Origin of the sequence: Calidithermus chliarophilus DSM 9957, from assembly GCF_000430045.1 — a bacterium.
Taxonomy (GTDB): domain Bacteria; phylum Deinococcota; class Deinococci; order Deinococcales; family Thermaceae; genus Calidithermus; species Calidithermus chliarophilus.
On the sequence record NZ_KE387023.1, the window covers coordinates 77,027 to 131,405 of the forward strand.

General features: G+C 70.5%; 56 protein-coding genes and 1 pseudogene (1 of these 57 only partly in view). 31 read left to right on the forward strand and 26 right to left on the reverse strand.

Annotated features, from left to right (window positions below; genetic code table 11):
• From MEICH_RS22855 to MEICH_RS0100490, 9 genes and pseudogenes are all read left to right on the forward strand, one after another.
• Positions 1–816: pseudogene (locus tag MEICH_RS22855) on the forward strand (hypothetical protein); the annotation flags it as partial.
• Positions 817–1,283: 467 nt separating this feature from the next.
• Positions 1,284–2,042, forward strand: a complete 759-nt coding sequence (sufC, locus tag MEICH_RS0100455) for a Fe-S cluster assembly ATPase SufC (protein ID WP_027890987.1) — start codon at positions 1,284–1,286, stop codon at positions 2,040–2,042.
• Between the two features lie 147 nt (positions 2,043–2,189).
• Complete coding sequence (sufB, locus tag MEICH_RS0100460) at positions 2,190–3,599, forward strand: Fe-S cluster assembly protein SufB (protein ID WP_027890988.1); 1,410 nt, start codon at positions 2,190–2,192, stop codon at positions 3,597–3,599.
• 79 nt (positions 3,600–3,678) lie between these two features.
• A complete protein-coding gene (gene sufD / locus MEICH_RS0100465) occupies positions 3,679–5,025 on the forward strand; it encodes a Fe-S cluster assembly protein SufD (protein WP_051303812.1) in 1,347 nt (448 codons plus the stop codon).
• A gap of 87 nt (positions 5,026–5,112) precedes the next feature.
• Positions 5,113–5,415, forward strand: a complete 303-nt coding sequence (locus MEICH_RS0100470; protein WP_027890990.1) for a Rieske (2Fe-2S) protein — start codon at positions 5,113–5,115, stop codon at positions 5,413–5,415.
• A gap of 163 nt (positions 5,416–5,578) precedes the next feature.
• On the forward strand, positions 5,579–6,802 hold the full coding sequence (locus MEICH_RS0100475; protein WP_027890991.1) for a SufS family cysteine desulfurase: 1,224 nt from the start codon (positions 5,579–5,581) through the stop codon (positions 6,800–6,802).
• A 9-nt stretch (positions 6,803–6,811) separates the two neighbouring features.
• Complete coding sequence (gene sufU / locus MEICH_RS0100480; protein ID WP_027890992.1) at positions 6,812–7,231, forward strand: Fe-S cluster assembly sulfur transfer protein SufU; 420 nt, start codon at positions 6,812–6,814, stop codon at positions 7,229–7,231.
• A 14-nt stretch (positions 7,232–7,245) separates the two neighbouring features.
• A complete protein-coding gene (locus MEICH_RS0100485; protein WP_027890993.1) occupies positions 7,246–7,494 on the forward strand; it encodes a PqqD family protein in 249 nt (82 codons plus the stop codon).
• A complete protein-coding gene (locus MEICH_RS0100490; protein ID WP_027890994.1) occupies positions 7,487–8,401 on the forward strand; it encodes a hypothetical protein in 915 nt (304 codons plus the stop codon). The genes MEICH_RS0100485 and MEICH_RS0100490 overlap by 8 nt, the downstream gene beginning before the upstream one ends.
• Here MEICH_RS0100490 and MEICH_RS0100495 read toward each other — a convergent pair.
• On the reverse strand, positions 8,315–9,664 hold the full coding sequence (locus tag MEICH_RS0100495; protein WP_027890995.1) for a lasso peptide biosynthesis B2 protein: 1,350 nt from the start codon (positions 9,662–9,664) through the stop codon (positions 8,315–8,317). The two genes, MEICH_RS0100490 and MEICH_RS0100495, sit on opposite strands and share 87 nt — an antisense overlap.
• A gap of 164 nt (positions 9,665–9,828) precedes the next feature.
• Here MEICH_RS0100495 and MEICH_RS28300 point away from each other — a divergent pair, with 164 nt between their 5' ends.
• The 7 genes from MEICH_RS28300 (at position 9,829) to MEICH_RS22860 (ending at position 15,969) form a co-directional block, all read left to right on the forward strand.
• Positions 9,829–9,978 carry a hypothetical protein gene (locus MEICH_RS28300; protein ID WP_157202535.1) on the forward strand — a complete coding sequence of 50 codons (150 nt, stop codon included), beginning with the start codon at positions 9,829–9,831 and terminating at the stop codon, positions 9,976–9,978.
• Positions 9,979–10,055: 77 nt separating this feature from the next.
• Positions 10,056–12,902 (forward strand): beta strand repeat-containing protein, encoded by a 2,847-nt coding sequence (locus tag MEICH_RS0100505; protein WP_157202536.1) that lies wholly within the window; start codon positions 10,056–10,058, stop codon positions 12,900–12,902.
• Between the two features lie 12 nt (positions 12,903–12,914).
• Positions 12,915–13,415, forward strand: a complete 501-nt coding sequence (locus MEICH_RS0100510) for a phage tail protein (protein ID WP_027890997.1) — start codon at positions 12,915–12,917, stop codon at positions 13,413–13,415.
• Between the two features lie 7 nt (positions 13,416–13,422).
• A complete protein-coding gene (locus MEICH_RS0100515) occupies positions 13,423–13,941 on the forward strand; it encodes a phage tail protein (protein ID WP_027890998.1) in 519 nt (172 codons plus the stop codon).
• Between the two features lie 10 nt (positions 13,942–13,951).
• Positions 13,952–14,467 (forward strand): phage tail protein, encoded by a 516-nt coding sequence (locus MEICH_RS0100520; RefSeq protein WP_027890999.1) that lies wholly within the window; start codon positions 13,952–13,954, stop codon positions 14,465–14,467.
• Between the two features lies 1 nt (position 14,468).
• A complete protein-coding gene (locus tag MEICH_RS0100525; protein WP_027891000.1) occupies positions 14,469–15,485 on the forward strand; it encodes a type 1 periplasmic-binding domain-containing protein in 1,017 nt (338 codons plus the stop codon).
• Positions 15,478–15,969 (forward strand): GNAT family N-acetyltransferase, encoded by a 492-nt coding sequence (locus MEICH_RS22860; RefSeq protein ID WP_036218082.1) that lies wholly within the window; start codon positions 15,478–15,480, stop codon positions 15,967–15,969. The genes MEICH_RS0100525 and MEICH_RS22860 overlap by 8 nt, the downstream gene beginning before the upstream one ends.
• Here the strand turns inward: MEICH_RS22860 and MEICH_RS0100535 are convergent.
• The 3 genes from MEICH_RS0100535 to MEICH_RS0100545 are packed head-to-tail and all read right to left on the reverse strand — an operon-like array spanning position 15,966 to position 18,982.
• Complete coding sequence (locus tag MEICH_RS0100535) at positions 15,966–16,262, reverse strand: DUF6916 family protein (protein WP_027891001.1); 297 nt, start codon at positions 16,260–16,262, stop codon at positions 15,966–15,968. The two genes, MEICH_RS22860 and MEICH_RS0100535, sit on opposite strands and share 4 nt — an antisense overlap.
• A 9-nt stretch (positions 16,263–16,271) precedes the next feature.
• Entirely contained in the window at positions 16,272–17,198 is a 927-nt protein-coding gene (locus MEICH_RS0100540; protein ID WP_157202537.1) for a hypothetical protein, read from the reverse strand.
• Entirely contained in the window at positions 17,195–18,982 is a 1,788-nt protein-coding gene (locus tag MEICH_RS0100545) for an ABC transporter ATP-binding protein (RefSeq protein WP_027891003.1), read from the reverse strand. The genes MEICH_RS0100540 and MEICH_RS0100545 overlap by 4 nt, the downstream gene beginning before the upstream one ends.
• Positions 18,983–19,048: 66 nt before the next feature.
• Here MEICH_RS0100545 and MEICH_RS0100550 point away from each other — a divergent pair, with 66 nt between their 5' ends.
• Both MEICH_RS0100550 and MEICH_RS0100555 read left to right on the forward strand, forming a co-directional pair.
• A complete protein-coding gene (locus MEICH_RS0100550) occupies positions 19,049–19,831 on the forward strand; it encodes a tRNA (adenine-N1)-methyltransferase (RefSeq protein ID WP_027891004.1) in 783 nt (260 codons plus the stop codon).
• A 133-nt stretch (positions 19,832–19,964) separates the two neighbouring features.
• On the forward strand, positions 19,965–20,675 hold the full coding sequence (locus MEICH_RS0100555; protein WP_027891005.1) for an alpha/beta fold hydrolase: 711 nt from the start codon (positions 19,965–19,967) through the stop codon (positions 20,673–20,675).
• A gap of 8 nt (positions 20,676–20,683) precedes the next feature.
• Here MEICH_RS0100555 and MEICH_RS22865 read toward each other — a convergent pair whose 3' ends face one another.
• Complete coding sequence (locus tag MEICH_RS22865; RefSeq protein ID WP_036218084.1) at positions 20,684–21,769, reverse strand: LacI family DNA-binding transcriptional regulator; 1,086 nt, start codon at positions 21,767–21,769, stop codon at positions 20,684–20,686.
• A 66-nt stretch (positions 21,770–21,835) separates the two neighbouring features.
• On the opposite strand from MEICH_RS22865, the gene MEICH_RS0100565 reads away from it, so the two are divergent.
• Positions 21,836–22,045: a hypothetical protein gene (locus tag MEICH_RS0100565; protein WP_027891006.1), complete on the forward strand. Its 210-nt coding sequence runs from the start codon at positions 21,836–21,838 to the stop codon at positions 22,043–22,045.
• Between the two features lie 65 nt (positions 22,046–22,110).
• Here MEICH_RS0100565 and MEICH_RS0100570 read toward each other — a convergent pair whose 3' ends face one another.
• Entirely contained in the window at positions 22,111–22,938 is an 828-nt protein-coding gene (locus MEICH_RS0100570) for a pyruvate, water dikinase regulatory protein (RefSeq protein WP_027891007.1), read from the reverse strand.
• Between the two features lie 143 nt (positions 22,939–23,081).
• Here MEICH_RS0100570 and ppsA point away from each other — a divergent pair, with 143 nt between their 5' ends.
• Entirely contained in the window at positions 23,082–25,475 is a 2,394-nt protein-coding gene (gene ppsA / locus MEICH_RS0100575; RefSeq protein ID WP_027891008.1) for a phosphoenolpyruvate synthase, read from the forward strand.
• 84 nt (positions 25,476–25,559) lie between these two features.
• On the opposite strand, the gene MEICH_RS0100580 is transcribed toward ppsA, so the two are convergent.
• Positions 25,560–26,534, reverse strand: a complete 975-nt coding sequence (locus MEICH_RS0100580; RefSeq protein WP_218916374.1) for an NAD(P)-dependent alcohol dehydrogenase — start codon at positions 26,532–26,534, stop codon at positions 25,560–25,562.
• A gap of 73 nt (positions 26,535–26,607) precedes the next feature.
• Between MEICH_RS0100580 and MEICH_RS0100585 the strand changes: the two genes are divergently transcribed.
• Genes MEICH_RS0100585 through MEICH_RS0100605 form a run of 5 tightly spaced genes read left to right on the forward strand, consistent with a single transcriptional unit; the run spans position 26,608 to position 29,480 of the window.
• The gene (locus tag MEICH_RS0100585; RefSeq protein ID WP_027891010.1) at positions 26,608–27,240 is read left to right on the forward strand and encodes a helix-turn-helix domain-containing protein; all 633 of its coding nucleotides are present in this window, start codon (positions 26,608–26,610) and stop codon (positions 27,238–27,240) included.
• Positions 27,241–27,260: 20 nt separating this feature from the next.
• Complete coding sequence (locus tag MEICH_RS0100590; RefSeq protein ID WP_027891011.1) at positions 27,261–28,178, forward strand: helix-turn-helix transcriptional regulator; 918 nt, start codon at positions 27,261–27,263, stop codon at positions 28,176–28,178.
• A 49-nt stretch (positions 28,179–28,227) separates the two neighbouring features.
• Positions 28,228–28,530 (forward strand): antibiotic biosynthesis monooxygenase family protein, encoded by a 303-nt coding sequence (locus MEICH_RS22870; protein ID WP_051303813.1) that lies wholly within the window; start codon positions 28,228–28,230, stop codon positions 28,528–28,530.
• A complete protein-coding gene (locus tag MEICH_RS22875) occupies positions 28,531–28,932 on the forward strand; it encodes a DUF1801 domain-containing protein (RefSeq protein WP_036218087.1) in 402 nt (133 codons plus the stop codon).
• The gene (locus MEICH_RS0100605) at positions 28,932–29,480 is read left to right on the forward strand and encodes a DNA-3-methyladenine glycosylase I (protein WP_027891012.1); all 549 of its coding nucleotides are present in this window, start codon (positions 28,932–28,934) and stop codon (positions 29,478–29,480) included. Before MEICH_RS22875 ends, MEICH_RS0100605 begins: the two co-directional genes overlap by 1 nt.
• Here the strand turns inward: MEICH_RS0100605 and MEICH_RS0100610 are convergent.
• From MEICH_RS0100610 to MEICH_RS0100670, 13 genes are all read right to left on the reverse strand, one after another.
• Positions 29,455–30,261 carry a DeoR/GlpR family DNA-binding transcription regulator gene (locus MEICH_RS0100610; RefSeq protein ID WP_027891013.1) on the reverse strand — a complete coding sequence of 269 codons (807 nt, stop codon included), beginning with the start codon at positions 30,259–30,261 and terminating at the stop codon, positions 29,455–29,457. The two genes, MEICH_RS0100605 and MEICH_RS0100610, sit on opposite strands and share 26 nt — an antisense overlap.
• A gap of 86 nt (positions 30,262–30,347) precedes the next feature.
• Positions 30,348–31,208 carry a 5-deoxy-glucuronate isomerase gene (gene iolB / locus MEICH_RS0100615; RefSeq protein ID WP_027891014.1) on the reverse strand — a complete coding sequence of 287 codons (861 nt, stop codon included), beginning with the start codon at positions 31,206–31,208 and terminating at the stop codon, positions 30,348–30,350.
• Positions 31,205–32,209 carry an inositol 2-dehydrogenase gene (iolG, locus tag MEICH_RS0100620; protein WP_051303814.1) on the reverse strand — a complete coding sequence of 335 codons (1,005 nt, stop codon included), beginning with the start codon at positions 32,207–32,209 and terminating at the stop codon, positions 31,205–31,207. The genes iolB and iolG (MEICH_RS0100620) overlap by 4 nt, the downstream gene beginning before the upstream one ends.
• A gap of 9 nt (positions 32,210–32,218) precedes the next feature.
• Positions 32,219–33,043: a class II fructose-bisphosphate aldolase gene (locus MEICH_RS0100625; protein ID WP_027891016.1), complete on the reverse strand. Its 825-nt coding sequence runs from the start codon at positions 33,041–33,043 to the stop codon at positions 32,219–32,221.
• A gap of 17 nt (positions 33,044–33,060) precedes the next feature.
• On the reverse strand, positions 33,061–34,137 hold the full coding sequence (iolC, locus tag MEICH_RS0100630) for a 5-dehydro-2-deoxygluconokinase (protein WP_084542108.1): 1,077 nt from the start codon (positions 34,135–34,137) through the stop codon (positions 33,061–33,063).
• Entirely contained in the window at positions 34,134–35,060 is a 927-nt protein-coding gene (locus tag MEICH_RS0100635; protein ID WP_027891018.1) for a TIM barrel protein, read from the reverse strand. The genes iolC and MEICH_RS0100635 overlap by 4 nt, the downstream gene beginning before the upstream one ends.
• Positions 35,061–35,181: 121 nt before the next feature.
• Complete coding sequence (gene iolD, locus MEICH_RS0100640; RefSeq protein WP_027891019.1) at positions 35,182–37,065, reverse strand: 3D-(3,5/4)-trihydroxycyclohexane-1,2-dione acylhydrolase (decyclizing); 1,884 nt, start codon at positions 37,063–37,065, stop codon at positions 35,182–35,184.
• A complete protein-coding gene (gene iolG / locus MEICH_RS0100645) occupies positions 37,062–38,072 on the reverse strand; it encodes an inositol 2-dehydrogenase (protein WP_245587579.1) in 1,011 nt (336 codons plus the stop codon). Before iolG (MEICH_RS0100645) ends, iolD begins: the two co-directional genes overlap by 4 nt.
• Before the next feature lie 12 nt (positions 38,073–38,084).
• Positions 38,085–38,933 carry an ATP-binding cassette domain-containing protein gene (locus MEICH_RS0100650; protein WP_027891021.1) on the reverse strand — a complete coding sequence of 283 codons (849 nt, stop codon included), beginning with the start codon at positions 38,931–38,933 and terminating at the stop codon, positions 38,085–38,087.
• A gap of 4 nt (positions 38,934–38,937) precedes the next feature.
• The gene (locus MEICH_RS0100655; RefSeq protein ID WP_027891022.1) at positions 38,938–39,972 is read right to left on the reverse strand and encodes an ABC transporter permease; all 1,035 of its coding nucleotides are present in this window, start codon (positions 39,970–39,972) and stop codon (positions 38,938–38,940) included.
• Between the two features lie 100 nt (positions 39,973–40,072).
• Complete coding sequence (locus tag MEICH_RS0100660) at positions 40,073–40,987, reverse strand: sugar ABC transporter substrate-binding protein (protein WP_027891023.1); 915 nt, start codon at positions 40,985–40,987, stop codon at positions 40,073–40,075.
• A 478-nt stretch (positions 40,988–41,465) separates the two neighbouring features.
• Positions 41,466–42,443 (reverse strand): NAD(P)H-dependent glycerol-3-phosphate dehydrogenase, encoded by a 978-nt coding sequence (locus MEICH_RS0100665; protein WP_027891024.1) that lies wholly within the window; start codon positions 42,441–42,443, stop codon positions 41,466–41,468.
• A gap of 121 nt (positions 42,444–42,564) precedes the next feature.
• Positions 42,565–43,686 (reverse strand): stage II sporulation protein M, encoded by a 1,122-nt coding sequence (locus MEICH_RS0100670; protein WP_245587580.1) that lies wholly within the window; start codon positions 43,684–43,686, stop codon positions 42,565–42,567.
• 98 nt (positions 43,687–43,784) lie between these two features.
• Here MEICH_RS0100670 and MEICH_RS0100675 point away from each other — a divergent pair, with 98 nt between their 5' ends.
• Positions 43,785–45,104 carry an RNA-guided endonuclease InsQ/TnpB family protein gene (locus MEICH_RS0100675; protein WP_027891026.1) on the forward strand — a complete coding sequence of 440 codons (1,320 nt, stop codon included), beginning with the start codon at positions 43,785–43,787 and terminating at the stop codon, positions 45,102–45,104.
• Positions 45,105–45,110: 6 nt separating this feature from the next.
• On the opposite strand, the gene pyrE is transcribed toward MEICH_RS0100675, so the two are convergent.
• Complete coding sequence (gene pyrE / locus MEICH_RS0100680; RefSeq protein WP_027891027.1) at positions 45,111–45,662, reverse strand: orotate phosphoribosyltransferase; 552 nt, start codon at positions 45,660–45,662, stop codon at positions 45,111–45,113.
• A 341-nt stretch (positions 45,663–46,003) separates the two neighbouring features.
• On the opposite strand from pyrE, the gene MEICH_RS0100685 reads away from it, so the two are divergent.
• Entirely contained in the window at positions 46,004–46,939 is a 936-nt protein-coding gene (locus tag MEICH_RS0100685; RefSeq protein ID WP_027891028.1) for an ADP-ribosylglycohydrolase family protein, read from the forward strand.
• A gap of 10 nt (positions 46,940–46,949) precedes the next feature.
• Here MEICH_RS0100685 and MEICH_RS0100690 read toward each other — a convergent pair whose 3' ends face one another.
• Positions 46,950–48,023 (reverse strand): PA0069 family radical SAM protein, encoded by a 1,074-nt coding sequence (locus tag MEICH_RS0100690; protein ID WP_027891029.1) that lies wholly within the window; start codon positions 48,021–48,023, stop codon positions 46,950–46,952.
• A 78-nt stretch (positions 48,024–48,101) separates the two neighbouring features.
• Here MEICH_RS0100690 and MEICH_RS27590 point away from each other — a divergent pair, with 78 nt between their 5' ends.
• Both MEICH_RS27590 and MEICH_RS0100700 read left to right on the forward strand, forming a co-directional pair.
• Positions 48,102–48,455 (forward strand): TfoX/Sxy family protein, encoded by a 354-nt coding sequence (locus MEICH_RS27590; protein ID WP_169730614.1) that lies wholly within the window; start codon positions 48,102–48,104, stop codon positions 48,453–48,455.
• Positions 48,456–48,457: 2 nt separating this feature from the next.
• On the forward strand, positions 48,458–48,829 hold the full coding sequence (locus tag MEICH_RS0100700; protein ID WP_027891030.1) for a hypothetical protein: 372 nt from the start codon (positions 48,458–48,460) through the stop codon (positions 48,827–48,829).
• On the opposite strand, the gene pyrF is transcribed toward MEICH_RS0100700, so the two are convergent.
• From pyrF to MEICH_RS22885, 3 genes are all read right to left on the reverse strand, one after another.
• Positions 48,804–49,592: an orotidine-5'-phosphate decarboxylase gene (pyrF, locus tag MEICH_RS0100705; protein ID WP_036218604.1), complete on the reverse strand. Its 789-nt coding sequence runs from the start codon at positions 49,590–49,592 to the stop codon at positions 48,804–48,806. The two genes, MEICH_RS0100700 and pyrF, sit on opposite strands and share 26 nt — an antisense overlap.
• A gap of 278 nt (positions 49,593–49,870) precedes the next feature.
• Complete coding sequence (locus tag MEICH_RS0100710) at positions 49,871–50,317, reverse strand: OsmC family protein (protein WP_027891032.1); 447 nt, start codon at positions 50,315–50,317, stop codon at positions 49,871–49,873.
• 76 nt (positions 50,318–50,393) lie between these two features.
• On the reverse strand, positions 50,394–52,052 hold the full coding sequence (locus MEICH_RS22885; RefSeq protein ID WP_157202538.1) for a GGDEF domain-containing protein: 1,659 nt from the start codon (positions 52,050–52,052) through the stop codon (positions 50,394–50,396).
• A gap of 299 nt (positions 52,053–52,351) precedes the next feature.
• Here MEICH_RS22885 and MEICH_RS0100720 point away from each other — a divergent pair, with 299 nt between their 5' ends.
• Complete coding sequence (locus tag MEICH_RS0100720; RefSeq protein ID WP_027891033.1) at positions 52,352–52,828, forward strand: tRNA (cytidine(34)-2'-O)-methyltransferase; 477 nt, start codon at positions 52,352–52,354, stop codon at positions 52,826–52,828.
• 202 nt (positions 52,829–53,030) lie between these two features.
• On the opposite strand, the gene MEICH_RS0100725 is transcribed toward MEICH_RS0100720, so the two are convergent.
• Positions 53,031–54,122, reverse strand: coding sequence for a [LysW]-lysine hydrolase (locus MEICH_RS0100725; RefSeq protein ID WP_027891034.1), 1,092 nt, complete (start codon positions 54,120–54,122; stop codon positions 53,031–53,033).
• Positions 54,123–54,233: 111 nt separating this feature from the next.
• On the opposite strand from MEICH_RS0100725, the gene MEICH_RS22890 reads away from it, so the two are divergent.
• On the forward strand, positions 54,234–54,379 hold the 5' end (the start) of the coding sequence (locus tag MEICH_RS22890; RefSeq protein WP_174422426.1) for a hypothetical protein. The gene runs 394 nt beyond the window's last position; 146 of the gene's 540 nt are visible here — the first part of the coding sequence; it begins with the start codon at positions 54,234–54,236; its stop codon lies beyond the right edge, outside the window.

The window sequence follows — 54,379 nt, forward strand, 5'->3', positions numbered from 1 at the left end:
GCCCGCGCCCAGAGCGAGGCGGGGGTGCTCGAGGCCGCCCGCCAGCACCCCTGGGAGGCCCTCAGCCTCACCGCCGAGGCCGAGCGCTACCTGCGCGGCGCCCGCGAGCGCCGCAGCGAGGCCCAGTACCGCTACCGCCGCACCATCTTCCGCCTGGCGGTGGCCTACTGGGTCTGGGAGACCGGCGACCCCTACCGCCCGCCCTTCCACGGCGGCAAGCCCGCGCCCCAGGCCCAGCGCCTGCTCGAGGGCCTGTGGAAGGAGCTGCAGCAGGAGTCGCCCAAGGGCGACCGCTACACCGGGCTGATGCTCGACACGGCGCTCATGCTCTCGCTCTTGCTCGAGCCCGCCGCCGCCCAGGCGCTGCTGCACCCCTTCCTCCGGCTGGAAAACCCCTACCTGCGCGACCAGGCCCGCCTGGCCTATGCCGACGCGATGGGCCGCGAGCAGCGCTGGGGCGAGGTGCTGGCCCAGCTCGTGCAGCTCAGCGCGACGGAAACCCCCTCGGCCCGCGTCACCAGCGAACTCCCGCCCGGCAAGGGCCTCGGCCCCCAGGCCCCCGACCCCGGCGTCCAGGTCTGGAAGAGCGCCCTCGAGGCCCAGGCCCTGCTCGGCCTCAAGCAGGAAGAGGCCGCCTGGGAGCGCCTGCAGAACCTGGGCCACCTCCCCGAGCCCTTCCGCGTCCAGCTCGGCCGCCTGCTGGGCCGCGCCTGGCCGCCCAGGCTGCTCAAGGAGCGCCTGGGGCAGTTCGCGCCGCTCGAGGCGGGCGAGGCGCTGGCGATGTGGCTGCTGAGCCCGGCGGCGGTGAGCGTTTGAGGGGGTGGCGATAGTCGATAGTCGATAGTCGATAGCTGATAGTCGATAGTCAGTAGTCGATAGCCGATAGCTAAACGCGGAACGCGGGTCGGACGTCGTACGTCCTACGTCGTACGCCAAACGCAAAACGCCCTTTCTTCACCCCCTTTGGCAAGGGGGGCTGGGGGGATACCCCCTCCCCGCCGGCGGGGAGGGATGGGGAGGGGTGCTTTTCACCACACGCCACGCGCCACAGGCCGCTAGCCACGAGCCGCGGGCCTTCCGCTGACGGCCTGATAGCTGAAGGCTGACGGCTTGTCGCTTCCTACCCCCGGCCCCTCCCCGATTCGTGCACTAGCCCCAAACTTAACCCCGAATCCCGACTAGACTACTAGAGATTGTGGGGTCGAGGCCCTATACTCTTATTGCTATTGGTAACGGTTTGCAATAAGCGGTTACCGGCCCGACCCCTACGGAGGAAAATACAGATGGCAAACCAGCTCGAGATCAAGAACCTCTACGCTTCCATCGAAGGCGGCGAACCAATCCTCAAGGGCGTGAACCTGGTGGTCCCCAAGGGGCAGGTCCACGCCATCATGGGCCCCAACGGCGCGGGCAAGAGCACACTGGGCAAGATCATCGCCGGGGACCCCAGCTACACCATCGAGAAGGGCGAGATCCTCGTAGACGGCGAGAACATCCTGGAGATGGAGCCCGACGAGCGCGCCCGCAAGGGGCTGTTCCTCGCCTTCCAATACCCCGTCGAGGTGCCCGGCGTGACCAACGCCAACTTCCTGCGCCTGGCCCTGCAGGCCAAAAAGGGCGGGGAAGTGGGCGTGATGGAGTTCTACAACAAGCTGCAGAAGGCGCTGGAGGTGCTCGAGTGGGACGAGAGCATCCTCACCCGCTACCTCAACGACGGCTTCTCGGGCGGGGAGAAGAAGCGCAACGAGATCCTGCAGCTCATGGTGCTCGAGCCCACCTACGCCATCATGGACGAGACCGACTCCGGCCTCGACATCGACGCGCTCAAGGTCGTCGCCAAGGGCGTCAACGCCATGCGCGGCCCCGACTTCGGCGCGCTGGTCATCACCCACTACCAGCGCCTGCTCAACTACATCGTCCCCGACGTGGTGCACGTGATGGTGGACGGCCGCATCGTGACCTCGGGCGGCCCCGAGCTCGCGCTCAAGCTCGAGGCCGAGGGCTACGAGTGGGTCAAAGAACTCGTCGTGGCTGGGAGCTGACCCGCACGGAGAGCTGGCAAGGGCTACAAAGCTAGGAGGTGAAAAGGGAAAAAGGTCAAAAGGGAAAGCTAAGGGCTTCACCGCTGCTTTTCACCTTTTCGCCTTTTCGCCTTTTCGCCTTCTGGCTCTACCCGGAGGAACCTAAAGATGTCCGATAACTTCGATGTTGCCACCATAGGCAGCGAATACAAATACGGCTTCGTCGACGAGGTCAAGCCGGTCTTCAAGGCCGAGAAGGGCCTGAGCCGGCGCGTGGTCGAGGCCATCAGCTACCACAAGGGCGAGCCGCAGTGGATGCTCGACTTCCGGCTGAAGGCGCTGGAGATCTTCGAGTCCAAGCCCATGCCCAAGTGGGGCGGCGACCTCGCGGGCCTCAACCTCGACGAGATCTACTTCTACGCCAAGCCCACCGACAAGCGCGACGCGCGCAGTTGGGACGAGGTGCCCGAGGAGATCCGCCAGACCTACGAGCGGCTGGGCATCCCCGAGGCCGAGCGCAAGGTGCTCGCCGGGGTGGGCGCGCAGTACGACTCCGAGATGGTGTACCACCAGGTCAAGGAGGAGCTGCAGCGCCTGGGCGTGATCTTCGTGAGCATCGAGGAGGGGCTCAAGCACCACGAGGACCTCTTCCGCGAGTACTTCGCCACCGTGATCCCCCCCGAGGACAACAAGTTCGCCGCGCTCAACAGCGCGGTGTGGTCGGGCGGGAGCTTCGTGTACGTGCCCAAGGGCGTGAAGGTGGACCTGCCTCTGCAGGCCTATTTCCGCGTCAACACCGCCGAGCTCGGCCAGTTCGAGCGCACCATCATCGTCGTGGACGAGGGCGCCGAGATGCACTACATCGAAGGCTGCACCGCCCCCACCTACTCCACCGACTCCTTCCACTCCGGCGTGATCGAGATCATCGTCAAGGAGGGGGCCAAGAGCCGCTACACCACGATCCAGAACTGGTCGCACAACATGTACAACCTCGTGACCCAGCGCGCGCTGGTGCACAAGGACGCCTACCACATGTGGCTCGACGGCAACCTGGGCTCCAAGCTCACCATGAAGTACCCCTCCTCCTACCTCATCGAGGAAGGGGCCCGCTCCGACATCCTCTCCATCGCCTTCGCCGGCAGCGGCCAGCACCAGGACGCGGGCGGCAAGCTGATCTTCGCCGCCTCCAACACCGGCGGCAGCATCGTCTCCAAGAGCATCTCCAAGGGCTCGGGCCGCTCGTCCTACCGCGGCCTGATCAAGGTGTACGAGGGGGCCAAGAACGTCAAGGTCAACGTCGAGTGCGACGCGCTGCTCATCGACGAGGAGTCGCGCACCGACACCTACCCCTACATGGAGATCGAGGACGACACCGCCAGCGTGGGCCACGAGGCCACCGTGAGCCGCCTCAACGACGAGCAGATCTTCTACCTGCAAAGCCGCGGCCTGCCCGAGGACGAGGCCGCCGCCCTGATCGTGCGCGGCTTCATCGAGCCCGTCGCCAAGGAGCTGCCGCTGGAGTACGCCGTCGAGCTCAACCGCCTGATCGAGCTCGAGATGGAAGGCTCGGTGGGCTGAAGCCCGCCCCTAGCGGATAGCCAGCCGCCGGGCTTCCCGCCGCCGGCTACCGGTTATACGCACGTCTTGTGGAGAAACGATGGAGCTGACCTCAACCCTATCGCGCGACCTCGTGCTCGAGGTCTCCAAGAACCTGGGCGAGCCCACCTGGCTGCTCGAGCAGCGCCTGGCCGCCTGGGAAACCTTCGCCAAGCTGCCCTACCCCACCACCCGCACCGAGGAGTGGAAGTACACCGACATCACCGAAGTCCCCTTCGAGGGGCTGGCGCTCGAGCAGCCCGCCGGCGCCCCCCTGCGCTCCCGCGAGGAGCTGCCCGAGGCCGTGCAGGCGCGCATCGCGCAGGCCGACCTGGCGGGCTTCGCGGTGTTCGTGGGGCCCGATCTGGTCTACGCCGAGCTGCCTGAAGAGCTCACGCGGCAGGGCGTGGTGCTCACCAGCCTGCACCAGGCCCTACGCTCGCACCCCGAGCAGGTGCAGGCCGCGCTGTTCAAGGCCGTGAACTGGTCGGACCTGGTGGGCACCCAGCAGAACCGGCCCGACAACAGCAAGCTCCCCGCGCTGAACGCGGCGCTCTTCACCCACGGGGTCTTCCTCTACGTGCCGCGCGGCGTGGAGTTCAGCAAGCCGTTGGGCGTGTTCAAGTACCTCGAGGGCGGCAAGCTCTCGGCGGGCCGCACCCTCGTGGTGAGCGGGGCCAACAGCCAGGCGGTCTACATCGAGGAGTACGTCTCGCCCGCGCAGGTGCCGGCCTCGGTCAACCTCTCGGCCACCGAGATCGTGCTGGACAGCGGGGCCAAGGTGCGCCATGCCCACGTCCAGACCCTGGGCGAGGGCTTCTACCACTTCCACCGCCAGCGGGCCCACCTCGGCCGCGACGCCGCGCTCAACGACCTCGTGGTCAACATGGGCGCCACCATCAGCCGCGCCGACGTGCAGTCGCAGATGCTGGGGGCGGGCTCGTACTCGGAGATGCTGGGCCTGTACTTCACCGCCGGCAACCAGCACGTCGACCACTACACCCTCCAGCACCACGTCGCCGACCACGCCTACTCCGACGTGCTCTACAAGGGCGCGGCCAAGGACCAAAGCCGCACGGTCTACGCCGGGCTGATCAAGCTCGAGCCCGGCGCGCAGAAGACCGACGCCTACCAGACCAACCGCAACCTGCTGCTCTCCCCCGACGCCCGCGCCGACAGCGTGCCGCAGCTCGAGATCGGCGCCAACGACGTCAAGTGCTCGCACGGCTCCTCCACCGCGCCCGTGGACGCGACGCAGCTTTTCTACCTCATGAGCCGCGGCCTGCCCCGGCACGTCGGGCAGCAGATCCTGGTCAAGGCCCACCTCGCCGACGTGCTCAGGCGCATCCCGCTCGAGGCCCTGCGCGCGCACATCGAGGGGATCATCGAGGAGAAGGTCAAACTCTAATGCCTAACGCCCAACGCCGAAGGCCGAATGCCAGAGAAGCTCAGGGTTTTGGCGTTTAGCGTTGGGCGTTAGGCGTTCGACTTCGCTATGTGGATCCCCGTCGCCAACCCCGAAGACTTCGTGAACGGCCGCCTGGTGGTCAAGGTGGAGGGCGAGAAGACCCCCGTTCTGCTGCTGCTGGTGGACGAGGAGGTCTTCGCCATCTCCGACATCTGCACCCACGACAAGAACCCGCTCTCCGACGGGCCGCTCGAGGGGCACACCATCAAGTGCACCCGCCACGGCGCCCGCTTCGACATCCGCACCGGCAAGCAGACCATGCCCGCCCCGCGCCCGGTGAAGGCGTACAAGGCCAAGCTGGAGGACGGGAAGGTCTGGCTCGAGGTCTAGCTTTCCGCCGGGGGACGCCGCCAGCCGGCCCCAACCTGGACCAAAAGCTCCGACAAAAGTCCCCGGCCCCCTTGCCTAAGCTGAAGGGGGCCGGCCCACACCCCTCCCGCCGAACGCGGGTAGAATTGGGCAAGCCCTCCACAGCCCCCGAAGGGAGACCACCATGCCCCTTACCCTCGAGTCCATCCGTCAGGACTTCCCGCTGATCGCGGGGAGGCCCGACCTGGTCTACCTCGACTCCACCGCCAGCAGCCAGAAGCCCCAGGCGGTGATCGAGGCGATGTCGCGCTTCTACCGCGAGTCCTACGCCAACGTGCACCGCGGAGCCTACTCGCTCTCCTTGGCCGCCACCGACGCCTACGAGCAGGCCCGCCACACCCTGGCCCGCTTCATCGGGGCCGAGCCCGAAGAGGTTATCTTCGTCCGCAACACCACCGAAGCGCTCAACCTGGTGGCCTACGCCTGGGGCCTGCACAACCTGCGCGAGGACGACGAGATCTTGCTCACCGAGATGGAGCACCACGCCAACCTGGTGCCCTGGCACCTGGTGGCCCGGCGCACCGGCGCCCGCATCAAGGCCATCCCCGTCACGCCGGAGGGGCGGCTCGAGCTCGCCGCGCTGGACGAGCTGCTCACCGAGCGGGTGCGGGTGGTAAGCCTGGTGCACATGTCCAACGTGCTGGGCACGGTCAACCCGGTGGTCGAGGTCGCGCGGCGGGCCAAGGCGGTGGGGGCGCTGGTGGTGGTGGACGGGGCGCAGTCGGCCCCGCACCTGCCCGTGGACGTGAAGGCCCTGGGGGCCGACTTCTTCGCCTTCTCCGGGCACAAGATGTGCGGCCCGACCGGCGCCGGGGTGCTGTGGGGCCGCGCCGAGGTGCTGCAGGACCTCCCGCCCTTCCTGGGCGGGGGGGACATGATCCTCGAGGTCCACCTCGATCGCTCGACCTACGCCAAGCCGCCCCAGCGCTTCGAGGCGGGCACCCCGCCCATCGCCGAGGCCATCGCCCTGGGCGCGGCGGCCGAGTACCTGATGGGGGTGGGCATGGAGCGCGTCTGGCAGCACGACCGGGCGCTGCTCGAGCACTGCCTGGCTCGCCTGGACGCCGAGCTCCCCGAGGTCCGGACCTTCGGCCCGCGCGGGGAGGACCGGGGCGGGGTGGTGGCCTTCAGCCTGGGCGACCTGCACGCCCACGACGTGGCCTGCGCCCTCGACCAGCACGGCATCGCGGTGCGGGCCGGGCACCACTGCGCCCAGCCCCTGCACCGCAAGCTGGGCCTGGCCTCGACCGCGCGGGCCAGCTTCTACCTCTACACCACCTTCGAGGAGGTGGACCGCTTCGTCGAGGGGCTCAAGCAGGTGCGGGAGTTCTTCAAGGACTGGCTGTAGGGGGTGCGCGTGAGCCTGCTCGAGGAGCTGTACAAGGAAATCCTGCTGCGCCACTACAAGCGGCCCCTCAACTTCGGGGTGCTGGAGAACCCCACCGTGCGCCAGCCCGGCGTCAACCCCTCCTGCGGCGACAGCCTCGAGCTCGAGCTGCGCCTGGAGGACGGCCGCATCGCGGAGGCGGCCTGGAAGGGCCAGGGCTGCGCCATCAGCATGGCCTCGGCCTCGCTGATGAGCGAGCTGATCAAGGGCCAGACCCTGCCGCAGGCGCTCGAGCTCGCCCGCAAGTTCAAGGCCATGGTCGTCGAGGGGGCCGAGCCCGCGCCCGAGCTGGGCGACCTCAGGGCGCTGGCCGGGGTCCACAAGCTGCACGCGCGGGTCAAGTGCGCCACGCTGGCGTGGAACGCGCTCGAGGAGGCGCTCAAGCCCTGACGTATCATGGCCGCATGTACCGACCGCGCGCGGGGCTGGTGGTCACCGACCTGGGGCAGGAGCTGGTGCTCCTCGACAGCGCCAGCGGCAAGATGTACAGCCTCAACGCCACCGGCGGTCTGGTCTGGCGGCACCTGCACGACCTCGAGCGCGCCCGCCGGGCGCTGTGCGAGGCCTACGCCATCCCCCCCGAACAGGCCCAGGCCGACGTGGAGAAGCTGCTCGAGCACCTGCTGCGCCAGCGCCTGATCGAAGATGCTTGAGCTGACGCTGCTGGCCTGCCGGGTGCGGGCCGCCGTAGACGGGCGCTGGGCCGCCTGGCTGGAGGAGCGCCTGGCCTTTCCCCACCCCGTCCTGCCCTCACGCCACACGCTGGAGGTCGCCCAGCTCGCCGCGCCGCCGGAGGGCGCGGGGGTGCTCGAGGCGGCGGATCCGTTGGCGCTGTTCCGCGGGCACAGCGGCTGGGTGAACCGCGACCCGCTGTTCTGGCTGGGGAGCCCCCAGGGCGGGGTGCGGCTCGAGGCCACCGAGCGGCACACGCGGCTGGAGTTCTGGGGCCAGGGCCCCGACCTGCCCGAGCTGGTGCTGCTGGGCCTGAGCGAGGGGCTGCGGGTGGCGGGGCTGCTGCCGGTCCACGCCGCCGGGGTCGTGCGCGACGGGAGGGTTTTGCTGCTGCTGGGCCCCAGCGGCACCGGCAAGACGACCACCCTGGTGCGGGCATTGCAGGCGGGGTGGCAGCCGGTGGCGGAGGACTTCCTGCTGCTCGAGGCCGAGGGCGCCACGGCCTACGGCATGGACCGGGGCCTGCGCCTGTGGCCCGACAGCCTCGAGCTGCTGCGCGAGGTCTATCCCCAGGCCGAGGGTGAGTGGCAGCAGGGCAAGTGCTTCATGCCCTACCAAAGCCTGGGGCTAGCACCCCAGTCGGGCCGGGTGGGTGGGATGGCCCTGCTGCTGCGGCAACCGGCCCGACCCTCGGGCTGGGAGCCCGCCAGCCCGCGCCAGGCCACCCTAGCCCTGTGGCGGGCCACCGGCCTGCCCCTCTCCCGCCTGGGCCAGCGGCGGGTCGCGCAGGCGGTCCAGGGTCTAGTGCCGCGGCTCCGCTGCCGCTTCCTCGAGCTGGGGCAGGGCCCGCTCCCCCTGGGGGAAGCGGAACTGCTCGCGAAAGAGTAGGGGGGCTTGCTCGTCCCCCGGGAGCGGCACCCCCTCGAGCTCGACCCAGGCGTGGCTCTCGAGCCCGCGCTCCCCCCGCCGCACCCCGCTGACGAAGGCCACCTCGAGCCCCGCCCCCTTCAGCGCCCGGTACAGCGCCGCCGAGCGCGGCAGGCAGGCGTCCTTGCGGCACCCCAGCAGCCACAAAGCCCAGCGGACCCCCCGCAGCACCCGGGCCCAGGAGACTCCCCGACGCTCGAGCGGCTGCGCCAGGCGGGTCACGAGGTCCCCGATCGAGGCGCCTTCCCGCAGGGCCGAGTGGACCTCGAGCACCCCCGGCAGCTCCCGCAACACGTCGGCGGCGACGGCGGGGAGGCTGACCAGGCGCTGCAGGTTGACCTCGGCGGCCTTGGAGCCGACCTCGCCCAGGGTGAGCAGTTCCCACCCCCCCGCCCGCCAGCCGCGCACCGGGAACTGCCGCAACCGCCCCTCCCAGGGGTCGCAGTAGCGCAGCCACAGCTCGAGGGTGCGCCTCAGACGCAGCTCGGCGGCCCGCCGGCGCACGTCGGCGGGCTCGAGGCCGTGGCGCTGCACCAGGTAGCGGGCGTCGAGGTAGTCGTGGGGCTTGAGGGCGAAGCCGTCGCCCCGGACGCGGTTGGCCACCAGCCCTACCAGCAGGGCGTCGGCGGGCCGCATCAGGCGGAGGGGAACCCCGTCCCACTCGGCCCGTACCGAAGCTTCCCACACCGCACGGGTCAGGCGGGCGGGCGCCCCCAGGAAGCAGTGCGCCTGCACCGGGTGGCGGTGCAGCTCCAGCCGCACCAGCCCCCCATCGGGCGAGCGCAGCACCGCCTCCTCGTGGGAGAAGGGCAGCTCGGCCCGGCGGAACAGCGCCCTCCAGCCCGCCCCCCGGGCCAGCTCGAGCGCCCGGGGCGCCTCCTCCGGGCGGATGAGCAGGTCCACGTCGCCGTAGAAGCGCATCCCCGGGCGGGGGTAGACCGTCTGGGCCAGCGCGAAGCCCTTGTAGGGCATGGGCTCGAGGCCCGCCCCGGCCCAGGCCCGCATGAGCCCCAGGACCTGCCGGCGCACCTGCTCGTGCCTCAGCTCCGCGCCCAGCGCCGGGGCCTTCAGGGAGGCCCGCAGGGGGTCGCCCGGGGGGAGAGTGTGGTAGAAGTAAGCCTCCAGGCGGAATTTCCGGACGAGCTCGAGGTCGGGTGGCCCCCCGGCCAGCAGCAGGGCGTGAAGCCTGTCGGGGCCGTCGGCGGGGCGGGGGGCACGTTTCACAGCATTTTCTCACGTTGATGTTAGCATAGGGCGTCTCACCCGTCGGTTTTTGGACGCCTCCCCGCGATCTGAGCCGAACGGCAGGGCTGCAAAGAAGTCGGGGCCAGGGCTGCCGCACCGGCCACCGACGCGACCCGAGCAAACCGTGCGGCAGGAGGTCTGGCATGGACACCGAGCGCAAGGAGCCGCCACAGGCTCGAGCGGAACACCCGATCCCCCAACCCCTCCCCCCCCTCTACGAGCCGCCGCGCCTCGAGGAGCACGGGGAATGGCAGCACGTCACCGGCCTCTCCCTGCCCATCGGGGAGCCGTGATCCCCGGCCGCTTCCGCCCGCCGGTCATCCCCCTCCCGAGGCTTCAGCTTTTCCGTACGACCGCGAAGGCCACGTGTATGAAGCTGAGATTATCCCCACTGCCGCTCGTGCTGCTGGCCCTGAGCGCCTGCACCCAGGGCCCCGCTACCCCGAAACAGCCCCCAGCCACCCCCCCCGCCTTCAAGCCGCGCCTGGTGGGGAGCCTCGAGGCCAGCTTCGACGCGGGCGCCCGGACCGCCCGCGCGACCTTCACCCCACTTAAGAAGCGCCGCCTGCTCGGCACCGCCGCCCTCGTCAACGAGGCCGACCTCAAGCTCACGCCCCTGAGCTTCACCGCCATCGACGCCGGCGGCGGCCAGCGCTTCCTCAACGCCACCTTCAAGGTGCAAAACCTCGGCGCCACCGGGCTCAACAACCTGACCCTCGTGGCCTACTACCGCAAAAAGCCGGGGGCCGAGAACGTCAACGGCAGCGCCTTCTTCGACATCCGCGACTTCGGCGGGGGCTCGAGCAACGCCGGCGAGTGGGCGCTGCGGCTACAGCCCGCGCACGGGATGAAGACCCAGGGCGCGGGCGTGACGGTGGACGACAGCCACGCCGACTTGCAGATCTTTACCCCCGCTCAGGCCGCCACGCTGCAAAGCGACGCCCAGAGCGCCGGGCTGATCAACGCCGGGGGGGTGACGGGCGAAACGGTGCTTCAGTACGGCTACGTCGTCCGCAATGCCGGCGGGGGCCGCGCCGTCGCGGGCAATTCCGACGCCAACAGCGTGACCGTGGCCCTCAAGGTGCCCACCGACGGCGACGCGGGCCCCAACAGCGCCTACCGCTACTCCATGACCTTCCTGGTCTTCGAGGACAACATCACCCGCGTGACGGAGAGCCTCGAGGAGCAGCCGGCCTCGGGGGTCGCGGCTCGAGCCAGCGCCGTCGGTGCGGCCCAGGTGGCGGTGATGTGCGGCACCGGCTACTCCGGGGCCAACCCCCTCTACGTCCCCGGCGTGACCCTCTCGGTGGGGAGCGCCGCCGCCTACGACCGCTGGATGGGCGGCGACTTCACGATCACCGGCAGCACCCCGCCCACGCTCGCCGTGACGGGCAACGTGCCCAAGACCTTCGCCGACAGCGCCGTGCTGGGCAACTACCAGCCTTTGGGCGGGGCCACCCTGGCCGCCAACAACTTCGCCAGCACCGACCCCAACACCCTCACCGACGGCAGCGGCGCCTTCACCTTCACCCGTGCCGCCGGCCAGCGCACCGCCAGCAGCTTCACCTTCGGCGTCTCGGACGGCAGTTGCACCCTCCCCGGGCAGAGCGCCAACGTCACGGTGAGCGGGATGTACTGGTTCGTCAAGAACGACGCCGGCGCGGGCAACGGCTCCTTCGCCAGCCCCTTCAACACCCTGGCCGCGGCCCAGGCGGCCTCCCAGGCGGGCGACGTGATCTTCGTGTACCGGGGGAACGGCACCAGCGCCGGCCAGAACGCGGGCATCACCCTCAAGAACGGCCAGAAGCTCATCGGGGAGGGGGCCGGGCTGACCGTCGACGCCGTGAACATCCCCGCCGGGGCCAGCCCGCTGATCGGGAACGCCGCCGGGGCGGGCGTCAGCCTGGCCCAGGACAACGAGGTCAGGGGCCTCGACGTCGGCGGGACCTCCGGCGGCCTCACCGGCTCCAACTTCGGCACCCTCACGGCCTCGAGCCTCTCGGTGACGGCCAGCGCCGGCCCGGCCCTCAACCTCAGCAACGGCAACCTCGCCGCGACCTTCCGCAGCCTCAGCTCGAGCGGGGGCGCCAACAACCTGGCCCTCTCGAACACCACCGGCAGCCTCACCGTCACCGGCGACGGCTCGACGGCGGGCAGCGGCGGGACGCTGCAGAACGCCTCCGCTGAGGCGGTGAAGCTCAGCAACCCGGGCAGCGTCACCCTGCGCTTCGTGAATGTCAAGAACAGCGGCACCCACGCCGTGAGCTTCACCGCCAGCAGTGGCACCCAGGGCCTCACCCTGCAAAACGCCGTGGTCGAGTCGGCGGGTCAGGGCGGAGGCATCTCGGGGCACGGGGTCCTGGCCGACGTGACGGGCAGCGGGACCGTCGCCAGCCTCAGCCTCAGCGGCTCGACCCTCCGCCAGCACGAGCAGAGCGGGATGTTCGTGTGGGGCAGGCCCGGCTCCAACGCTACCGTGCACCTCACCGCCACGGGCAACACCTTCCAGAACAACGCCGCCAACGGGCTCGACCTGGTGCTCGAGAGCAGCGGGGCCAGCACCTACACCGTCTCCAACAACACCCTCACCAACGCCCCGAGCCTCTACGGGGGCATCACGGTGCGCACCGAGGTCGCCGGGAGCAGCCCCCTCATCCAGGGCCGGATCAGCGGCAACACCTTCGACCTCAACCCCGGCACGGCCTCGAGCAGCGCGGGCAGCGTGGGCATCCTCGTCGAGATGAACGGCAGCGAGACCTCGAGGCTCGAGCTGAGCGGGAACAACCCCATCCGCGACTACGACACCTACGGGGTGGGGGTGTCCACCGGCAGCACCACCGGCGGACGCCTCGACCTCACCCTCAGCAACAACGACGTCAGCAACCCCAGCGACCCCGGCAACCTCGCGCTCCGGGGCTTCAACCTCCACGCCGGCAGCACCACCACCGCCGGCGGGAGCAACCGCAGCACCCTGTGCCTGAACATGACCGGCAACACCACCCCGGCCAACACCGGGGCTTACCAGGGCGCCCGGCTGCGCCAGTTCAGCGGCCACAACTTCCTCATCCAGGGCTTCAGCGGCCCCGGCACCGACGCCGGCACTGTGCAGAGCTACGTGCAGGGGCAGAACCCGGCCTCCGCGGTCAACGTCCACGCCGCCGGCACCGGCACCGTGGTCAACTACGCCGGCGGCACCTGCACCCCCCCCAGCTTCTGAAGGAGGCCACCCGTGTCCGATCCCTTCCTCGCCGAGATCAAGATCGTGAGCTTCGACTTCGCCCCGCAAGGCTGGGCGAGGTGCGACGGCCAGCTCCTGCCCATCAGCCAGAACACCGCGCTGTTCTCGCTGCTGGGCACCACCTACGGGGGCGACGGGCGCACCACCTTCGCCCTGCCCGACCTGCGGGGGCGGGTGCCCTTCCACGTAGGCGGCGGCTTCGTCCAGGGCCAAACCGGGGGTGAGGAAAACCACACCCTGACCCTGAGTGAGCTCCCTGCCCACACCCACAACCTCCAGGCCAGCACCGCCGCCGCCAGCAGCGTGTTCCCGGCGAACAACGCCCTGGCCCAAGGCAGCGCTCCCCTTTACGGCCCGGCCAACAACCTCGCCCCGCTGGGCGTGCAGAGCGTCGGCGAGGCGGGCGGGTCGCAGCCGCACGAGAACATGCAGCCCTACCTGGTGCTCAACTTCGTCATCGCGCTCCAGGGCATCTTCCCTCCGAGGGACTGAGGTCGCTATGTCGCAACCGTTTGTCGGTGAAATCCGGATGTTCGCGGGGAACTTCGCCCCGCAAGGCTGGGCGTTTTGCGACGGCTCGATCCTACCCATCAACCAATACGACGTCCTCTTCAGCCTCATCGGCACCACCTACGGGGGGGACGGGCAGACCGATTTCGCCCTCCCCGACCTGCGTGGGCGGGTCCCGATCCACGTGGGCGCGGCGCCGGGCGGCCAATTCCGGCTTCTGGGGGAAGCAGGCGGCGCGGAAACGGTGACGCTGAGCGTCCAGCAGATCCCCAGCCACAGCCACGGCCTGCTGGCCTCGAGCGACACCGCCACCCAGACCGCCCCGGCTTCGAACGTGCTGGCCCAGCCGGTTGGCGGCCAGCTCTACCTGGCCGACGCCCCCAGCGTGAGCTTGAACGCCGCGTCGCTGGCCCCGGCGGGCGGCAGCCAGCCCCACGACAACATGGGGCCTTTCCTGTGCGTCAACTTCATCATCTCGCTGTTCGGGATCTACCCGTTCCGGGCCTGAGGAGGCTAGCGTGTCCGACCCTTTCATAGCGGAAATCCGCATCGTAGGCTTCCAATTCGCCCCCAGGGGCTGGGCGAGGTGCGACGGCCAGCTCCTGCCCATCAACCAGAACACCTTGCTGTTCTCGCTGCTGGGCACCACCTACGGGGGCAACGGGCGCACCACCTTCGCCCTGCCCGACCTGCGGGGCCGTGCGCCCGTGCAGCCCGGTCAGGGGCCGGGCCTCAGCAACCGCACCCTGGGCCAGAGCGGGGGCTCGCAGACCGTGACCCTGCTGCAAACCCAGATCCCCGCGCATAACCACGCCCTCCGGGCCGTCAACGACCTAGCCGACAGCAGCAACCCCGGCGGGAGCCTGGCCAGGGCGGCCGGCGTGCAGCCCTACGGCACGGGCAGCCCCAACGCCGTGCTCGCGCCGCAGTCGGTCGGGGCGGCCGGGGGGAGCCAGCCGCACAACAACCTCCAGCCCTACCTGATGCTCAACTTCGTCATCGCCCTGCAGGGCGTCTTCCCCCAGAGGTCGTGACATGGCGACGCGTCGCAACTTCTTCAAAACCGTCCTCGGCCTGGGCGCGGGCGCTTCGGCGTTCGGCCTAGCGCAGCAGGCCCGGCCGAAGCTGCGGGTAGGCGTGCTGGCCCCGGCGGGGGCGAAGGGCTTTCGGGCGGCCCTCGAGCGCTCGGGCGGCGAGGGTGTGGAATGGCTGCACCGGGCCATCGGGGCCACCCCCCGTTCCGCCGTGCGGGAGGCCCGGGAACTGCTCGAGGCCGGGGTTTCGGCGCTAGTCGCCCTGGGCGACGGGCTCGAGGAGGCCCTGCGCCCCCTGGCCGAGGAGCACGCCGCCGTGCTGATCCTGAGCGAGGTGGGCGTGCTGATGCCGCGCCGGGTGGCCCCAGGCGTTTTCGTCTTCAGAAACTCCCTGCGGCAGTGGCAGGCCGAGTGGGCCATGGGCGCGTGGAGCGCGGCGCACCGGGGCCCGACCGCCGTGGTGGTGACGGGCCTGCTCGAGGCCGGCTACGACCTGCCCTACGCCTTCCGCTCGGGCTTCGAGGCGGCGGGCGGGCGGGTGCTGGCGACACTGGTCAGCGACGCGGCCACCGGGAAGCACGACTTCGCCTCGGCGCTCGCCCAGGTCCGCTCGCTGGGCCCCGCCACGGTCCACCTCATCGGGAGCAGCCGGGAGGGGCTGGAGTTCGCCCAGCACTGCCCGAACGTCACGGTCAGCGGGTTCAGCCTGGGGGCGCTGCCCAGCGCTTTACAAGGAGCCTACGGCGCGACCACCGCGCCCGGCCAGGACGGGCTCGAGGCCCTCGGGCAGCGGGCGGGAGCCTGGCTTAAAGCGGCGGCGGTGCGGGCGGGCTCGAGGGGGCTGCTGGCCGCCCTGCGCGAGACCGCCCGCACCGACCCGATCTTCCTCAGCCGGGTCCAGGGCGGCGAGCGCGTCAAGCTGGAACAGCTCGCCGAGCCCCCGGCGCACCACCCCGCGCTGCTCAGCCTCGCCGCGCACCCCCGCAGCGGCTGGACCAACCTGTACCCCCATGTTTGAAACCCCCGCCGGAGTCGTACGCCTGCGCCCTGAAACGCCGGAGGACCTCCCCTTCCTCCGGCGCCTGTACGCCAGCACCCGCGAGGAGGAGCTGGCCCCGGTGCCCTGGACCCTCGAGCAGAAGCAGGCCTTCCTCGAGTCCCAGTTCGAGCTGCAGCACCGCCACTACCGCGAGCACTACGCCGGGGCGCGTTTCGACGTGGTTGAGCTGGAGGGCCAGCCCGTCGGGCGGATCTACGTCCACCGCACGCCCCAGGAGGTCCGCCTCATGGACATCGCCCTGCTGCCGGAGCACCGGGGAAAAGGCATAGGGGGGATGCTGATGGGCAACCTGCTCGAGCAGGCCCGGCGGGCGGGCCAGAGCGTCACCCTGCACGTCGAGGAGAACAACCCGGCCCGCCTGTGGTACGAGCGGCTGGGCTTCGAGAGGCTCGAGGAGCGCGGGGTCTACTGGTTCATGCGCTGGAGGGCGGCCCCCGGCTAGCCGAAGACCGCCTCGTAGCGCATCCCGGCGTCGTCGGGGCCGATGGGGACGACGAAGATTTCCTGCCGCCCCAGGGTGGGGTGCTCGAGGGGATAGATGCGCTGGGGCAGCACCGGCGAGCGCGGCCCGCGGAACAGCAGGGCGAAGGGCTCGCGCCGGGCGCCGGGCACCCGCGGGGGGAGGGGCTGGGCTTCGATCAGGGTCAGCTCGAAGGACCCCTCGACGAAGGGGATGCTGAAGACCGAGCCCACCAGCGGCTCGAAGAGGGCGAGGGTGAGGAGGGGGCCGGACACACCGGCATTCTACGGCAGCAAGTAGGTGGGCGCGGTGCCGATGCGCAGGTTCTCCAGCCGCACCACCCCGATACCGGCCCCGGCGGGGTTGTCGGCGTCGGGGCCGACCAGGACCAGTTGCACGGGCCGCTCGGCACCCGCCAGGCCCCGGGCGCGGCCCAAAGCCTGCGCGGTGGTCTCGCCCAGCGCCCGGCTGACGCGGGTGAGGGGCATCTCCCCGACCAGGAAGGTCGCCTTGAAGCGGTAAGGCTTGGGCTCGCCGGGGAAGGTGCGGGGCAGGCGGAAGGCCACGCTGAGGGTTCCCGCTTCCCCCGGCCCCAGCCGCCGCCCGTCGCCCGGGGCGTCCCGGGCGGTAAAGCCGTAGTCGAGCACCGCGTCGGCGGCGGCGATCAGGCCCAGGGCGCGGGCCCTGCCCTCGAGGCCCGCGCTCTCGGCCAGGGCGAAGGCCTGGAAGTCGCTGTTGAGCGGGTCGGGCTGTGGCGCGGCGACGCCCATCACGGTGGCCTGGACGGGCCGGAAGCTCCGGGCCACGCCGGGGTCGGCGATCTCCTGCCCGTCGGGGAAGGCAGCGTCGGGGAAGGCCCGGACCTCCCGGATCGCCGTGCCGCCCGCGTTGCCCGCCCGGGCATAGGCTTGCAGGGTGAGGTTCTCCAGCGGCACGCTGCCCAGGTTCTCGACCCGGTAGGTGAGGGTGAGGTAGCGCACGCCCTCGCCGAGGGCGTCGAGGTCGGTGTAGGACAGCGGGGTGAAGCGCACGGTCCGGCTGCTGTCGAGCAGGCTCTGCCAGGAGGTGGTGTCCCAGGCCAGGGTGACGCTGCCGAAGGGCTCGAGCGCGGCGGTCGCGGGGGGCCTCGAGCAGGCCGCCAGCAACCCCAGGAGCCCCAGCAGCGCGGCCCGCAGTGCCGCCGGCCCAAATCCTGCGGCGGGGGCGCTCAATCCTCCTCCTCGCGGAATTGCAGCTCGTAGAGGTCGCGGTACAAGCCGCCCGCCGCCAGCAACTCCTCGTGGGTGCCCTGCTGCACCACCCGGCCGTCCTCGAGCACCACGATCATGTCGGCGCGGCGCACCGTGGAGAGGCGGTGGGCGATGACGAAGGTGGTGCGGCCTCGCATCAGGGTCTCCAGGGCTTCCTGCACCAGCATCTCCGACTCGGAGTCGAGGGAGCTGGTGGCCTCGTCGAGGATGAGGATGCGGGGGTTCTTGAGCAGCGCCCGGGCGATGGCGATGCGCTGCCGCTGCCCGCCCGAGAGCTTGACCCCGCGCTCGCCCACCAGGGTGCCGTAGCCCTCCGGGAAGGCGCTGATGAAGTCGTGGGCGTTGGCGGCCTTGGCCGCCGCCACGATCTCGGCCTCGCCGGCCCCGGGGCGGCCGTAGCCGATGTTCTCGGCGATGGAGCCGGAGAAGAGCAGGGTCTCCTGCGGCACGGTGCCCACGTGCGAGCGCAGCTCGCGCAGGGAGACCTCGCGCACGTCGAGGCCGTCTATGGTGATGCCGCCGCCGGTCACGTCGTAGAAGCGGGGGATCAGGGCCACAAGCGTGCTCTTGCCCGCGCCGCTGGGGCCCACGACGGCCACCACCTGGCCGGGCTTGGCCTCGAGGCTCACCCCCCGCAGCACCTCCCCCCGCTCGCCGTAGCCGAAGCGCACGTTCTGGAAGCGGACGTGCCCCTGCACCGCGCTCAGCGGCTTGGGGTGGGCGGGCTCGGGCAGGTCGGGGCGCTCGTCGAGGAGCTCGAAGATGCGGCTGCTGGCCCCCAGCGCGCTCTGGAGCTGGGTGAAGATGCCGGTGAAGGTGCCCACCGTGGCCGCGATGTTGAAGGTGTAGAGCACGAAGGTGAAGAGCTGGCCCGGCCCGATCTCCTTCAGCGCCACCAGCCGCCCGCCGTACCACAGCACCAGCCCCAGCGCGGCGAAGATGGCGAAGAAGACGACGGGGTTGAGCACGGCCCCCAGCAGCGCGCGGCGCATGGCGACCTGGAAGGACTTGCCGATGAGCTGGCCGTAGCGCCGGGTCTCCTGCGGCTCGGCCGTGAAGGACTGCACCACCCGGATGCCCGAGAGGGTCTCCTCGGCGCGGGCGTTGGCGTCGGCCACGCGGTCCTGGAACTCCTTGGAAGCCCGCCGGATCATGCGGCCCAGGAAGATCGCGGCCAGGATCACCACCGGCACCACCGCCAGGATCAGCGCGGTGAGCTTCCAGTTGGTGAGGAAGAGGATCGCCAGGGTGCTCACCAGCACCAAAGGCTGGGTGAAGAGCTGGACGAGGGTGCTCGAGACCACCGCCTGCACGGTGGAGATGTCGGAGGTCAGGCGGCTGGTGATGTCGCCGGTCTTGTTGCGCTCGAAGAAGCGCGGGGAGAGGGTGAGCAGGTGGGCGTAGAGCGACTTGCGCAGGTCGGCCACCACCCCCTCGCCCGCGCGGGCCACCAGGTAGCTCTGCACCCCGCTGAAGACGGCCTGCCCCGCGAAGACCCCGAGCAACACGAACAGGAGCTGGTCGAGGCGGGCGAGGTTGGCCTCGAGGAAGGACACGTCGATGAGGCGGCCCACCACCTGGGGAAAGATCAGGTTGAAGGCGGTGGAGACCAGGCTGGCGAGCCCGGCCACCACCAGGCCCCAGCGGTAGGGCCTCGTGTAGGCCAGCAGGCGGCGCAACTGGCCCAGGTCGCGGCGGCTGGGGGGGCGGGCGGGCTCGCGGCGGCTGCGCGGCAGCGAAAACATGAGCGCATTCTAGCCCTTCCTCAGGGGCCGACCCTCGCCCCGGACACGGTTGGTAGACTGGCCTTCGTGAACTACGGCGAGTGGGTCCTGCTCCAGGACCGGCGCGGGCGCAATTACCTCTTCCGCCTGAAGGAGGGCGGCAGCTTCGACACCCAGCGGGGCTCCATCCGGCACGAGCAGGTCCTGGGGGCCGGATATGGCCGCACCGTCGCCACGCCGCAGGGCGAGCCCTTCAGCGTGCACAAGCCCACCCTCGAGGACTACGTGCTGCACATGCCGCGCGAGGCCACACCCACCTACCCCAAGGACGCCGCCACCATCGCCTTCCTGCTCGACCTAGCCCCTGGGATGCGGGTGCTCGAGGCCGGCTCGGGCTCGGGCGGCCTCACCCTCTTCCTCGCCCGCGCGGTGGGCCCCGGCGGGGAGGTCTGGAGCTACGAGACCCGCGAGCGCCACCAACAAAAGGCCCGCCACAACCTGCAAGCCTTCGAGGACTGGGGCAACGTGACGTGGGTGCTGGGCGACCTCTCGGCCCTCGAGCCCCCCGCCGAACCCTTCGACGGCGTCGCCCTCGACCTGATGGAGCCCTGGAGCGTCCTCCCCGCCCTCACCCCCGCCCTCAAGCCCGACCGCTTCCTGGTGTGCTACCTGCCCAACCTCACCCAGGTGGTCACCTTGCTCGAGCACCTCAAGGCCCAGGCCCTCCCCTACCTCCACGAGCGAACGCTCGAGGTCATCCACCGCGAGTGGGACGTGCGCCCCCCCATCGCCCACCCCAAGTTCCAACAGGTAGGCCACACCGCCTTCCTGGTGCAGTTGCGGCGGCTGGCGGGGAGCGGTAAGCCCTAAGGAAAAAGGGCGGGCACGGGGGCCCGCCCCTACAGAAGGCGTCTTGCGTTTTGCGTTTGGCGTTTGGCGTCTTGCGTTTGGCGTTTGGCGTTTGGCGTACGGCGTAGGACGTACGACCCTGTAAGGTAGACCTATGACCGGAGTGGTATTGCTCCACGCCTTCCCCTACCCCACGATGTGGGGGCCGCAGCTCGAGGTGCTCCAGCCGCGCTATCCGGTGATCGCGCCCGACTACCTGGGCAAGCCCCTCCCCGAAGCCGCCTCACAGGTGTTGCGGGCGATGGACTGGCTCGAGTGGGAGCGGGCCGTGCTGGTGGGGCTGTCGATGGGCGGCTACCTGGCCTTCGAGCTGTGGCGACAGGCCCCGGAGCGCGTGGCCGGGCTGGTGCTGGCCGATACCCGCGCGGGGGCCGACGACGAGGCGGGCCGGCGCACCCGTGACCAGCAGGCCGCCCGCGTCCGGGCCGAGGGGCTGGACTGGCTGCCCGAAGCCCTGCTGCCCAACCACCTGGGCAAGACCACCCGCGAGCACGAGGCCGAGATCGTGCAAAACGCCGCTCAGATGATCCTGGCCAACGAGCCCGAGCGGGTGGCGCGCAGCCTCGAGGCCCTGCGCGACCGCCCCGACTCGAGGCCCCTGCTCGCCAGCATCACCGCCCCCACCCTGATCCTGGTGGGCGAGGAGGACGCCGTGACCCCCGTAGCCGAGGCGCGGGCCATGTACGAGGCCATCGAGGGCAGCCAGATGCTGATCCTGCCCGAGGCCGGGCACCTCTCGAGCCTGGAGAGCCCCGCCGCCTTCAACACCGCGCTGCTGGGCTTTCTGGCCCAGGTCCTGAGCTGAGCCCCTGCTCAGGGGCGAGGGGGCGGCCCGCTGGACTCCCGCACGATGAGCCGGGTGGGCAGCACCACGGGCTCCAGGGGTTCGCGGCCCTCGAGATGCGCGATGAGCATCTGCCCGGCGCGGCGCCCCTTCTCCACGTGGTCCTGCCGCACCGTCGTCAGGGGCGGGGACGTGCGGGCCGCCACCGGCGCGTCGTCGTAGCCTACGACCGAGAGCTCGCGCGGCACGGCGACGCCCTGCTGGGCCGCGTAGCCCAGCACCCCCAGCGCGAGCTGGTCGCTCATGGCCAGGACGGCGGTTGGCCTGGGCTCCAGCCGCAGCAGCGCCTCGGCCGCCTCCCGGCCCGCCTCGGGGGTGTTGTCGGGGCACTCGAACACGGCCACGTCGCGCTCCCAGGACAGGCCGGCCGCCTCGAGCGCGGCCCGGTAGCCCTGCAGGCGGGCGCGGGTAGGGCCGTAGGAGGCGCGGGACTGCTGAGGCGGGGAGAGGAACCCCCCAGTGCTGTCGTGGGCTAGCTGCAGCGAGACGACCCCCAGGCGGCGGTGACCGAGCCCCAGAAGGTGCTCGGCGGCCGCGCGGGCCCCGCCCACGTCGTCCACGGTGACGAACGGGAAACCAGGTGCGGTGCGGAAGTTGTCGACGAGCACCGTGGGCAATTTGCGCCCGACCACCGCCTCGTACAGCGGGTCGCCGTCGGCGAAGCACTGCACCACGAAGCCGTCCACGCTGGCGGTGGCGGCGAGGGTGAGGCTCTGGTCGGGCGCCGTGCCCACCAGCAGCAGCCCGTAGCCGGCCTGTTCGGCCTCGAGGGCGATGCCCTGGATGAACAGCGGGGCCACGGGGTCGGTAAAGGCGTAGGACAGGCGGTCCGGGTAGACCACGCCGATGGCCCCCACCCGGCCGCGGCGCAGCCCCCGGGCCATGGGGTCGGGGCCGGAGTAGCCCAGCCGCCGCGCGGTCTCGAAGACGCGCTCCCGCAGCTCGGGCGATAGCTGGTCGGGACGGTTGTAGGCATTGGAAACTGTGGAGGTCGCCACCCCCAGCGCCTCGGCGATGTCCTTGAGCGTGACCTTCTTGTCCGGCTTGACACCCATCCCCGCTATGCTATACTACTGAAACGATTCAGATGCGTCCCCGTCTGAATCCCACAGGAGGAAGCCATGCTTGATCAACACTTCGTCTCGGTGGTTCTGGCCCGCGAACTCATGGAAGAGACCCTCGAGGGCAGCCGTCCCGGCACAGCTTCTGGTCGCGACACGCAGGAAATCCTTCTGGGGGCTGCGGCGCCCCGGCGCGGGGGCTGGCTCGAGTTCCTGCTGCGGCGCTGGACTGTGCGGCATCCCGTGGCCAAGACCCAGGCCGAGTGCTGATTCGACCCCCCGACCTATCGGGCACCCTGGCGGGTGCCCTCGCGTTTGGACCGGTCCGGGTGGCCCTACCCGATGCGCCGCGTTAGGTGCGCGGTCTGCACGATGGTGGTGGCGATCTCCTCGATGGAGGCGGCGGTGGTGTCGAAGAAGCGGATGCCGTTGGCACGGAAGAGCTGCTCGGCCCGCCGCACCTCGTACTCGCAGCGCTCGAGCGCCGCGTAGGAGCTGCCGGGGCGCCGCTGGGTGCGGATCTGGTGGAGCCGGGCGGGGTCGATGGTGAGGCCGAAGATCTTGCCCCGGTGGGGCTTGAGCGGCTCGGGCAGCTCCTGGCGCTCGAAGTCGTCCTCGGCCAGGGGGTAGTTGGAGGCGCGGATGCCGTACTGCAGGCCCAGGAAGAGGCAGGTGGGGGTCTTGCCCGCCCGCGAGACCCCGATGAGGATCACGTCGGCGAGCTGGTAGTGCTTCTCCCCCACCCCGTCGTCGGTGGTGAGGGCGAAGTCCACCGCGTCGATGCGGGTGAAGTAGGCGCTCACGTCGCCGATGCTGTGGTAGCGGCCCACCCGGGGCGTGGTGGGCTGGCCGAGCTCGGCCTCGAGCACGCTCAGGTAGGGCGTGAAGAGGTCGAAGAACAGGGCGGGGGCGGTCTCGAGCCGCGCCAGCAGGCCGGGGTTGGTGAGGGTGCTGAAGAGGATGGGCCGCTCGCCCCCGCCGCGGTAGCGCGCGGTGATCTCCTCCACCACCGCCTGCACCTCGGCCTCGGTGTCCGTGAAGGGGCGCGTTAAGTATTCGAAACGCACCCCCTCGAAGTGGGCCAGCAGGCTACGGGCCACCGCCTCGGCGGTGAGGCCGGTGTGGTCGGAAACGATGAAGACGGCGCGGGAACGGGGCTCCATGCCCCAAGTGTAATCGGGCCCGGGAGCACCGCGCCGGTGGTGTAGGTGTGCTTGTTACAGGCCCCGTAACGGTGTACACAAGAACCGGGGGCGGCCTTTTTACACCCTGCCGCTTAATGCACCCTGGAGCGCAGGAGGAAGGCATGGCCTACATTCGCTGGTTCGACACCCTGAGCATGAACGACCTACCCCACGTCGGGGGCAAGAACGCCTCCATCGGGGAGATGATCGCCAAGCTTTCGCAAGCCGGGGTGCGGGTGCCCGGAGGATTCGCCACCACCGCGCTGGCCTTCCAGGACTTCCTGGCCCACAACGGCCTCGAGGGCTTCATCCGCCAGGCCCTGCAGGGCCTCGACACCGACGACGTGGACGCGCTGGCCCGAGTAGGCGCCCGCATCCGGGCCGCCGTAGAGGCCGCCGAGCTACCCAAGGCCCTCGAGGTAGCCATCGTAGACGCCTACATCCGCCTTCAGCGCCAGTCCGGCGCTGATTTTTCCGTCGCGGTGCGCTCTTCGGCCACCGCCGAGGACCTGCCCGAGGCCAGCTTCGCCGGCCAGCAGGAGACCTTCCTCAACGTGCGGGGCGTGGACGGCGTGCTGCTGCACGTCAAAAAGGTCTTCGCCTCGCTCTACAACGACCGGGCCATCGCCTACCGCGTGCACCACGGCTTCGCCCACGAGGAGGTGGCGCTGTCGGCCGGGGTGCAGCGCATGGTGCGAAGCGACCTGGGCGCCAGCGGCGTGGCCTTCACCCTCGACACCGAGTCGGGCTTCCGCGACGCGGTGTTCATCACCTCCAGCTACGGCCTGGGCGAACTGCTGGTGCAGGGCGCGGTCAACCCCGACGAGTTCTACGTCTACAAGCCCGCCCTGCGCGCGGGCAAAAAGGCCATCCTCCAGCGCAGCCTGGGCAGCAAGCTGCAGAAGATGGTCTACGGCGAGGGCGGCGTGCAGACGGTGGAGACCTCGCCCGAGGAGCGCCGCCGCTTCTCGCTGTCCGACGAGGACGTGCTCGAGCTCGCCCGCCAGGCCCTCCTCATCGAGGAGCACTACGGCCGCCCCATGGACATCGAGTGGGCCAAGGACGGCCAGGACGGCAAGATCTACATCCTGCAGGCCCGGCCCGAGACGGTGCAAAGCCGCAGCGGGCGGGTCATCGAGCGCTTCAGCATGACCGAGCGGGCCGAGATCCTGGTGACGGGCCGCGCGGTGGGCTCGCGCATCGGGGCGGGCACCGTGCGCGTGATCTCCTCCCCCAAGGAGATGAACCGGGTGCAGCCGGGCGACGTGCTGGTGGCCGACATGACCGACCCCGACTGGGAGCCGGTGATGAAGCGGGCCGCGGCCATCGTGACCAACCGGGGCGGGCGCACCTGCCACGCCGCCATCGTCGCCCGCGAGCTGGGCATCCCGGCGGTGGTGGGCACCGGCGACGCCACCCGCGTGCTGCGCGACGGCGACGCCGTGACGGTCTCCTGCGCCGAGGGCGACACCGGGCGGGTCTACAAGGGGAGCCCGAAGTTCGAGCTGCGGCGCATCGAGCTCGACAAGATGCCCGAGATCCCGGTCAAGATCATGATGAACGTCGCCAGCCCCGAGCGGGCCTTCAGCTTCGCCAACTTGCCCCACGCGGGGGTGGGGCTGGCGCGCCTCGAGTTCATCATCAACAACGTCATCGGGGTGCACCCCAAGGCCCTGCTGGACTTCGAGCGCCTCGAGCCCGCCCTCAAGGCCGAGATCGAGCGGCGCACCGCCGGCTACGCCTCCCCCGCCGACTTCTTCCGCGAGAAGCTGGCCGAGGGCGTGGGGATGATCGCCGCGGCCTTCGCGCCCCACCCCGTGATCGTGCGGCTGTCGGACTTCAAGTCCAACGAGTACGCGCACCTCCTGGGCGGCACCCTCTACGAGCCCAAGGAGGAAAACCCCATGATCGGCTTCCGGGGTGCCTCGCGCTACCGCAGCGCCGACTTCGCCGAAGCTTTCGCGCTCGAGTGCCAGGCACTCAAAAAAGTACGGGACGAGTTCGGTCTGACCAACGTATGGGTCATGATCCCCTTCGTGCGCACCGTGGGTGAGGCACGGCAGGTGATCGAGATCCTGAAGTCCCACGGCCTTGAGAGGCAGGTTTCGGAGCCGGATGGCTCCGTGCGCGGCCAGAACGGTCTGAAGCTCATCATGATGTGCGAGGTGCCCTCCAACGCCATCCTGGCCGAGGCCTTCCTGGAGCTCTTCGACGGCTTCTCCATCGGCTCCAACGACCTCACCCAGCTCACCCTGGCCCTCGACCGCGACTCGGGGCTGGTGGCCGAGCTCTTCGACGAGCAGGACGAGGCGGTGAAGTTCCTGCTCGCGCGCGCCATCCAGGCGGCCAAGAAGATGGGCAAGTACATCGGCATCTGCGGGCAGGGCCCCTCCGACCACCCCGAGCTCGCCGAGTGGCTGGTGCAGCAGGGCATCGAGAGCATGTCGCTCAACCCCGACAGCGTGCTCGAGACCTGGCTCTACCTGGCCGAGCGGCAAAAGGCGGCCGTGGGCTGAGCCGACGGAGCACTTTTGTAGGGGCAGGCCCAGCGGCCTGCCCCGGCTCGTTTGAAGAAGGGGGCCACGGGGGCCGCCCTCCCTTCACCCCTTGTGGACCTCGACGACCACCTTCCCCCGGGTGTGCCCGTGCTCGACGTGGCGGTGGGCCTCGACGATCTGCTCGAGGGGGTAGGTCTTCTCGATCACCGGCCTCAGCCTGCCCGCCTCGGCCATCTCGCGCAGGAAGTCCATGTCCTTGGCGTTGGGTTCGGAGAGGTGGGTCCTCGCCCGCTTGTTCTTCGTCAGCAGGGCGAAGAGGATCTGGAAGATCTGGAAGCCCGGCTTCAGGGGGTTTTCGGTGATGTAGACGCCGTCGGCGCTCAGGGCGCGCCTGCAACTGAGGTAGGTCCGCTTGGCCACGGCGTCGAGGATGATGTCGTACTTCTCCCCGCGCCGGGCGAAGTCCTCCTGGGTGTAGTCGATCACGCGGTCGGCCCCGAGACCCCTGACCCACTCGAGGTTGGGGGTGCTGCACACCGCCGTCACCTCGGCCCCGTAGAACTTGGCGATCTGCACCGCGAAGTGCCCGACCCCGCCCGAGGCCCCGTAGACCAGGACCCGGTGCCCTTTCTTTATCCGGCCTACGTCCCGCAGGGCCTGCAGCGCGGTGATGGCGGCGGTGGGGACGGCGGCGGCCTCGCGGAAGGTGAGGTTGGAGGGCATCCGGCCGATCGCGCCCTCGCGGGCGCGCACGTACTCGGCGTGGGAGCCGAAGCAGTTTCCGAAGACGGCGTCGCCGACCTTGAAGCGGGTCACGTCCTTCCCGACGGCCACCACCTCCCCGGCGAAGTCGATGCCCAGTTTGTGGGTCTTGGGTTTCATAAAGCCGTGGGAGGGCCGCACGGGGAGGTAGCCCTTGCGGTGCAGGTAGTCGAAGGGGTTGACCGAGGCGTAGCGCACCCGCACGAGCACCCGGTCGCCGTGCTCGTCCTGCAGTGCGGGCACCTCGACGCGCTCGATCTTGAGGACCTCGGGGGGGCCGTAGGACTTGTAGATGGCGGCTTTCATCGTGTTCATGGCTTTCCGACACCGTAGCACCGCCGGTCGTGCAAATAGAACGGGGGGATTTGAGTGATAGAATTTCTCGACCATGAGCCAAGGGGTGGCGTGCAGGACCCGGAACCTGGAGGACCCGGAGGCGGCGCTGTTCTTCGTGCAGCCGGCGAGCGTGCGGCACCTCTACCCCTTCATGGGCCGCGAGGCCAGCCTGGCCGAGGCCGCCCGGGCCGTCGGGATCAGCAAGAGCCACATGAGCTACTGGCTGCAGAAGATGCTGCGCCTGGGGCTCGTCGAGAAGGTGCGGGTGGAGAAGCGCGGCAAGCACGACGTGCCGCTCTACCGCGCGACCGCCGAGGTCTTCACCATCCCCCTCGAGCGCGTCCCGGTGGGCTCGGACGAGGAGATCCTCATCCTCAACAGCCGCGACTTCGAGCGGATCGAGCGGCGCTCGATCATCCGACTGACCAGCAACAACGCCGGGGGCTGGTACATCCGCTTCAGCCGGGGGGACGAGACGCCGCGGCTGGAGCTGTTCCCGCGCAGCGGGCAGCCGGTCGAGCCCAGGGTCCTCAACAAGTGGGGCTGCCTGAGCCTCACCGAGCAGCAGGCCAGGGCCCTGCGCGCCGAGATCGCGGCGCTGCTCGAGCGCTACGCGGGCGCGGAGACGGGCGAGGGCAAGGACTACTTGTACAAGTTCCTGCTCGTCGAGGCCTGCCTGGACTAGCCCCGGCGCCGTGGGTCCGGATGAACCGCATCGACCGGCTCTTCGCCATCACCCTCCTGCTGCAACGCCGCAAGCGGCTGCGGGCCGCCGACCTGGCCCGCCTCTTCGAGGTCAGCGAGCGCACCGTCTACCGCGACATCATGGCCCTGAACGAGGGCGGCGTGCCCATCGTCTCGATCCCGGGCGGGGGCTACGAGCTGATGGAGGGCTATTACCTGCCGCCCCTGGTCTTCACCCCGCGCGAGGCCAGGGGGCTATTTCTGGCCGCGCGGATGCTCCAGGCCCACAGCACCGGCGAGTTGCCCAAAGAACTCGAGCAGGCCCTGGCCAAGCTCGCCGTCGCCCTGCCCGAGGCCACCCGCGCCGAAGCCGAGCAGATCGCCCAGGCAGTGAGCTTCATGCTGCCCCGCCAGCCCTTCGACCTCGACGAGCCCCGGCTGGCCATCCTGCAACAGGCCCTGCGCGAGCGGCGGGTGGTGTGGCTGGCCTACCACGGCCAAAACCGCAACCGGCTCAGCCGGCGCGAGGTGGAGCCCCACCGGCTCAGCTATTCCGAGGGGGCCTGGTACCTCGACGCCTACTGCCGCCTGCGCCAGGGGGTGAGGGGCTTCCGGCTCGACCGCATCGAAGAACTGCGGCTGCTGGAGGAGGTTTTCGAGCCCCGCAGCCTCGAGCCCGCCCCCGCCCCGCGGCTCGAGGTGCGCGTCCGCTTCGCCCGCGAGGTGGCGCGCTGGGTGCGCGAACGGCAGCACTACGGCTTCGTGGACGAAGCCCCCGAGGCCGGCGGCGTGGTGATGCGCTACCGGGTGGAGTCACTGGGCGAGATGGTGCCCTGGCTGCTGGGCTGGGGGGTCGCCGCCGAGCCGCTGGCCCCGCCTGGGCTGCGCCAGCAGGTGCGGGAAGTGCTCGAGCGGATACTCGAGCGGCTGGACTCCTGACATAGGGCTGTCAGTGGAGCGCCCTACACTCACGGCTGGAGGTAGCCAGATGAGCAAACCGGCCATCGAGGTCGTCGTGTTCAAACTCAAGGAAGGCGTTTCCGACGAAGCGTTCCTGCAGGCCGCCGCGGCGCTGAACCCCGAGCTCAAGCGCATGCCGGGCTTCTTGAAGCGCGAGCTGGGCAAGGACGCCGGCGGAACGTGGGTAGATATCCTGCACTGGAGCAGCCTGGAAGCAGCCATGCAGGCCCTGGAGGGCATGGCCGACGCGCCCGGCATGGCCCCCTTCATGGAGCTGATCGACGCCGCGCAGGATTCCATGCTGCACGTCGAACCCAGGCTCGAGGTCTGAATGGAAATAGGCGAGCTGCTGATGAACCACACCCCGGAGGTGCGCTCCCTCGTGGAGCGCCTCCGGCGGCTGGTGCGCGGGAGCGTGCCCGAGGCCCGCGAGAAGGTTTACCCCGTCTGGCGCGGTATCGGCTACACCCATCCCCGGGCCGGGTACTTCTGCGCGATCTTCCCCCAGGCCGACCACGTGCGGCTGGGCTTCGAGTTCGGGGTGCTCCTGCCCGACCCCCAGCGGCTGCTGGAAGGCACGGGGAGCCAGGTGCGCTACCTGAGCCTCCGGCAGGGGGAGTTCCCGGAGCAGGCCGTCCGGCGGCTGGTCCGGGCGGCGCTGGACCTGCCCGCCCGGCGGGCCGACAAGCTGGCCCTGGTCACGTCCCGGGCCAGGCCCATCGGGGGCGAGTAATGGCCCACAGCTACTGCGCCGCCGTGCGCTCGGGCAAGCTCCACCCCGTGCACACCGCCTACCACGACCTCGAGTACGGCTTCCCGGTGCGCGAGGACCACCGACTCTTCGAGCGGCTGGTGCTGGAGATCAATCAGGCCGGGCTGTCGTGGGAGACCGTCCTCAAGAAGCGGGCCGCCTTCCGCCGGGCCTACGACGGCTTCGACCTCGAGCGCGTCGCCGCCTACGCCGAGGCCGACCGCGCGCGGCTGCTGGCCGACCCCGGCATCGTCCGCAACCGGCTCAAGGTGCAGGCCGCCGTCGAGAACGCCCGGCGGCTGCTGAAGATCCGCGAGGAGCACGGCTCCTTCGCGGCCTGGCTGGACCACCACCACCCGCTCGAGCCCCTGCAGTGGCAGAAGCTCTTCAAGAAGACCTTCGTCTTCACCGGCGGCGAGATCGTGCGGGAGTTCTTGCTCAGCACCGGCTACCTGAACGGGGCCCACGACCCCGACTGCCCGCAGCACGCGCGGGTCGTGGCGCTCAACCCGCCCTGGACGCGGGGTTGAGGGCGGGGCCGGCCTCGAGCTCGGCCAGCCGGTAGCCCAGGCCCTGGCGCTCCAGGTGCTGCAGGAAGTCGCGGGGGGCGGCGGGGTCGGTGATGAGCAGGTGGACCTCCTCGAGCGCGGCGAAGCTCGCCAGGGTGGCGCGGCCGAGCTTGCTGGAGTCGACGAGGGCGTAGACCGTGTCCACCGAGCGGATCATGGCCTGCTTGGTCTGGGCCTCGTAGGGGTTGGGGGTGCTGTAGCCCTTGTGGACCGAGACGCCCGTGGCGCACACGAAGGCCTTGTCGGCGTGGTAGACCTCCAGGGCGCGCACGGTGGCCGGGCCGATGAGGGCCATGCTGTGGTGGCGCACCTGCCCGCCGGTGAGCAGCACGTCCCAGCGGGTCTCGGCGAGCTCGAGGGCGATGGGCACCGAGTTGGTGATGACGTAGAGCGAGCGGAAGCGGTGCTTGATGAGCCGGGCTAAGGTCAGGCTGGTGGTGCCCGCGTCGAGGATGAGGGAGTCGCCCTCCTCGATGTGCTCCAGGGCGGCGCGGGCGATGGCCTGCTTCTCGGCCTGCTGCAGGTGGAGCTTCTCGCGGAAGGAGGGGTTGAAGAGGCTCTTGTGGGCGAAGGTCGCCCCGCCGTGGGTGCGGTGGAGCAGCCCGCGCTCCTCGAGCTCGCTGAGGTCCTTGCGGACGGTCACCTGGCTCACCCCGAACTCCGCCGCGAGCTCCTCCACCAGCACCGAGCCCTTCTGCTCCAAGAGCTCGATGATCTTCCTGCGCCGGTCCTCGGTTTTCATAAAGACCCAGGTGAAAAGGTTAACGGGTAAAAAGGTGAAAAGCGAGTAACCGGCCGGGCTCTTCACCTTTTTGCCTTTTCACCTCTTCACCCCTTACCCCCTTCCCCTTCCGGCCCGCCCCCGACGGGGAGTTTCAGCGGCTTCCCCGCCCAGTCCTGCCGCATCCAGCCCCACTGTGGGTCATCAACCGGGGGCGTGGCCCGCTGCGCGTCCAGCGCCTCGCCCGCCATGTAGTTGAGGTAGTACACGTTGGAGCCCGGCGGGGCGCTCACCGGATGATAGCCCCTGGGGGCCAGGATCAGGTCGCCGTCGCGGGCCAGCAAGAGCTCGTCCAGGCCGTCCTCGGGGCTGTAGTTGCGGTGGACGGCCCAGCCGGACGGGGGGCTGATCTTGTAGTAGTAGGTCTCCTCGACGTACAGCGAGCCCATGCGCCCGTCGTGGCGGTGCGGCGGCCAGCCCGACCAGAAGCCCGAGGGCGTGTAGACCTCGTAGAGCAGCAGGCGCTCGGCGGGCAGGTGCGGCCCCAGGACGTGCGAGACCTGGCGGGTGGCGTTGGCGCCCCCGCGCATCTCCACGCGCATCTCCTGCGGGCGGAACAGGCGCAGCGGGTAGCGGCCCTCGGCCGGCGCGCCCCCCAGCGCGAACTCGGCGCCGGTGCGGGCCTCGACCTCGAAGCGGGTGCCGGGGGGCAGGTACAGCACCGAGGGAAGCTCGGCGAAGACGCTCTCGCGCCCGAGCTCGAAGGCCTCGTCCCCGGCCCTCACCCAGAGCTCGCCCGACAGCGGCACCAGCGCCATCTCCTGGCCCCCGGTGTCGCCGGGGTAAAGGGCAGCCGCGGGCAGGGCGACGACCCGGAAGGAGAGGTACTTCCAGCCCACGGTGGCCGGGCTCGCCTCGACGACGACGCCGGGCCCGGCGCGGGGCTTGAGGTGGTTGGGCGAGCTCACCCGACCTCCTCCAGCCGCACCGCCCGCCCCTCCTTGAGGCTGCGGGTGGCAGCTATGGCGATGCGGAGGGACTCGAGCGCGTCGCGCCCGCCGGGGGTGGGCCGCTCGCCCTTGCTCAGGGAGCGGAAGAAGGCCTCGAGCTCCAGGCGGTAGGCCTCCTTGAAGCGGTCCATGAAGAAGTGGTAGTGGTCGGCGCTCACCCCGCTGCCGTACTGCCACAGGGGGGTCTTGGGGGTCGCGTCCATCACCAGCTTGCCCCTCGAGCCGAACACCTCGGTGCGCACGTCGTAGCCGTAGACCGCGCGCCTGGAGTTCTGGATGACCCCCAGCGCGCCGCCCGCGAAGCGCAGGCTCAGGTTGGTGGTGTCCACGTCGCCGATCTCGCCGATCCTGGGGTCTACGCGCACCGCGCCCCAGGCGTGGACCTCCTCCACCTCCCCCACCAAAAAGCGCGCGCAGTCGATGTCGTGGATGGACTGGTCGATGAAGATGCCCCCCGAGCCCGCGAGGTACTCCAGCGGCGCGGGGGCCGGGTCACGCATGACCGCGATGAACTGCTCGACCTCCCCGACCTCCCCCGCCTCGATCTTGTCCCTGGCCTGGCGGTAGGGCGGGTCGTAGCGGCGCTGGAAGCCGATCTGGAAGGGCACGCCCTTCTGCTCGACGACCTCGAGCACCCGCCGGGTCTCCCCCAGGTCCTTGGCCACGGGCTTCTCGCAGAAGATGGCCTTGCCCGAGCGGGCCGCGAGCTCAATGTAGCGGGCGTGGGTATCGGTGGGCGTGACGATGACCACCGCCTCCACCCCGGGGTGGGCGATTGCCTCCTCGGGGTCGGCGTACACCGCCTCGGCCCGCAGCAAGCCCCCGGCTGCCTCCGCCGCCCGGGTGTTGGGGTCGGCCACCGCCAGCACCCGGGCCTCGGCCAAGCCCAGCATGGTCCGGGCGTGCTCCATGCCCATCCGTCCTGCGCCCAACAACGCCACCCCGAAACTCTCCGGCATATTCACCTCTCACGCGCTGAACAGTTTGGCTTTCCCCGCCGCGCCCAGCAGGGCGATGTAGTTCCTGGCCTGCTCGCCCACGGCGGCGCGGGCCTCGGCGTAGACCGCGCGGTGGGTAGAGAGCTCGCCCGCACGTTCGCGCCAGACCCGCAGCAAAGCCCGGTACGAGGCCGAGCCCACGTTGACCTTCGCCACCCCCAGCCCCACCGCCCGGGCGAGGTCGGCGGGCTCGACGCCGCTGCCGCCGTGCAGCACCAGCGGGCCCCGCACCGCGCCGGCGACGGCCTCGAGCCGCCCCAGGTCCAGGCGGCTGTGGCGCCCGTGCTCCGAGCCCACCGCGCAGGCCACCATGTCGGCCCCGGCCTCGCGCACCCGCGCCGCCTCCTCGGGGTCGGTGGCCCCGGCCTCGCCCGGGTTGAAGCTCTCGGCGGCGACCTCGAGCGCGGCCCCCGCGGCGTGGGCGACCTCCGCCGCCCGGCGGGTGGCCTCGAGCACCTGTGCCAGGGCCATCCCCCCGCCGTCGAGCATCGCCGAGGAGTAGCCCGCCCGCAGGCACTCCACCACCGCCCCCAGCCCCCCGCCGTGGTCGAGGTGCAGCATGACGGGCACGCCCGCCTCCTCCGCCAGCGCCCGGACCATAGCCGCCATCACCCGCGGCGAGCCGAAGGAGAGGTCGGCCGGGTAGGTCTGGAGGATGACGGGCGCCTGCAATTCCTCGGCGGCCTCCACGCAGGCTTTGGCCATCTCGAGGCTGCAGAAGTTGAAGGCGGGCAGGGCGTAGCCGTGCCGGAAGGCGTGCTCGATGAGTTTGCGGCCGTCGCTCACGTAGGGCATCGCGCTCCTCCCCTCACTCAGAAGCCCCCGTTCGCCTCGACGAAGGCCAGGGCCTCCTCGAGGTAGGGCGTGAAGTCGGCGCAGCCGATGCGCGTGACCACGATGGCCCCGCAGGCGTTGCCCATGCGGGCGCTCGTGTACCAGTCCCAGCCCTGCAGCCGCCCGTAGATGAAGCCGGCGGCGAAGGCGTCGCCCGCCCCCAGCACGCTCAGCACCTCCACCGCGAAGCCCGGCGCGTGCACGGCGCCGCCGCCTTGCAGGTAGACGTCCGAGCCCCGGGCCCCGCGCTTGACCACCAGGGCCCCCGGGCCCCGCGCCAGCAGGGCCCGCACGTTGGCCTCCACGTCCCCCCGGATCTCCGGCGCCGTGACCTGCGAGTGCCGGATGACGACGTCCTCCGGGCGGCGCAGCATGGCGGCGTTGACCTCCTCCTCGGTGCCGAAGGCCACGTCCACCAAAGGCAGCAGGGCCCGCACCTGCACGCCGTAGGCCCGGGGGTCGTGCCACTGGTCGGCGCGGAAGTCGAGGTCGAGGAAGACGGTCACCCCCGCGGCTTTGGCCTGCTCGGCGGCGAAGAAGGTCGCGCTGCGGCTGGGCTCCTTCGCCAGGGCCACCCCCGAGAGCTGGACGGCCCTGGCGGCGGCGATCGGCACGGCCAGCACGTCGTCGATGGAGAGCTGGGTGTCGGCGGCGTTGTCGCGGTAGAAGGTGATGGGGAAGCGGTCGGGCGGCTCGATGCCCAGCACCACCGCGCTGCTGCGGGCCCCGGGCTTCTGCGGGATGTAGCACGTCTCGACCCCCTCGCGCCGGAGGCGCTCGAGGATGAACTCCCCCACCTTGTCCGGCCCCACCGCCGTCAGCAGCGCGGTCCTGAGGCCCAGGCGCCGCGCCCCCACCGCGATGTTGAGCGGGCTGCCGCCGATGTAGGCCCCGAAGGAGGTGATGTCGGGGAAGGCCGCGCCCACGTCGTTGGAGTAGAGGTCGATGGAGGAGCGCCCGATGGTGATCAGGTCGAACGTCGGGGGCCGAGGGCCGGGCGTCCTTTGGGACTTCGCGCTCTTGGCCCTCGACCTCTGACCCTCGCCCTTCTTCATCGCCCCGTCACCTGCCGCAGGTGCTCGCGGTTGTGCGCCGCGCTGACGCGGGGCTCGCCCATGCCGGGGAGCACGTCCTGCTCGACGGTGATCCAGCCGTCATAGCCCAGCGCCTCGAGCTTGCGCGTCACCGCGCCGAAGTCGATCTGGCCCCGGCCCAGCTCGCAGAAGACCCCCCTGCCGACGGCCTCCTTGTAGTTCCAGCCCTGGCGGCGGGCCTCGCCGGCGACGGCGGGGTGGCAGTCCTTGTAGTGCACGTACCACAGGCGCCCCTGGAAGCGCTCGAGGCCCTCCAGCACCTGCTCCGGCTCGTTCACGCCCGTCCCGTAGAGGTAGTGGCCGGTGTCGAACACCAGCCCCAGCACCGCGCCGTCGGTGTGCTCGAGCAGCGCCTCGATCTCCCAGGGGGCCTCGACGTAGCCCGCGCAGTGGTGGTGGAACACCGTGCGCAGGCCGGTCTCGTCGTGGACGGCCCGGGCGATGCGGTCGGCGCCCGACGCGAAGACCTTCCACTGCCGGGCGTCGAGGCTCATCTCGGGCCGGACCCGCCCGGCGTTGGCGAAGCGCACGGGGTCGCGGCTGTGCTCGTCGGCCAGCACCACGAAGGGCTGCCAGCCGTCGCCCACGTCGGCCACGCTCCTGAGCAGGCGCGCGGTGCGCAGCACGCGCTGTTCGCCCGGGCCGTGCTCGGCGGGCTCGAGCAGGTAGACCCCCTCGTAGGCGCCCAGCATGGTCAGGCCGCGCGAGGTGAGCTCCTGGCGCAGGCGCTCGGGCTCGGTGGGCATGTAGCCCCAGTCGCCCAGCTCGGTGCCGCCGTAGCCGGTGGCCCTGAGCTCGTCGAGCATCTGGCGGTAGCCAATGCCCTGCCCCCAGCCCTCGATGGTGCCCCACGAACACGGTGCGTTGCCGAAACGGATTGCCATTCTCGAGTGTTCCTTTCTGGGTCGATAGTCGATGGTCGATAGCCAAAGGCGAAAGGCTCGTAGCTCGTGGTGACAAGGGCGTTCAGCGCTTCGCGTCTTGCGCCTTCCCTCTGCCTCCCCCTCAGAAATAGCGCCGCTGCTTCTTCAGATGCGCCTCGTACTCCTCGCGGGCCTTCCTCACCCCGGGCTGGCTCGAGACCTCGGCCACGGGGACGTCCCACCAGCTCTCGAAGCCCGGCACCCGGTCGTCTAGGCTCACCGGGACGACGATCACCCGCACGCCCCGGGCGGCTCGAGCCTCGCGGAGGGCTTTTTCCAGCTCGGCGTAGCTCCTGGGGCTCCACACGCTCGCCCCCATGGCCCGGGCGTGGGCGGCGAAGTCCACCTCCACCGGCGGCCCGTCGGTGCGGCCGGTCCCGGCGTCGCGCCGCCGCAGCTCGTTGTTGAAGGAGGGCGAGCCCAGCGACATCTGCAGGCCGCGGATCGAGCCGAAGGCCCGGTTGTCGAGGAGCAGCACGGTGAGGTCGAGGCCCTCGGCCACCGCCGTGACGACCTCGGAGTTCATCATCAGGTAGCTGCCGTCGCCGATGAAGACCACCACCTCGCGCCCCGGCTCGGCCATTGCCACCCCCAGCCCGGCGGGGATCTCGTAGCCCATGCAGGAGAAGCCGTACTCGAGGTGGTAGGCCCTGGGGTCCTCGCAGCGCCAGAGCTTGAGCAGGTCGCCCGGCAGGCTGCCCGCCGCGCAGATCACGGTGGCCTTGCCGCCGAAAGCCTCGTTGGCGAGGCCGATGACCTCGGCTTGGGCCATCTCCGCCTTCTCGGGGCGGGGCGTGCGGTAGCCCTGGACGAGGTCGTCCCACTCCCGCTTGAGCCGCCCCACCTCCGCGCGGTAGGCGGCCGGGCTGCCCTCGAAGCCCGCCAGGGCCGCCTCGAGCGCCTCGAGGCCGCGCCTGGCGTCGGCCACCAGCGACACCCCGCCCAGCTTGCCCGCGTCGAAGGGGAGCACGTTGAGCCCCACGAAGCGCACCCCGGGGTTCTGGAAGGCGGTCTTGGAGGCGGTCACGAAGTCGCCCAGCCGCGTCCCGACCGCCAGTACCACGTCGGCCTCGCGGGCGAGGCGGTTGGCGGCGGTGCCGCCGTTGGAGCCCACCGGCCCCACGCACATGGGGTGGTCCCAGGGCAGCGCGCCCTTGCCCCCCTGCGACTCGGCGACCGGGATGCCGAAGGCCTCGGCGAAGCGCGCGAGCTCGGCGTGGGCCTCGGAGTAGAGGGTGCCACCGCCCGTGACGATCAGGGGGCGCCGGGCGCCGCGGATGAGCTCGGCGGCCTGCGCCAGCGCCTCCGGCTCGGGCACCGGGCGGCGGACGCGCCACACCCGCGGGGCGAAGAACTCGGCGGGCCAGTCGTAGGCCTCGGTCTGCACGTCCTCGGGCAGGCAGATTGTGACCGCGCCGGTCTCGGCGGGGTCGGTGAGCACGCGCATGGCCTCGGGCAGCGCGGAGAGGAGCTGAGAGGGCCGGGTGATGCGGGTGAAGAAGCGGCTCACCACCCGGAAGGCGTCGTTGACGCTCACGTCGTGCTCGCTGGGGTGCTCGAGCTGCTGCAGCACGGGGTCGGGGATGCGGCCCGCGAAGTAGTCGGAGGGCAGGAGCAGCACCGGCAGGCGGTTGACGGTCGCGCCCGCCGCGGCCGTGAGCATGTTGACCGAGCCCGGCCCCACCGAGGCCGTGCAGGCGAAGGTGCTCATGCGGGCGGTGTGCTTGGCGTAGGCCGCCGCCGCGTGCACCATGGCCTGCTCGTTCTGCGGGCGGTAGGTGGGCAGGCCCACCGCGTCGCCGTACTCCTCCAGAGCCTGCCCCAGCCCCGAGACGTTGCCGTGCCCGAAGATGGCCCACACCCCCGCGATCAGGCGGGCCCGCCGCCCGTCGCGCTCGGTGTGCTGCGCGGCCAGGAACTTCACGAGGGCCTGGGCCACGGTCAGGCGCTCGGTCGCGCGGCTCACAGCTCACCCCCGAACTCCCGCACCCGCACCACCTGTCCGGTCTCGAGGGCGTGCTGGGCGGCCTTGGCCAGCCGCAGGGAGTACCACGCGTCGCGCACGTCGGGCGTCACGGGCTTGCCGGCGTGCAGGTTGCGGGCGAAGGCCACCATCTCGGCCGCGTAGGCCTCGGGGAAGCGCTGCTCGAAGTTGCGGGGGCGGTCGAAGTTCCCCCCGCGCTCGTCGTAGAAGGTGAGGTCGGGGCGGCGGTCGCGCTCGATGTGGATGCGGCCCTTCTCGCCCAGCACCTCGGTGCGGATGTCGTAGCCGTAGGCCGTGCGCAGGGCGACCTCGAGCGTCCCCACCGCGCCGCCCTCGAAGCGCAGGGTGGCCACGGCGGTGTCGAAAAGGCCGTAGTGCTGGAGTTCGGGTTCGATCAAGGTGCCTCCGATGGCGTAGACCTCGGCCACCTCGCCCACGAAGAAGCGGGCGGCGTCGAGGTCGTGGATGCCCATGTCCAGCAGCAGGCCGCCGCTGGTCTTGAGGAAGTCGAGGCTGGGCGGGTGGGGGTCGCGGCCCACGGCGCGGAAGCCCTCCACGCGGCCGAGCTCGCCGTGCTCGATCATCTCCTTGGCCCGCCGGTAGGCCGGGTCGTAGCGCCGCTGGAAGCCCACCTGGCAGGGCACCCCGGCGCGCTCGACGGCCTGCACCACCCGCCGCCCGGCCTCGAGGCCGTCGGCGACGGGCTTCTCCACGAAGATGGCCTTGCCCGCCCGCGCGGCCGCCTCCACCACGTCGGCGTGGGTGGGGGTGGGGGTGGTGACCACCACCGCGTCAACGGCGGGGTCCTCGAGGGCGTCCTCCAGGAGGGTGCTCGCCTGCGCCCCCAGCTCCTCGGCCACGCGCCGGGCGTTCTCGGCGGAGGTGTCGATCACCCGGCTCACCCGGCACTCCGCCAGCCCCGCCAGCACCCGCGCGTGGGCCTGGCCCATGCGGCCCGCGCCGATCATCGCCATGTTCAGTGCCTTCACGCGTCCTCCTGCTCAGCCGCCGTCGGGCTCGTGCAGCGCTTCCGCCGCCCGCTGCTCCATCCGCGCCGCCGGGGTGGGGTCCTTGCGGGCGATGAGGTCGAGCTCGACGGCCAGCGCCTCGAGCTCCTCCCCCCCCGCCATCATCTGCAACAGCTTCTCGCGGGTGGTCTCGGCCTTTTTGAAGGTGCCGTAGCTGCGGCCGCGGTTGAGCACCGTGAAGGTGTCGCCCACCGCCCAGGCGTGGTGGACGTTGTGGGTGATGAAGATCACCCCCAGCCCTCGAGCCCGCGCCTGCACCACGTACTTCAGCACCACCGCGGCCTCCTTGACCCCCAGGGCCGAGGTCGGCTCGTCGAGGATGAGCACCTTGGCGCCGAAGTACACCGCCCGGGCGATCGCCACCGACTGCCGCTCCCCGCCCGAGAGCGTGCCCACCGGCTGGTCGGGGTCGCGGATGTCGATGCCGATCTTGCGCAGCTCCTCTCGAGCCACCCGCGCCGCGAAGGCCGCGTCGTAGACGGTGAGGGGCCCCACCCGGCGCTTGGGCTCGCGCCCGAGGAAGAAGTTGCGGCTGATGCTCATCAGCGGCAGCATGGCCAGGTCCTGGAAGACCGTGGCGATGCCCTTGTCCAGGGCGTCGCGGGGGGAGCTGAAGCTGACGGGCTGCCCCTCCATGTAGATCTGGCCTTCGGAGGGCGGGTGCACGCCGGAGAGCGCCTTGATCAGGGTACTCTTGCCCGCGCCGTTGTCGCCCAACAGGCAGTGGACCTCGCCCGCGTACACCTTCATGTCGATGTCCTTGAGCGAGACCACCGGCCCGAAGTACTTGCTCACCTTGCGCAGCTCGATCAGGGGGGTCACGGCCTCACCTCCGCACCTGCATGCTGAGCTTGCGCAGGTAGTTGTTGAGGATCACCGCGCCCAGGATCATGCCGCCCACCATCACCTTGAACCAGTCGAGGTCGATGTTGGTGTACACGATGCCCTGCTGCACCACCGCCAGGATCAAGGCCCCGATGCCCGCGCCCACCACCGAGCCGTAGCCGCCCGTCAGCAAGCAGCCCCCGATCACCGCGGCGGCCACGGCCTCGAGCTCCTTCTGCTGCCCCTGCAGCACGTTGGCCGAGCCCAGCCCCATCACCTGGATCGCCGCCACCAGCGTGGCCGCGACGGCGGTGAGCATGAAGAGGGTGATCTTGACCCGGCGCACCGGCACCCCCACGTTGCGCGCGGCGTTGGGGTCGCCGCCCGCCCCGAAGACCCAGTTGCCGAAGGGGGTGCGCAGCAGCACCCAGCTCAGCGCCGCCGTCACCGCCAGCCACCACCACACCGCCGCCGGCAGCCCCAGCAGCGCGCCGGTGAACAGCGGGCTCAGGGGGTCACGCGCCACCGCCTCCCCGATCCCCGAGACGATGGTGATCTTGGTGATCAGCTTGGTGAAGCCGATGTTGGCCCCCGCCAGGATGAACATCATCGCCAGCGTCACGATGAAGGAGGGCAGGCCCGTGCGCAGCACCAGCCAGCCGTTGACGTAGCCCACCCCCAGGGCAAAGCCCGCCGTGAGGAAGAAGGCCAGCGAGACCGGCAGGCCGGCGTAGTCGGGGTGGCTCAGCAGGGCCATCAGGATGGCCGCGACCCCGATCATCGAGCCCACCGAGAGGTCGAACTCGCCGCCGATCATGAGCATGGCGACCGCCGCCGCCAGGATGCCCAGTTGCGCGGCGACCTCGAGGTAGTTGCGCGCGCTGCCCCAGGTGAGGAAGCCGCTGCCGCCCGCGACGACGGCGAAGAACAAGAACACCACCACCAAGCCCGCGATCGAGCCCAGCTCCGGCCGCAGCAGCAGCCGCTTCCACAGGCTCACCGGTTGCAGCCGCTCGTCGGGCAGCCCTACCGCCATGGCGTCACCTCCGATCCTTAGCTCTCTAGACGGCGAGGCCCCCAGCGAGCGCGTTGGGAGCCTCGAGCCGTGCGACCGATCCCGAAGGGCTACTCGAGGGCTACCGGATCCCCCGCTTGCTCAGGTCGATCACCCGCGCCGCGTTCTCCGGGGTCACGAAGCCCGGCCCGGTGAGGATGACGGGGTTGGCGGGCAGCAGGCCGTAGCGCGCGTAGTTGGTGAGGATCACGACGGGCAAGTAGCCCTGCAGCCACTGCTGCTGGTCGATGGCGAAGGCCATCTTCTTCTCGCTCAGCGCCTTGAGCACGGCCGGCGAGAGGTCGAAGGTGCCGAAGGTGATCTTCTTGCCCTCCACCGCCTGCAGCACCGGCTCGGCTGCGGTGGGGCCCAGCGTCAGGATGCCGTCGATGGTGGGGTCTTTCTGCAAGGCCGCGGCCACCGCGTTCTTGATGCCCGTGGGGTCGCCGATCTTCACCGGCAGCACGTTGGCCTTGATGCCCAGCCCGTCGAAGAAGCCCTTGCAGCGCAGGTCCAGGGCCACGTTGCCCACTTCCTGGTTGACGCAGATGGCGTTCTTGACCCCGGCGGCCTTCATGCGCTTGCCGGCCCCCAGCCCCGCCTCGTACTCGGTCTGGCCCACGTGGACCAGCACGCCCAGTTTCTCGGCCACGTCGGAGCCAGAGTTCATCGAGACCACGGGAATCCCCGCCTTCACCGCCGCGGTGATGGACTTCTCCAGCGCCTTGGCGTCGGGGATGGAGACCACGATCCCGTTGGGCTTGGAGGCCACCGCCGCGTCGATGAGCTGGGCCATGCGCACCATGTCGAAGGTCTCGGGCGCGCGGTACTCCACCCGCACGTTCATGTCCTTGGCCGCCTGGTCCACGCCGTTCTTGACCACCGACCAGAAGGGGTCGGCCGCCTGCCCGTGCGAGATGACCACGATGCGAATCTGCTGGGCCATCGCCAGGCCCATCCCCATCACCAGCAACACCCCCAACAGCAATTTCTTCATGCCTGTACCCCTCCCCCCACCCGGAGAAACAAAAGCACCTCTGGGGCTAAACCACAACCGGCTCGCCCACAGCGCCATCGCTCCCCTGGCGGCGACCGTCTAACTCTCAGGTCAGCGGTATTGTAAGCAGGTCAGGTTTCGTTTGTCAACCGCTTGCCGGTCTTAATGTAAGAGAAACGAAAGACGTAGGTTTCGTATTGAAAGTGACGGGGAAGCCGTAAGCGGTCAGCCCTCAGCCTTCAGCTATCCGCGAAAGGCCCGTGGAGATCCCTTCCCCGTCCCTCCCCGCGCGCGGGGAGGGGGTATCCCCCCCAGCCCCCCTTGCCAAGGGGGGTGACAAGGCGTCTGGCGTCTTGCGTCTTGCGTCTTGCGTCTTGCGTTTGGCGTTTGGCGTTTGGCGTTTTGCGTTCGGCGTTCGGCGTTTTGCGTTTAGCATTTTGCTATCAGCTATCGGCTATCAGCGCCCACCCATCAACCCCTACTCCGGCTTCGCCTCCCGCCCCATCAGGGCCGACAGCACCTCGAGCGGCTTCTCCCCCCGGTACACCACCCGGTACACCGCCTCGGTGATGGGCAACTCGACCCCCGACTCCTGCCCCCAGGCGTGCAGGGCCTTGACGGTGTAGACGCCCTCGACCACCTGCTTGCTGGCCTCGAGCTCCTCCAGCGTGGCCCCGCGGGCGATCTTCTCCCCGGCGCCGCGGTTGCGCGAGTGCAGGCTGGTGCAGGTGGCGATCAGGTCGCCCAGGCCGGAGAGGCCGTAGAAGGTTTCGCTGTGTGCCCCCTGGGCCACGCCGAAGCGCACGATCTCGCGCAGGGCGCGGGTCATCAAGGAGGCCTTGGCGTTGTCGCCCAGCCGCAGGCCGTCGACCATGCCCGCCGCCAGGGCGATGACGTTCTTGAGGGCCCCGCCGAGCTCGACGCCGACGATGTCGCGGCTGGTGTAGACCCGGAAGCTGGGGCCGCCCAGGAGTTGCTGCACCTGCTGGGCCAGCCCCGGCTCCACGGCGGCCACCACCGAGGCGGCGGGCTGGAAGCGGGCGATCTCCTCGGCCAGGTTGGGGCCCGAGAGGGCCGCCACCCGCTCCACGCCGGTCGCCTCCGCGATGACCTGGCTCATGCGGGTCAGGCCGTGGCCGGTGTAGGCCAGGCCCTTGGTGAGCGAGAGGTAGGCCGGGGCCTTGGGCATGGGGGCCAGGGTCTGGGCCAGGGCCCTCGAGGGCACCGCCACCACCGCCAAGGCGGTGCCCTGGAGCGCCTCGTCGGCGCTCGAGGTGGGGCGGAGGTTGGCGGGCAGGGCCACCCCCGGCAGGTACTCGCGGTTCTCCCGCATGGCCTGCAGGGCCTCGGCCTGCTCGGGGCGGCGGGCCCAAAGCGCGACCTCGAGGCCCTTCTGCGCCGCCAGCAGGGCAACCGCCGTGCCCCAGGCACCCGCGCCGATGACGGTGATCTTCATGCTCGCAAAGCCCCTTTCAGGTGCATGGTCTTACGTCCTAGGTCCTGCGCCGGGGGCCCGGAGGTGAAGCACTCTCGCCCGGCCTTGCCTCTCCCGCCTCCTCTTCCCCCGTGCCCCGGCTTCACCGCCCGAGCAGCACCAGGATCTCGAAGGCCTCGTACCAGGCGCCCAGCAGCAGGAAGAAGGCGCCGAGGTACAGCGTGAGCCCCACCGCCCGCAGCCCCGCCCGGAAGCCCTCCCCCTTGAGCACCTTGCTCGCCAGCACCATGCCGCCGAAGGTGCCCAGGATGTAGGCCTGCAGCTCGATGAGCAGCGTGGGCACGTGGGCCAGGAAAGCCACCGCCGGGAACAGCGCCGGGCTCAGGGCGAAGCCGAAGAGGAAGTAGCGGAAGGCGTTGATGAGCAGCGCCGGAACCCCCAGCAGCAGCCCCGGCAGCGCGGTGGTGAGCACCAGGCCGCGGGTGAAGTTCCAGTAGAAGATCAGCAGGGCGAACTCGAGCACCCCGCCCCTGCTCTCCCCCTCCCCGATGCCGATCTGCTCGAGGGCGCCCCCCACCACCCGCTGCACCAGGCCCGCCATCTCGGGCGAGGCATAGGCCGCCAGCGCGCCCAGCGCGAACAGCCCGTAGAGCACGGCGTTGAGCGTCAGGTACATGCGCCAGTGCTGCCGCACCAGGGCCCAGCCCTCGCGCCACCAGCGCCCCAGGACGTTGTCGCCCCGCAGGGCCAGCAGCCAGCCCAGGGAGACGAAGGCGAACAGGCCCCAGGCCAGCGGGCTGCTGATCCACGGCGGCAGTTGCCCCCCAGCCGGAACCCAACTGATGCGAACGGGCTCACCGCTTTGCACCAGCACCCGCACCTCGCCGGTGCGCTCGCCCACGCTGGCCGGGAAGCTCACCACCGTGCCGCGGGTGCCCTCCTCCTCGAGCGGGGCCTCGAGGTTGACCTCCAGATCCTCCGGCGGGGGCGGGAAGGCGATGTAGCGCTCGAGGAGGCGCACCGCCTCCTCGGTGGGCTTGCCGAAGGCCTGGCTGGGGTCGACGGTGTACTTCCCCTCCTGCCACTCCCGCACGGCCTGCTTGGCCGCGTCGATCTCCTCGCCGTGCGCGAGGGCGAGGGAGAAGCCGAAAGCCAGGCACAGGCTCAGCAGCAGCGCCCACGCCGGCCCCCAAAGCTTGGCGAATCCCCGAAGCGCCGGGCCTGCGGCGCCGGGCCGATGACGGTTGAGCTCGAGCGGTCTCATCGGATTGGGGTCTGGGGCGGGAGACCCGGACCAAGTTTGGTCGGGGAGGTAGGGCCCCAGGCCGCCGTCAGGCGGCTATACCCGCTCACCTCCTTCACATGATGTGTTATACTGCGTCTATGCAGACCCTCACGCTCCGCTGCACCCTCAAGCCCACCCCCGAACAGGCGGCGGCGCTGGAGGCCACGGCGCGGCGGTTCGCCGAGGGCTGCAACCACGCCCTGCGGGTGGCCAAGGAGCACGGGGAGTTCCGTAGGTTCAAGCTGCACCGCCTGGTCTACCGCGACCTCCGGGCGATGGGCTTGAGCGCTAACCTCGCGGTGCAGGCGATTGCCCGCGTGGGCCGGAAGCGGGGCAGCCGGGCCAGGTTCTACCAGCCCACCTCCTGCGCCTTTGACCAGCGCACCCTGTCCCTGCGGGGGGAAGACGAGAGCGTCTCGCTGACCACCACGGCGGGGCGGCTGGTGATCCCGATGAGGCTGGGCAACTACCAGCGCGGCTTGCTGGCGCGGGCCAGGGGCGTGCAGGGCGGGGTGCTGACCCAGGGGCCGAGGGGGAAGTGGTACATCAACCTGGTTCTGCGCATTGAGACCCCGACCCCTCCCGGCGGCGGTGGAACAATCGTTGGTCTGGACATGGGCCAGAAAACCCTGGCTATGCTTTCCAGCGGCGTACGGTTCTCCGGCGGCCCCCTGAAGGGCGTGCGCCTGAACTACCTGAAGAAGCGGGCCGAGGTCAGGAGCAGGCTCGACCGCCCTTCCCAACGCACCAGGGGTGTAAAACGCCTTTGGGAACGGCTTACGGGGAGGGAAGCCCGCTTCGTGAGCCACGCCCTGCACGCCCTGGCGAGGCGGATCGTGGACGGCCTCGACCCCGGAGACACCCTCGCCATTGAGGATTTGACCCACCTCAGGTGCCGTACCACCAAACGCGGCAGGGAGGCCCGGCACCTGCACCACCTGTGGCCCTACGCCAAGCTGCGCTTCCTGCTGGGGTACAAGGCGGCCCTGAGGGGGGTGCGGGTGGTGGCGGTGGACCCCCGGCACACCAGCCAGGGGTGCCCCCGCTGCGGCCACACCGCCAGGGAGAACCGCCGGAGCCAGGCCCTCTTCCGCTGCACGGCGTGCGGCTTCCAGCACAACGAGGGGGTGGCCGTAGGCCATACCGGCTTTGCCGGTAACCTGGCCGACTGGGTGGCCGCGTATAACATCGCCTTGCGTGCACGGGGTTGCAGCCCCGTCCCGCAGGGGATCGTCGCCCGGAGAGCGGGCTCGACGGGCGAGGGCCGCGAGGGGAGCGGCATAGCCGCTGGGCGCTGTGCGCCTGACCTGTGTAAACCGGCCCGGATTCTGAGGGTGTCGTCTGTGCATCGTCTCCTCTCGGAAAGCCCTAACCAGAACGCGCTAGCGTTTGGTTAGGGTGGTTTACATCTCGAGTAAGGGTATCCCCTGGCGGCACAGGGGACAGTCACCCGGGTCATAAGTGGGGAACTCGAGGGCGGTGAGGGTCTTGAAGGGCACGCCGAAGTCGGCCTTCCCGCCGCTGCGGTCCACGATGCCCCCCACCCCGATGCACCTCGCCCCCTTGGCCTGGGCCGCCTCGATGGCCCGCTTCACCGAACCCCCCGTGGTGATCACGTCCTCGACCGCCAGGAAGCGCTCGCCGGGCCGGATGAGCAGCCCCTCGCGCACGTACATCCCTCCCTGCCCGTCCTTCTCGGCGAACAACGCCCGCACCCCCAGCGCCCGGGCCACCACGAAGGCCAGCGTGACCCCGCCCATCGCGGGCCCGATCACGAAGTCCAACCCCACGTCCTCGAACAGCCCACCGATGGCCTCCCCGATCGCGTCGGCGTACAGCGGGTGCTGCATCAGCGTCACCGACTGCATGAACATCGGCGAGTGCCGCCCGCTGCGCAGCAGGAAATGGCCCTCGTGCAAGGCCCCCGTCTCACGGTACATCTGAAGCACGTCCATCAGGCTCTATGCTAACGGGCACCCAGGAAAAGTGCGCGTCACGGATGGCGCGTGGCGTGCGGGAGACTCCGCCCCGGCCCTCAAGCGGTAAGCCATCAGCGGTCAGCCGTCAGCCTTCAGCGAAAGGCTCGGCCGGTGCTAAACCCCTCCCGGCCCGCGGGGAGGGGGTATCCCCCCCCAGCCCCCCTTGTTAAGGGGGGTGAAGAAAAGGCGTTTAGCGTTTAGCGTTTGGCGTTTAGCGTTTGGCGTTCGGCGTTTGGCGTCTCGCGTACGACGTACGACCCGCGCCCGGCGTTCAGCCATCGCCACCCCCCGCCCTCCCCATGACGTATAAATAACCCATGCCAACCTCGCAGGACCGGGTCGCCGGAGGGCTCGTCGGGCTGCTGGTCGGGGATGCGCTGGGGGTGCCGTACGAGTTCCACCCTCCCGAGGCGATCCCCGCGCCCGGCCTGATCGAATTCAGCCCCCCGGAGGGCTTCGCCCGCTCGCACGCACACGTCCCGCCCGGGACCTGGTCGGACGACGGGGCGCAGGCGCTGGCGCTGCTGGCGTCGCTGCTCGAGCGCGGCCACCTCGACCCCGACGACCTCGCGCGGCGGCTGGTGGCCTGGTACACCCAGGGCTACATGGCGGTGGACTTCACGGTCTTCGACGTGGGGATCCAGACCGCCAAAGCCGTCCAGCGGATCATGGGCGGGGTGCGTGCGCTCGAGGCGGGCGGCGCGGGCGAGCGCGACAACGGCAACGGGTCGCTCATGCGGGTGCTGCCGCTGGCCTTGTGGCACCGGGGGACCGACGCGGAGCTGGTGCGCGACGCTCAGCTCCAGTCCCTCATCACCCACGCGCACCCGCGCGCGCAGGTCTGCTGCGCCCTTTACTGCCTGTGGGCCCGCCGCACCCTGCAGGCCCACCCCGAGCCCTGGGGCGCGGCGGTGGCGGCCTTGCGGGCGATGTACCCGGAGGGCAGCCCCGAGCGGGGGGAGCTCGAGACCCACGTCCGCCCCGACGACCCGCCCAAAGGCGGGGGCAGCGGCTACGTGGTGGACACCCTGCACTCCGCCCGATGGGCCCTGCAGGCCGATAGCTACGAGGCCGTGGTCAAGCGCGCGGTCTCGCTGGGCCACGACACCGACACCACCGCCTGCGTCGCCGGGGGGATCGCGGGGATCCGGCACGGCCTGGAAGGCATCCCCTCCCGCTGGCGCGAGGCGCTGCGGGGCCGGGAACTGTACGAGGGGCTGCTGCGGCGGCTCGTGGAGCGGGCCTCGAGCTGACGAGACCCCTTCACCACAGCCGGGGCTGGTGCACCCCGGGCACCCGGAAGTGCTCGGTGGTGAGCCGGTAGGCGGGCTTGGGCAACCCTGCCCTGCGGCAGGCGGTGCGGAAGAGCTGGCGGATCTGGTCGGCGAAGACGCCCTCGCCGGTCATGCGGTAGCCGAAGCGGGGGTCGTTGAGCTGGCCGCCCCGCATGGCCCGGATGCGCCCGAGCACCTTCTCCTTGCGCTCGGGGTAGTGGCGGGAGAGCCAGTCGGTGAAGAGGTCCTTGAGCCCGTAGGGCAAGTGCACGACGGTGTAGGCGGCCCACCTGGCCCCGGCCTGGGCCGCCTCGCGGATCAGGGCGGGGATCTCGTGGTCGTTGAGGCCGGGGATGATGGGCGCGGTCATCACCCCCACCTGCACCCCGGCGCTCACCAGGGCCTCGATGGCCGCCAGGCGGCGCCTGGGCGCCGAGGTGCGCGGCTCCATCAGCCGCCGCAGTTCCTCGTCGAGGGTGGTGAGCGAGATGCCCACCGACACGCAGCGGTAGCGGGCCATCTCCCGCAGGAGGTCGAGGTCGCGGGTGATGAGGTAGTTCTTGGTGACCATCCCCACGGGGTTGCGGAACTCGAGGAAGACCTCGAGGCAGCGGCGGGTGAGCTCGAAGTGGCGCTCGGCCGGCTGGTAGATGTCGGTCACGCCGCTGAACATCACCACCTGCGGCTGCCAGCGCGGGTGCGCGAGCTCCTTGCGCAGCAGCTCGGGCGCGTCGGTCTTGACCATGATCTTGGTCTCGAAGTCCAGGCCCAGGGAGAAGCCCAGGTATTCGTGCGTGGGCCGGGCATAGCAATACACACAACCATGCTCGCACCCGCGGTACGGGTTGATGCTGACCTTGGCCCCCACGTCGGGGGAGTCGTTGCGGGCGATGATCGAGCGGGAATGGTCCTTGAAATACTGGGTTTGTGGCTTGATCGCCTCGGGCTCGAAGTAGTCGTCGTGCGGGTCGAGGGTGACCTGCAGCCGCTCGAAGCGGTTGGAGGGGTTGGAGGCTGCGCCACGCCCGACGATGCCGGGGAGGGGATGCTCGGGGTGCCCCATGGGGTGATGTTAGCATATTATGAGTTGATATTTTGCTGTGAGCATAATAGACTGGCCTCGAGCCCCCCAGGAGGTCTCATGGAGCCTCAAGCATTAAGGCAGCACCTGGAAGAAGCCGCGAAGCAGGTCGCCCCCGGCGTCCCCCTGAGCTTTCGGGCGATGTTCGGCGGGCTGGCGGCCTACGCCTACGGGCAGGTCTTCGCCTCGCTCTCCGACGTGGGCCTCGCGCTCAAGCTGCCCGCGCAGGCCCAGGCGGCGCTGCTGGAGGAGGCCGGGGCCCGGCGCCTGCAGTACGACCCCGGCTCGCCGCCGAGCAGGCAGTACGTGGTGGTGCCGGAGGGCTTCCTCGCCCGGCCCGAGGCGCTGGCCCCCTGGGTCAAAACCAGCCTGGAGCACGTCGCCAGCCTGCCGCCCAAGGCCCGGCGGAGGTAACCATGCCCAAGGAAAGCGACTTTCAGGCGGTGTTCACCCAGTTGAAGGCCCTGCTCGAGCCCTACGCCCCGCGCCTCGAGGTCAAGGCCGACGCCCCCGACAACTACGTGCTCTACACCCACCACAAGCGTCCCGACGGCTACCAGTTCGCCTTCGGCAGCGTCCAGCTCAAGAAGAACTACGTCAGCTACCACCTGATCCCGGTCTACAACCACCCGGAGCTGCTCGAGGGCATCTCCCCGGCCCTGCGCAAGCGGATGCAGGGCAAGTCCTGCTTCAACTTCAAAGCCGCCGAGCCCGCGCTGCTCGAGGAGCTCTCCGAGCTCACCCGGCGGGGCTTCGAACACTTCAGAGCGACGGGGTGGGTGAGCTAAGGGCGCTCAGGTAGGCCTCGGCCTGGGCCACGGCGGCCTCGAGCCGGGGCTCCCCACCCGGGTAGTACAGCGCCCGGCTGGCCGAGTTGAGCAGCCCCGCGCCCCGCAAGGGCTCCCCGCCCTGCGCCCCCAGCCCGGGCAGCAGCAGCGGCGAGCGCGGCATGGCGGCCCGCAGACCGGCCACCTGCTCGGGGTAGGTCACGCCCACCACCGCCCCCACCCGGCTCCACTCCCCCACCCGGTAGCGCTCGGCCTGCTCGGCCACCCACCCCGCCACCACCTGGGCCAGGGTGCGCCCGTCGGCCAGCGGGAGGTCCTGGAAGAGCCCCGAGCCGGGGTTGGAGGTCTTGACCAGCACGAACAGCGCCCCCCGGCTGCGCTCGGCCGAGCGCAGGAAGGGCTCGAGCGCGTCCTCGCCCAGGTAGGGGTTCACGGTGAGCGCGCTGCCGGGGTAGGCCTCGAGGTAGGCCCGGGCGTAGGCCTCGGCGGTCGAGCCGATGTCCCCCCGCTTGGCGTCGAGGATCACCGGCAGCGCCAGCACCCGCGCCCCCGCCACCAGCTCGTGCATCAGGGCGAAGCCCTCCGGCCCCAAGGCCTCGAAGAACGCCGCCTGGAACTTGACCGCGCAGAGCCTGGGGGCCAAAGCCTCCATGAGCTCGAGGGTGTACCGCCGCACGTGCGGCAGGGGCGACCCGCGCCCAGCCGCCGCCCGGTGCAGCTCAGGCCGCGGGTCCACGCCCAGCACCAGCGGCGGGCGCTGCATCACCTCTTCGACGAAATCGACGATCACGCACCCATAGTAGCGGGAAGCGAGGGGGTAGGGGGTCGATGGTCGATGGTCGATGGTCGATAGCTGATAGCCCATAGCCGGGCGCGGGTCGTACGTCGTACGCGAGACGCCAAACGCCGAACGCCGAACGCAAAACGCAAAACGACTATTCTCTACCCCCCTTAGCAAGGGGGGTTAGGGGGGATAAACCCTCCCCGCGCGGGGAGGGCCGGGGTGGGGCAACCACGGGCCATGAGCTGATGGCTGACCGCTTACGGCTGACCGCTTACCGCTTCCCCTGACACCAGCTTCGCCCGTAGCTCGATCTCGGGGACGGCGGCTAGGGCCTTGGAGATGGGGCACTTGGTCTTGGCTTCCTGGGCGAGTTCGTGGAACTTCTCCTCGGAGAGGCCGGGGACGGCGGCCTCGAGCTCGAGCACGATCTTGGTGATAGTGGGGCCCTCGCCCAGGTGGACGTTGGACTTCGCGTGCAGGCGCTCGGGGGTGAAGCCGTTGTTGGTCAGCAGGGCCGAGAGGAACATGGCGAAGCAGCCCGCGTGGGCCGCGCCGACGAGCTCTTCGGGGTTGGTCTCGGGCCCACTCTCGAAGCGCGAGGCGTAGGTGTAGGGGCCCTCGTAGACCCCGCTCTGGAGCTTCAGGTGGCCCTTGCCCTCCTTGAGGGTACCCTGCCAGATGGCTTCCGCGGAACGTACAGGCATAGCTTCCTCCTGGTAGGCGTCAGCATATCCACACTTCGGAGCCTGTAGATATTCTCTGGCTCACCATCTCTCGCCGCTACGAAGCCGTCGTCCCGCGGGGTTCGACGTCGGGGTTGCGCGGGGGCTCGGAGACCATCACCCGGTCGCGGCCCGCCTCCTTGGCGTGCAGCAGGGTCCAGTCGGCCTGGAGGATCCAGGCCTCGAGCAGGCCCTCCGAGCTGGGGACGCTGCCGCCGGTGAGGCCGGCCGAGAGGGTGACGTTCCAGGGGATGGGCTCGATGTCCAGGGCCCCGAGCTCGGCCCGGATGCGCTCGAGCACCCGCCGGGCCTCCTCCAGGCCCGCCCCGTAGAGCAGCAGCGCGAACTCCTCCCCGCCCCAGCGCACCGCCAGGTCCTCGGTGCGGAGGTGGCGGCGCAGCACCCCGGCGAGGGTCTGGAGCACCCGGTCGCCGACGGGGTGGCCGTAGGTGTCGTTGATGCGCTTGAAGTGGTCGAGGTCGACCATCGCCACGCTCAGCGGGCGCTGGTTCTTGTGGCACAAGTCGATGAGGCGGGGGATCTGGCGCTCGAGGCCCCGCCGGTTGAGCAGCCCGGTGAGGGGGTCGGTGAGGGCGCGGTGGCGCCACTCCTCCAGCGACAGCGCCGAGCGCAGCTTCTCCGAGACGAAGGGCCCGAGCACCTCGAGGTCGTGGGCGTCGGAGGGGCTGGGGGTGCGCTCGAAGTACAGCCGCCCCTCGGCGTCGTCGACGTAGAGGGGGAAGTGCTTTACGTAGAGCGCGGCCTTGCCCACCCGCACCGCCTCGCGGTTGCGGATCTCGATGCCCACCAGGTCGGGGAACACCGGCTGCAAGGCCTCCAGCACCCGCTTCATCAGGGCCGGGGCCCCCATCGTCTGGGTCGAGTGCACGCCGGCCTCGAGCTCGCCCAGCCGCTCGAGCAGCGACAGCCAGCGCGCCAGCCGGTCCTCGGCCCGCCGGCGGTCGCGGTAGAGCACGCCCAGGAAGGCCAGCAGGATCACCAGCAGCGGGTACGCCGCCAGCAGCGCGGCCTCGACCAGCATGGAGGTGCGCAGGACGCTGGCGGCCTGCAGGAAGAGCAGGTAGACGCCCAGGCTGCTGACGACCCCCAGCAGGTAGGGCCAAAAACGTGCCCGCCGCTCGAGCTCGCGCGCCTCGAGGTAGGCCCCCAGGCCCATCAGCGCGTAGCTGCCGCCCCACATGCTGAAGTCCAGCAGCCCCAGCGCGGGCTCGCCCAGCCAGTAGTACGCGCTGTGCACGCTCACCCGGAAGAAGATCCCCAGGCCCAGCAGCAGCCGCCCCACCGAGGCCTGCCCCCGCAGGGCGGGCTCGAGGACGGGCAGCGCGAAGATCAGAAGCAGCAGGTCGAGGGAGGACACCACGGCCGAGAACAGCGCCGAGGGCCGGGCCAGCAGGGCCGCCGCGCACAGCCCCAGCGCCGGGACGATCAGCAGGCCCCAGCGCGGGGTGCCGCGCGCCTCGAGGCGGATGAGCGTGGTCATCCAGCTCGCCGCCCCCGCATAAAACAGCGCGTCGGCCGGGGTCACGACGGCGGTGAAGCCCTCGCCGCGCTGCACCCACCAGGCCAGCTCTTCCATCGACCACAGCAACAGCCCCCAGGCCGCCCCCTGCCACACCGGCTGACGCCGGGCCGCGCGCAGGAGCGCGAGGCCGAATCCTAGAGCTATTGCACAGAGCACGAGCTCGGGCGCTAGCACATGACTCCCCGGAGTATCCTAGCACGAAGGTGGGGTGGTTCTGGGTTGAATAAGGCCGAAATTGCTCTGCGCGAGGGTTTCTGTGCCCCGAAAGCCGGGTTTATGAGCCCGGTTTCTCAGAGTTTGGAGGCCTCCAGCCTACCGCCGCCGCTCCGCCAAGCGCCCTCCTCGAGGGCTAAATCCTGCCGCCACCTCTGCCGGGAAAGCACCGGATCGGCCGGTTTGGGCCCCAACCTGCCGCTAAGCGGCCTTCCTTCATGAACCCCCCCATCTGGCAAACTGGCGGTGGAGGCACCTGGATGCTGCGCGTAGTCCTTTACCAGCCCGACATCCCGCAAAACACCGGCAACATCGCCCGCACCTGCGCCTCGGCCGGGGCCGAGCTGCACCTCGTCCGCCCCTTCGGCTTCCGCTGGTTCGGCGCCGCAGCCGCCGGCGACCCCCGGCTCAGGCGTGTCGGCCTCGACTACTGGCCCTACGTGCGCCACGTGTTGCACGACTCCTGGGAGAAGTTCGTCGAGGGGCTCGAGCCCGGCGCCCGGGTGTGGGCCTTCAGCTCCAAGGCCCAGCAGCCCTACACCGCCGTGGCCTACCACCCCGGCGACTACCTCCTCTTCGGCCCGGAAACCCGCGGCCTCCCCGACGAAGTCCTGCGCCAGTTCCCCGCCGTCACCATCCCCATGCCCGGCCCCGTGCGCTCGCTCAACCTCTCGGTGGCGGTGGGGATCGGGCTGTTCGAGGCGTTGAGGCAACTGGGGGTAAGCGGCGAAGGTTAAGCCATCACCTATCAGCCTTCATCCGTCAGCTCATGGCCCGTGGTTGCCCCACCCCGGCCCTCCCCGCGCGGGGAGGGTTTATCCCCCCTAACCCCCCTTAGCAAGGGGGGTAAAGAATAGTCGTTTTGCGTTTTGCGTTTTGCGTTCGGCGTTCGGCGTCTCGCGTACGACGTACGACCCGCGCCCGGCGCCCGGCCATCAGCTATCGACCATCGACGCGCTCACCCACGCGGGGAACACCACCCCGGCTCACCTGCATCAGCGCCGTCCGCAGCGCCTCGATGGCCTTCAGGAACTCGGGGATTTCGACGTGCTCGTAAGGCGTGTGGTCGAGGGTGGAGTCGCCGGGGCCGTAGGCGATCATGGGGGCCGACCAGTGGGGGGCCAGCACGTTCATGTCGCAGGTGCCGGTCTTGTACTTGAACACGGGGGTGCCGCCGGCCTGGCGGATGCCGATGCGCATGGCGCGGGTGAGGGGGGTGTCCTTGGGGCCGACGTAGGGCACCTCGCGGCCGGAGAAGATCAGGTCGATGGTGGGGGGGGCGTAGGCCAGCAGGTGGCGCACGGCGTCCTCGGGCTGCAGGCGGGGGGGAAGGCGCAGGTCGAAGAACATCTCGGCGACCTGCTCGAGCTCGGCCGGCTCGATGCGGAAGTCGCGCAGGGTGTACTGGATCTGGTGGAAGGCCCCCTGCCCCACGTTCATGGCCTCGACCCAGGCCTTGATCGAGGTGAAGTAGCTGATGAGCTCCTCGGCGGCGTTGGGCTCGTGGTGGGCGGAGTGGAAGTGGTCCTTCTGGCGGCGGGCCTTGACCAGCAGGCGGCCCTTGTAGCCCAGGGTGATGCCCTGCCAGCCCGAGGGCTCCCCGATCACCACGTAGTGGGGCTCGAGCTTGTCGGCCACGTAGCGCGCCCCCTTGGAGGAGGGGGCCTCCTCCTCGGTGGCGCCCACCAGGTGCACCGTGACCCGGTCCTTGAGTTCTTGCGGCAGCCCCGCCGTCGCCAGGACGAAGCTCACGAAGGGGCCTTTGGCGTCCACCGCGCCGCGCCCGAAGAGCTTGTCGCCTTCCACCCGCACCGGGACCACCCCGGCCACGGTGTCGATGTGGCCCAGCAGCACGACCTGCAAGGGCCCGTGCCCCCACACGCCGCGGGCGTTGTCGGCCTCGTCCACCCAGGCCTTGAGGCCCAGGCGCTCCATGCCCTGGGCCAGGTACTGCGCCACTAGGCGCTCGGTGCCCGAGACCGAGGGGATCTCGAGCGCCCCCTTGAGGAATTCCACCGGTTCCAGATTCATCCAAACCCCCCGACTCGTCCCAAACGATACACCTTCGGCCCCGCAGGGCTCAGGCGGCGATCAGGCGGTGGTCAGTTGCGCCACCCATACTCAGCTCGACAGGAGGTGTTCATGGCTACGCCCAACAAGACCGAAGCGGCCAGCCTGCGCTCGAGGGTCAAGCGCTCCGCCGCGACCAAGAAGGACCAGATCCTCGCGCTCTACCTCTCCGGCGTGTCCGAAGTGGAGGACCTTGCCATGATCACCGGGACGCGCTC

Excerpts from the sequence above, each read along its gene's own strand:
- MEICH_RS0100635 (WP_027891018.1), bottom strand. The coding sequence starts at position 35,060 with ATGGCAATCCGTTTCGGCAACGCACCGTGTTCGTGGGGCACCATCGAG.
- MEICH_RS0100605 (WP_027891012.1), top strand. The coding sequence starts at position 28,932 with ATGGCCCACAGCTACTGCGCCGCCGTGCGCTCGGGCAAGCTCCACCCC.
- MEICH_RS0100565 (WP_027891006.1), top strand. The coding sequence starts at position 21,836 with ATGCTTGATCAACACTTCGTCTCGGTGGTTCTGGCCCGCGAACTCATG.
- MEICH_RS0100485 (WP_027890993.1), top strand. The coding sequence starts at position 7,246 with ATGTACCGACCGCGCGCGGGGCTGGTGGTCACCGACCTGGGGCAGGAG.
- MEICH_RS0100665 (WP_027891024.1), bottom strand. The coding sequence starts at position 42,443 with ATGAAGATCACCGTCATCGGCGCGGGTGCCTGGGGCACGGCGGTTGCC.
- MEICH_RS0100580 (WP_218916374.1), bottom strand. The coding sequence starts at position 26,534 with ATGAACACGATGAAAGCCGCCATCTACAAGTCCTACGGCCCCCCCGAG.
- MEICH_RS0100720 (WP_027891033.1), top strand. The coding sequence starts at position 52,352 with ATGCTGCGCGTAGTCCTTTACCAGCCCGACATCCCGCAAAACACCGGC.
- ppsA (WP_027891008.1), top strand. The coding sequence starts at position 23,082 with ATGGCCTACATTCGCTGGTTCGACACCCTGAGCATGAACGACCTACCC.
- MEICH_RS0100625 (WP_027891016.1), bottom strand. The coding sequence starts at position 33,043 with ATGCCCTACGTGAGCGACGGCCGCAAACTCATCGAGCACGCCTTCCGG.
- iolG (WP_051303814.1), bottom strand. The coding sequence starts at position 32,209 with ATGCCGGAGAGTTTCGGGGTGGCGTTGTTGGGCGCAGGACGGATGGGC.
- MEICH_RS0100505 (WP_157202536.1), top strand. The coding sequence starts at position 10,056 with ATGAAGCTGAGATTATCCCCACTGCCGCTCGTGCTGCTGGCCCTGAGC.
- MEICH_RS0100700 (WP_027891030.1), top strand. The coding sequence starts at position 48,458 with ATGCCCAAGGAAAGCGACTTTCAGGCGGTGTTCACCCAGTTGAAGGCC.
- MEICH_RS0100515 (WP_027890998.1), top strand. The coding sequence starts at position 13,423 with ATGTCGCAACCGTTTGTCGGTGAAATCCGGATGTTCGCGGGGAACTTC.
- pyrE (WP_027891027.1), bottom strand. The coding sequence starts at position 45,662 with ATGGACGTGCTTCAGATGTACCGTGAGACGGGGGCCTTGCACGAGGGC.
- MEICH_RS22875 (WP_036218087.1), top strand. The coding sequence starts at position 28,531 with ATGGAAATAGGCGAGCTGCTGATGAACCACACCCCGGAGGTGCGCTCC.
- MEICH_RS0100690 (WP_027891029.1), bottom strand. The coding sequence starts at position 48,023 with ATGGGGCACCCCGAGCATCCCCTCCCCGGCATCGTCGGGCGTGGCGCA.
- MEICH_RS0100590 (WP_027891011.1), top strand. The coding sequence starts at position 27,261 with ATGAACCGCATCGACCGGCTCTTCGCCATCACCCTCCTGCTGCAACGC.
- MEICH_RS27590 (WP_169730614.1), top strand. The coding sequence starts at position 48,102 with ATGGAGCCTCAAGCATTAAGGCAGCACCTGGAAGAAGCCGCGAAGCAG.
- MEICH_RS28300 (WP_157202535.1), top strand. The coding sequence starts at position 9,829 with ATGGACACCGAGCGCAAGGAGCCGCCACAGGCTCGAGCGGAACACCCG.
- MEICH_RS0100525 (WP_027891000.1), top strand. The coding sequence starts at position 14,469 with ATGGCGACGCGTCGCAACTTCTTCAAAACCGTCCTCGGCCTGGGCGCG.
- MEICH_RS0100470 (WP_027890990.1), top strand. The coding sequence starts at position 5,113 with ATGTGGATCCCCGTCGCCAACCCCGAAGACTTCGTGAACGGCCGCCTG.
- MEICH_RS0100475 (WP_027890991.1), top strand. The coding sequence starts at position 5,579 with ATGCCCCTTACCCTCGAGTCCATCCGTCAGGACTTCCCGCTGATCGCG.
- MEICH_RS22860 (WP_036218082.1), top strand. The coding sequence starts at position 15,478 with ATGTTTGAAACCCCCGCCGGAGTCGTACGCCTGCGCCCTGAAACGCCG.
- MEICH_RS22865 (WP_036218084.1), bottom strand. The coding sequence starts at position 21,769 with ATGGGTGTCAAGCCGGACAAGAAGGTCACGCTCAAGGACATCGCCGAG.
- MEICH_RS0100710 (WP_027891032.1), bottom strand. The coding sequence starts at position 50,317 with ATGCCTGTACGTTCCGCGGAAGCCATCTGGCAGGGTACCCTCAAGGAG.
- sufD (WP_051303812.1), top strand. The coding sequence starts at position 3,679 with ATGGAGCTGACCTCAACCCTATCGCGCGACCTCGTGCTCGAGGTCTCC.
- iolC (WP_084542108.1), bottom strand. The coding sequence starts at position 34,137 with ATGAAGAAGGGCGAGGGTCAGAGGTCGAGGGCCAAGAGCGCGAAGTCC.
- MEICH_RS0100570 (WP_027891007.1), bottom strand. The coding sequence starts at position 22,938 with ATGGAGCCCCGTTCCCGCGCCGTCTTCATCGTTTCCGACCACACCGGC.
- MEICH_RS0100660 (WP_027891023.1), bottom strand. The coding sequence starts at position 40,987 with ATGAAGAAATTGCTGTTGGGGGTGTTGCTGGTGATGGGGATGGGCCTG.
- sufB (WP_027890988.1), top strand. The coding sequence starts at position 2,190 with ATGTCCGATAACTTCGATGTTGCCACCATAGGCAGCGAATACAAATAC.
- MEICH_RS22870 (WP_051303813.1), top strand. The coding sequence starts at position 28,228 with ATGAGCAAACCGGCCATCGAGGTCGTCGTGTTCAAACTCAAGGAAGGC.
- MEICH_RS0100670 (WP_245587580.1), bottom strand. The coding sequence starts at position 43,686 with ATGAGACCGCTCGAGCTCAACCGTCATCGGCCCGGCGCCGCAGGCCCG.
- MEICH_RS0100610 (WP_027891013.1), bottom strand. The coding sequence starts at position 30,261 with ATGAAAACCGAGGACCGGCGCAGGAAGATCATCGAGCTCTTGGAGCAG.
- MEICH_RS0100675 (WP_027891026.1), top strand. The coding sequence starts at position 43,785 with ATGATGTGTTATACTGCGTCTATGCAGACCCTCACGCTCCGCTGCACC.
- MEICH_RS0100555 (WP_027891005.1), top strand. The coding sequence starts at position 19,965 with ATGACCGGAGTGGTATTGCTCCACGCCTTCCCCTACCCCACGATGTGG.
- MEICH_RS0100655 (WP_027891022.1), bottom strand. The coding sequence starts at position 39,972 with ATGGCGGTAGGGCTGCCCGACGAGCGGCTGCAACCGGTGAGCCTGTGG.
- sufC (WP_027890987.1), top strand. The coding sequence starts at position 1,284 with ATGGCAAACCAGCTCGAGATCAAGAACCTCTACGCTTCCATCGAAGGC.
- MEICH_RS0100725 (WP_027891034.1), bottom strand. The coding sequence starts at position 54,122 with ATGAATCTGGAACCGGTGGAATTCCTCAAGGGGGCGCTCGAGATCCCC.
- MEICH_RS0100545 (WP_027891003.1), bottom strand. The coding sequence starts at position 18,982 with ATGTTTTCGCTGCCGCGCAGCCGCCGCGAGCCCGCCCGCCCCCCCAGC.
- MEICH_RS0100490 (WP_027890994.1), top strand. The coding sequence starts at position 7,487 with ATGCTTGAGCTGACGCTGCTGGCCTGCCGGGTGCGGGCCGCCGTAGAC.
- MEICH_RS0100685 (WP_027891028.1), top strand. The coding sequence starts at position 46,004 with ATGCCAACCTCGCAGGACCGGGTCGCCGGAGGGCTCGTCGGGCTGCTG.
- MEICH_RS0100585 (WP_027891010.1), top strand. The coding sequence starts at position 26,608 with ATGAGCCAAGGGGTGGCGTGCAGGACCCGGAACCTGGAGGACCCGGAG.
- pyrF (WP_036218604.1), bottom strand. The coding sequence starts at position 49,592 with ATGCAGCGCCCGCCGCTGGTGCTGGGCGTGGACCCGCGGCCTGAGCTG.